Source organism: Desulfitobacterium sp., assembly GCF_035539115.1.
Classification (GTDB): Bacteria; Bacillota; Desulfitobacteriia; order Desulfitobacteriales; family Desulfitobacteriaceae; genus Desulfitobacterium_A.
On sequence record NZ_DATLJA010000094.1, the window covers coordinates 1 to 44,712 of the forward strand.

Annotated in this window: 45 protein-coding genes; 39 read left to right on the forward strand and 6 right to left on the reverse strand. The window is 44.5% G+C overall.

Annotated elements, in window-relative coordinates; translation table 11 throughout:
- Positions 1-376: 376 nt before the first annotated feature.
- Positions 377-613, forward strand: a complete 237-nt coding sequence (locus tag VM640_RS15065; RefSeq protein ID WP_325393660.1) for a helix-turn-helix domain-containing protein — start codon at positions 377-379, stop codon at positions 611-613.
- A 162-nt stretch (positions 614-775) separates the two neighbouring features.
- Positions 776-1,180 (forward strand): methenyltetrahydromethanopterin cyclohydrolase, encoded by a 405-nt coding sequence (locus VM640_RS15070; RefSeq protein WP_325393662.1) that lies wholly within the window; start codon positions 776-778, stop codon positions 1,178-1,180.
- A gap of 21 nt (positions 1,181-1,201) precedes the next feature.
- Here VM640_RS15070 and VM640_RS15075 read toward each other — a convergent pair whose 3' ends face one another.
- On the reverse strand, positions 1,202-2,593 hold the full coding sequence (locus VM640_RS15075; RefSeq protein ID WP_325393664.1) for an FMN-binding glutamate synthase family protein: 1,392 nt from the start codon (positions 2,591-2,593) through the stop codon (positions 1,202-1,204).
- A 193-nt stretch (positions 2,594-2,786) separates the two neighbouring features.
- Positions 2,787-4,343 (reverse strand): ABC-F family ATP-binding cassette domain-containing protein, encoded by a 1,557-nt coding sequence (locus VM640_RS15080; protein WP_325393666.1) that lies wholly within the window; start codon positions 4,341-4,343, stop codon positions 2,787-2,789.
- 313 nt (positions 4,344-4,656) lie between these two features.
- On the opposite strand from VM640_RS15080, the gene VM640_RS15085 reads away from it, so the two are divergent.
- On the forward strand, positions 4,657-5,190 hold the full coding sequence (locus tag VM640_RS15085) for a cytochrome c3 family protein (protein WP_325393668.1): 534 nt from the start codon (positions 4,657-4,659) through the stop codon (positions 5,188-5,190).
- A gap of 27 nt (positions 5,191-5,217) precedes the next feature.
- Positions 5,218-6,303, forward strand: a complete 1,086-nt coding sequence (locus tag VM640_RS15090; protein ID WP_325393670.1) for a cytochrome c3 family protein — start codon at positions 5,218-5,220, stop codon at positions 6,301-6,303.
- A 334-nt stretch (positions 6,304-6,637) separates the two neighbouring features.
- On the opposite strand, the gene VM640_RS15095 is transcribed toward VM640_RS15090, so the two are convergent.
- Positions 6,638-6,856 carry an alpha/beta-type small acid-soluble spore protein gene (locus VM640_RS15095; RefSeq protein WP_325393672.1) on the reverse strand — a complete coding sequence of 73 codons (219 nt, stop codon included), beginning with the start codon at positions 6,854-6,856 and terminating at the stop codon, positions 6,638-6,640.
- A gap of 403 nt (positions 6,857-7,259) precedes the next feature.
- Between VM640_RS15095 and VM640_RS15100 the strand changes: the two genes are divergently transcribed.
- The 22 genes from VM640_RS15100 (at position 7,260) to hemZ (ending at position 31,686) form a co-directional block, all read left to right on the forward strand.
- The gene (locus VM640_RS15100; protein WP_325393674.1) at positions 7,260-7,685 is read left to right on the forward strand and encodes a DUF3842 family protein; all 426 of its coding nucleotides are present in this window, start codon (positions 7,260-7,262) and stop codon (positions 7,683-7,685) included.
- A 136-nt stretch (positions 7,686-7,821) separates the two neighbouring features.
- Entirely contained in the window at positions 7,822-8,580 is a 759-nt protein-coding gene (locus tag VM640_RS15105) for a YebC/PmpR family DNA-binding transcriptional regulator (protein WP_325393676.1), read from the forward strand.
- Positions 8,581-8,971: 391 nt separating this feature from the next.
- A complete protein-coding gene (ruvC, locus tag VM640_RS15110; RefSeq protein ID WP_325393678.1) occupies positions 8,972-9,469 on the forward strand; it encodes a crossover junction endodeoxyribonuclease RuvC in 498 nt (165 codons plus the stop codon).
- The gene (ruvA, locus tag VM640_RS15115; protein ID WP_325393680.1) at positions 9,466-10,062 is read left to right on the forward strand and encodes a Holliday junction branch migration protein RuvA; all 597 of its coding nucleotides are present in this window, start codon (positions 9,466-9,468) and stop codon (positions 10,060-10,062) included. The genes ruvC and ruvA overlap by 4 nt, the downstream gene beginning before the upstream one ends.
- A 58-nt stretch (positions 10,063-10,120) precedes the next feature.
- The gene (gene ruvB, locus VM640_RS15120; protein WP_325393682.1) at positions 10,121-11,143 is read left to right on the forward strand and encodes a Holliday junction branch migration DNA helicase RuvB; all 1,023 of its coding nucleotides are present in this window, start codon (positions 10,121-10,123) and stop codon (positions 11,141-11,143) included.
- A gap of 113 nt (positions 11,144-11,256) precedes the next feature.
- Positions 11,257-12,603: a SpoIID/LytB domain-containing protein gene (locus VM640_RS15125; RefSeq protein WP_325393684.1), complete on the forward strand. Its 1,347-nt coding sequence runs from the start codon at positions 11,257-11,259 to the stop codon at positions 12,601-12,603.
- Positions 12,604-12,735: 132 nt separating this feature from the next.
- A complete protein-coding gene (gene queA, locus VM640_RS15130) occupies positions 12,736-13,761 on the forward strand; it encodes a tRNA preQ1(34) S-adenosylmethionine ribosyltransferase-isomerase QueA (protein WP_325393686.1) in 1,026 nt (341 codons plus the stop codon).
- A gap of 108 nt (positions 13,762-13,869) precedes the next feature.
- A complete protein-coding gene (gene tgt / locus VM640_RS15135) occupies positions 13,870-14,991 on the forward strand; it encodes a tRNA guanosine(34) transglycosylase Tgt (protein ID WP_325393688.1) in 1,122 nt (373 codons plus the stop codon).
- Between the two features lie 101 nt (positions 14,992-15,092).
- Positions 15,093-15,482: a preprotein translocase subunit YajC gene (yajC, locus tag VM640_RS15140; protein WP_325393690.1), complete on the forward strand. Its 390-nt coding sequence runs from the start codon at positions 15,093-15,095 to the stop codon at positions 15,480-15,482.
- A gap of 254 nt (positions 15,483-15,736) precedes the next feature.
- Positions 15,737-16,399 carry an HD domain-containing protein gene (locus VM640_RS15145; RefSeq protein WP_325393692.1) on the forward strand — a complete coding sequence of 221 codons (663 nt, stop codon included), beginning with the start codon at positions 15,737-15,739 and terminating at the stop codon, positions 16,397-16,399.
- 233 nt (positions 16,400-16,632) lie between these two features.
- Positions 16,633-17,874: a protein translocase subunit SecD gene (secD, locus tag VM640_RS15150; protein ID WP_325393694.1), complete on the forward strand. Its 1,242-nt coding sequence runs from the start codon at positions 16,633-16,635 to the stop codon at positions 17,872-17,874.
- Entirely contained in the window at positions 17,867-18,856 is a 990-nt protein-coding gene (secF, locus tag VM640_RS15155; protein WP_325393696.1) for a protein translocase subunit SecF, read from the forward strand. The genes secD and secF overlap by 8 nt, the downstream gene beginning before the upstream one ends.
- 148 nt (positions 18,857-19,004) lie before the next feature.
- On the forward strand, positions 19,005-20,696 hold the full coding sequence (ilvB, locus tag VM640_RS15160; protein WP_325393698.1) for a biosynthetic-type acetolactate synthase large subunit: 1,692 nt from the start codon (positions 19,005-19,007) through the stop codon (positions 20,694-20,696).
- Between the two features lie 4 nt (positions 20,697-20,700).
- Entirely contained in the window at positions 20,701-21,195 is a 495-nt protein-coding gene (gene ilvN / locus VM640_RS15165; protein WP_325393700.1) for an acetolactate synthase small subunit, read from the forward strand.
- Between the two features lie 440 nt (positions 21,196-21,635).
- Positions 21,636-22,076: a hypothetical protein gene (locus tag VM640_RS15170; RefSeq protein WP_325393702.1), complete on the forward strand. Its 441-nt coding sequence runs from the start codon at positions 21,636-21,638 to the stop codon at positions 22,074-22,076.
- 415 nt (positions 22,077-22,491) lie between these two features.
- A complete protein-coding gene (locus VM640_RS15175; RefSeq protein ID WP_325393704.1) occupies positions 22,492-23,436 on the forward strand; it encodes a cation diffusion facilitator family transporter in 945 nt (314 codons plus the stop codon).
- A gap of 60 nt (positions 23,437-23,496) precedes the next feature.
- Positions 23,497-26,025, forward strand: a complete 2,529-nt coding sequence (gene recJ / locus VM640_RS15180; protein WP_414648014.1) for a single-stranded-DNA-specific exonuclease RecJ — start codon at positions 23,497-23,499, stop codon at positions 26,023-26,025.
- Positions 26,026-26,080: 55 nt separating this feature from the next.
- Positions 26,081-26,593 carry an adenine phosphoribosyltransferase gene (locus VM640_RS15185; protein ID WP_325393708.1) on the forward strand — a complete coding sequence of 171 codons (513 nt, stop codon included), beginning with the start codon at positions 26,081-26,083 and terminating at the stop codon, positions 26,591-26,593.
- A 34-nt stretch (positions 26,594-26,627) separates the two neighbouring features.
- Positions 26,628-28,808, forward strand: a complete 2,181-nt coding sequence (locus VM640_RS15190; RefSeq protein WP_325393710.1) for a RelA/SpoT family protein — start codon at positions 26,628-26,630, stop codon at positions 28,806-28,808.
- Positions 28,808-29,257: a D-aminoacyl-tRNA deacylase gene (gene dtd / locus VM640_RS15195; RefSeq protein ID WP_325393712.1), complete on the forward strand. Its 450-nt coding sequence runs from the start codon at positions 28,808-28,810 to the stop codon at positions 29,255-29,257. Before VM640_RS15190 ends, dtd begins: the two co-directional genes overlap by 1 nt.
- Positions 29,258-29,392: 135 nt before the next feature.
- Positions 29,393-30,010: an MBL fold metallo-hydrolase gene (locus tag VM640_RS15200; protein ID WP_325393747.1), complete on the forward strand. Its 618-nt coding sequence runs from the start codon at positions 29,393-29,395 to the stop codon at positions 30,008-30,010.
- An 8-nt stretch (positions 30,011-30,018) separates the two neighbouring features.
- On the forward strand, positions 30,019-31,686 hold the full coding sequence (gene hemZ, locus VM640_RS15205) for a coproporphyrinogen dehydrogenase HemZ (protein WP_414648015.1): 1,668 nt from the start codon (positions 30,019-30,021) through the stop codon (positions 31,684-31,686).
- Between the two features lie 54 nt (positions 31,687-31,740).
- On the opposite strand, the gene VM640_RS15210 is transcribed toward hemZ, so the two are convergent.
- Entirely contained in the window at positions 31,741-32,424 is a 684-nt protein-coding gene (locus VM640_RS15210; protein WP_325393716.1) for a cytochrome c biogenesis CcdA family protein, read from the reverse strand.
- A gap of 126 nt (positions 32,425-32,550) precedes the next feature.
- On the opposite strand from VM640_RS15210, the gene VM640_RS15215 reads away from it, so the two are divergent.
- Both VM640_RS15215 and VM640_RS15220 read left to right on the forward strand, forming a co-directional pair.
- On the forward strand, positions 32,551-33,102 hold the full coding sequence (locus VM640_RS15215; protein ID WP_325393718.1) for a peroxiredoxin family protein: 552 nt from the start codon (positions 32,551-32,553) through the stop codon (positions 33,100-33,102).
- A 274-nt stretch (positions 33,103-33,376) separates the two neighbouring features.
- Positions 33,377-33,946, forward strand: coding sequence for a DNA-deoxyinosine glycosylase (locus VM640_RS15220; RefSeq protein WP_325393720.1), 570 nt, complete (start codon positions 33,377-33,379; stop codon positions 33,944-33,946).
- A gap of 56 nt (positions 33,947-34,002) precedes the next feature.
- Here the strand turns inward: VM640_RS15220 and VM640_RS15225 are convergent, their stop codons facing one another.
- A complete protein-coding gene (locus VM640_RS15225; RefSeq protein WP_325393722.1) occupies positions 34,003-34,230 on the reverse strand; it encodes a hypothetical protein in 228 nt (75 codons plus the stop codon).
- Between the two features lie 367 nt (positions 34,231-34,597).
- Between VM640_RS15225 and hisS the strand changes: the two genes are divergently transcribed.
- The 4 genes from hisS to trxA all read left to right on the forward strand — a co-directional run bounded on the left by hisS (position 34,598) and on the right by trxA (position 38,431).
- On the forward strand, positions 34,598-35,872 hold the full coding sequence (gene hisS / locus VM640_RS15230) for a histidine--tRNA ligase (protein WP_325393724.1): 1,275 nt from the start codon (positions 34,598-34,600) through the stop codon (positions 35,870-35,872).
- On the forward strand, positions 35,869-37,647 hold the full coding sequence (gene aspS / locus VM640_RS15235; protein ID WP_325393726.1) for an aspartate--tRNA ligase: 1,779 nt from the start codon (positions 35,869-35,871) through the stop codon (positions 37,645-37,647). The genes hisS and aspS overlap by 4 nt, the downstream gene beginning before the upstream one ends.
- Before the next feature lie 94 nt (positions 37,648-37,741).
- Positions 37,742-38,020: a metal-sensitive transcriptional regulator gene (locus tag VM640_RS15240; RefSeq protein ID WP_325393727.1), complete on the forward strand. Its 279-nt coding sequence runs from the start codon at positions 37,742-37,744 to the stop codon at positions 38,018-38,020.
- A gap of 81 nt (positions 38,021-38,101) precedes the next feature.
- Positions 38,102-38,431 (forward strand): thioredoxin, encoded by a 330-nt coding sequence (gene trxA, locus VM640_RS15245; protein ID WP_325393729.1) that lies wholly within the window; start codon positions 38,102-38,104, stop codon positions 38,429-38,431.
- Between the two features lie 112 nt (positions 38,432-38,543).
- Here trxA and VM640_RS15250 read toward each other — a convergent pair whose 3' ends face one another.
- Positions 38,544-39,851, reverse strand: a complete 1,308-nt coding sequence (locus tag VM640_RS15250) for a replication-associated recombination protein A (RefSeq protein ID WP_325393731.1) — start codon at positions 39,849-39,851, stop codon at positions 38,544-38,546.
- A 322-nt stretch (positions 39,852-40,173) separates the two neighbouring features.
- Here VM640_RS15250 and VM640_RS15255 point away from each other — a divergent pair, with 322 nt between their 5' ends.
- From VM640_RS15255 to VM640_RS15285, 7 genes are all read left to right on the forward strand, one after another.
- Positions 40,174-40,629, forward strand: a complete 456-nt coding sequence (locus VM640_RS15255; protein ID WP_325393733.1) for an RrF2 family transcriptional regulator — start codon at positions 40,174-40,176, stop codon at positions 40,627-40,629.
- 37 nt (positions 40,630-40,666) lie between these two features.
- The gene (nifS, locus tag VM640_RS15260) at positions 40,667-41,857 is read left to right on the forward strand and encodes a cysteine desulfurase NifS (RefSeq protein WP_325393735.1); all 1,191 of its coding nucleotides are present in this window, start codon (positions 40,667-40,669) and stop codon (positions 41,855-41,857) included.
- A 20-nt stretch (positions 41,858-41,877) separates the two neighbouring features.
- Positions 41,878-42,249 (forward strand): Fe-S cluster assembly scaffold protein NifU, encoded by a 372-nt coding sequence (gene nifU / locus VM640_RS15265; RefSeq protein ID WP_325393737.1) that lies wholly within the window; start codon positions 41,878-41,880, stop codon positions 42,247-42,249.
- A 17-nt stretch (positions 42,250-42,266) separates the two neighbouring features.
- Positions 42,267-43,394 (forward strand): tRNA 2-thiouridine(34) synthase MnmA, encoded by a 1,128-nt coding sequence (gene mnmA / locus VM640_RS15270; protein ID WP_325393739.1) that lies wholly within the window; start codon positions 42,267-42,269, stop codon positions 43,392-43,394.
- A 122-nt stretch (positions 43,395-43,516) separates the two neighbouring features.
- Entirely contained in the window at positions 43,517-44,011 is a 495-nt protein-coding gene (locus tag VM640_RS15275) for a PRC-barrel domain-containing protein (RefSeq protein ID WP_325393741.1), read from the forward strand.
- Positions 44,008-44,202, forward strand: a complete 195-nt coding sequence (locus VM640_RS15280) for a hypothetical protein (RefSeq protein WP_325393743.1) — start codon at positions 44,008-44,010, stop codon at positions 44,200-44,202. Before VM640_RS15275 ends, VM640_RS15280 begins: the two co-directional genes overlap by 4 nt.
- A 26-nt stretch (positions 44,203-44,228) precedes the next feature.
- Positions 44,229-44,360 (forward strand): hypothetical protein, encoded by a 132-nt coding sequence (locus VM640_RS15285; RefSeq protein ID WP_325393745.1) that lies wholly within the window; start codon positions 44,229-44,231, stop codon positions 44,358-44,360.
- Positions 44,361-44,712 lie beyond the last annotated feature (352 nt).

Sequence of the window (44,712 nt, forward strand, 5' to 3'; positions counted from 1 at the left end):
CCGAGCGTTTCGTTCCCTAAACTATTGATGATTTTGTCATTGTTCGGATTTTACGATGACTCAGTTTGCTGTACCCTCCTTTACCAGAGCAAAAACTTAGGCTTTTCTTAAAAAAGCTATTGACTTTTATTAGCTGGTCTTTGACTAAATTTGATGGTAAATTATCACAGCAAAGCACCTTTAAGACTAATATGTATTTTCGACGCAATTAGTATGTCTTGATGTAACTTTAATTACACCTTTTTATAAAAAAATAACCTGTCCTAGAACCCCATCCCCATCCTTTAGTCCTTTCTGAGCAGCCATTTCGGCATTAATCATAATGTGCAAGGAATAGGGTTCTTGAGGCATTTTGACAGGCATTTGCTCGACAATTTTGTTACCTAATTTACCTGAAGAACCAGTGCGTTTAACCGATGTCTTGAATAATAATTATCATTATCCTACCTCGAAAGATATGGAACGTGAGTTCATTTTAAACACACTCAGGCAAGCGAATGAAAATCCCGCGCAAATCGCTAAATTACTTGAGATTAGTGTAAGAAATCTCTATCGGAAACTAGAGGCTTATGAAGTTCAATCTTCAACACTTAGATTTAGTATACGAGAGTAATTTTACATTACTTTGCAGAGATTATAAGGCATAGGAGGATGATACCTATGACACTTATGCTTCCCGAAGTACCTGAACTTAGACCCAATAGCCAGGCGATGCCCTTGGTTAAGAAATTAATTCAGAATCAAGAACAGTTAAAGGTTAGAGCTTTTGAACATAATGGAGTCCATATCATTGATTGTGGATCTTACAGCAATTCGTACGGGGTGGGGAATCTGCCCACTTCCTCCAGTAGCTTCTGATACGATTCAAGCGTTAGGTCGTACAAATGATGCCATTCGCTATGGGTCAACCGTTTACTACAATGTAAAAGATAAGGATGAATATTTAAAAGAAATAATTAAAAAAGTGCCCTCTTCGGCTTCCCCAGAATATGGACGATTATTTGCAACGGTTATTGAACAATATGATGATTTCTTTGACATCGACCCGCAATTCTTTAGTCCTGCTGAGATTTGGCTAACGAATTTAAAAAGTGGACGGAGTTTCCATGCGGGAGCTATCCGCTCGGAAATAGTACAGGCTTCTTTTGGAATGGAGTTTGAACCTCCTATCGGTAGATAAGAGGTTCTAATGTTAATTCTACTAATATATTCGTTTCACGCCCGTAACTTCGGCAGTGTAGGTATCTAGGGCAACGAGGTCATCAGGACTTAGCTCCTTTAACGATTTTTTCCCTAAGGCGCGCATTCCTTCTTCCATTTCTAAGGCCATAGCTTGAAGGGTATTTGTAACGCTCGTCGTTGCGAGCGCGATATCTAGTTTCGATTTCGAGGGAGAATCATAATATACAAGGGTTGTCGGGGGTTCCCAAGGCGTTACTTTTTCGGCTTGATCGTGGACAAGGGCAAAAAGAGGAACTGTGGCGAGAAAAATGGCATCTGCCCCCAGGGCTAATGCTTTAAGACAATTTCCAGGTGTAAAAAATCCTCCGGATATGATAATACTGATGGGTTGATTTTTTAAGTATTCTACTGTTCGAATTAAGGCGTTTAAAGTGGGTATGCCAAAATCATCTTGCTTGATGGGGGTTGTGGCATGGGAACCGCCTTGTGATCCATCAATGACGACGGCATCAAATCCAAGATCAACGGCAAAGGCAAGATCCTCCTCAATTCGACCTGTTGCCATAAGCTTAAGAGCGATGGGGATGCCGTTGGCCTTTTGCCTTAGGTCTTCCATAAATTTAGGCCAATCTTCAGGGGCATTGATGCCCGGCGGGGCAGGCAACGAGATTGCCGGTTCCCCAGGAGCTAGACCTCCAAGCTGTTGAGCCCTACCTTCTAATTCCGTAGCTTCAACCCGGACAGATCCCATGTCCGCACCTTGCCCCATTTGCACCTCGAGCATATTGGCAGAAGCAATCTGTTGCGAGGTTCTTCCGCCCCAAGACCAACGCGATATCTGTAAGATATAGTTACCGGCTTCTTGTCGTTCTTCTGGGAGGAGGGGACCTTCTCCAGAACAAATTGCCGTTTGAAGTGTTTTAGAAGCTCTGGCTAAGGCGATTTTAGCCTCATCGCTCAGAGCTAGTCCATAGGCCATTGCGCTAATCATGAGAGGAATTTCTAGAGTTAAGGGTTTTGTAGCTTTAGGTCCTAGGGTTACGCGCATATTGATTTTGGTACTCTCGTGGAGGGATAGTTTTGCCATTAACGGGGGGACAAACAGGAGCTTCTCAAAGCCGGGAAAATGCTTCGGGGTTCCTAAGGGGCGTGTGATGACTTTACCCTGATGAGCGCGTAATCCGGTTTCGATGAGGTTAAGAACTGAAAAACGCTGTAATGAAGGTATTAATTCAGCAAGATTCTGTGTGTATTTATCGCTAAGTAATTTTTTGGAAAAATCGTTACTTGCCATCTTTATGATGTAGCGCGTAAGGGGTTTGGCGAGTAACAGAACAACGATAAGGACAAGGATGAAGAATATAATTAAGATAAGTAGAAGAGTTACAGGTTTATTGATAATAATTTGCATAATGTCCTCGTTTATTTAGAATTTGCGTAAAATCAATATCTGGACTATTTTAACCGGAAATCCTTAAAAATAAATGAGTAGCTAAAATAAAATTAGGATTAAATATTTTGAGCAATGAATTTGTATCTAAAGACAGCGAACTCCGCACCTTTGGTGATGCGGAATTCGCTGTCTTTGGTAGGAGCTTAGGGTATTAAACAATCTTGGTTGTCCACTGTTCGAGATTCCAGACATCGGATACCCAATCTTCATAAAACTCTGGTTCGTGCGAGACGAGAAGGATCGTTCCTTTAAATTTTTTAAGGGCTTTTTTCAATTCTTCTTTAGCATCGACATCAAGATGGTTCGTTGGCTCGTCAAGAACCAGCCAATTGATATCTTTAAGCATGAGTTTACAGAGCCGGACTTTAGCACTTTCGCCGCCGCTTAAAACCATCATTTTGCTGGAAATATGCTCACTTGTCAGTCCGCATCGGGCTAAGGCCTGCCGGGCTTCAGCGTTGGTAAGTCCCGGAAATTCGGCCCATACCTCTTCGAGAGGGGTATTCGTGTTATGGTTGGTGGATTCTTGTTCAAAATACCCAGGGAAGAGATAATCACCGAGTTGGACTTCACCGCTGATGGGGGAGATGATCCCCAATAAGGTTTTCAATAACGTTGTTTTACCTAAGCCATTCACGCCGCGAATGGCTATTTTTTGTCCTCGTTCCAACTGGAGTTTCATCGGACGGGTTAACGGCTCCTCGTAACCGAGAACGAGGTTCTGCGCTTCAAAAATGATACGCCCAGGAGAGCGTGCTTCCCGGAATTTGAAAACGGGTTTAACCTTTTCTTTCGGTTTCTCGAGGATTTCCATTTTGTCGAGTTGTTTTTGGCGGCTTTTAGCCCGACCCGTCGTCGAAAATCTCGCTTTATTGCGGGCGATAAAGTCTTCCAGACGATCGACCTCTTTCTGTTGTTTCTCATAGGCCTTAAGTTCCTGTCCCTTTTTGACCGTTAAAAGCTGTGAGAATTCCTCATAATTCCCGGTATACCGAGTAAGCGTTGCATTTTCAAGATGATAAATCACGTTAACCACGTCATTCAGGAAGGAAATATCATGGGAGATCAGAATAAAGGCATTTTCATAGTTTTTCAAGTAACGACTCAGCCATTCGATATGCTCTGCGTCTAAGTAATTGGTGGGCTCGTCCAACAGAAGAATACTTGGGTTCTGGAGCAAGAGCTTTGTCAGTAAAACTTTGGTCCGTTGCCCTCCGCTCAAATCCGCAACATCTTTGTCCAGACCAATTTCGCCTAAACCTAAGCCATTGGCGACTTCTTCAAGTTTGGCATCAATTGAATAAAAACCATTTGACTCAAGAATTGTTTGAATTTCGCCAACATCATCCATCATTTTTTGGAGTTGCTCCTCGGAAGCAGTGCCCATAGCCTCATAAAGGTGAAGCATCTCCGCTTCCAATTCGAACATTGATTGGAATGCTTCCTTTAAAACATCGCGGATACTTTTTCCTTTGCTTAAAACGCTATATTGATCTAAATAGCCAACCGTTACGCGATTGGACCATTCAACCTTTCCTTTATCCAGGATGAGTTTACCGGTAATGATATCTAAAAAAGTGGATTTACCTTCACCATTAGCTCCCACTAATCCGACATGTTCCCCTTTGAGTAAGCGGAAGGAGGCCTCCTCCAAGATTTGACGACCACCAAAACCGTGAGAGACGTTTTCAACATTTAATACGCTCATTCAGGATCTCCTTTTCCTTGTACTAATAGAAAGTATAAACTTTTCGGCAGATAGCATAAGTGCAACCATCGACTTCCGCCTTCGCTAAGCTCAGCGCAAGCCGGGTTTTCTTTATCTTTTAAGCACACCCTCTATCTTAAAAAACAGTGAATCAGAAGTCAAAGATTATTTTAAATTTCCTACTACTTTCGTTAGGATTATTAGAGAAATCCTAAAGTTTATCGAGAAAGGATGAGGATTTTGCAAGTAGTACGAGTAAAAGGAATTCTTCCCGTAAAAACTAAGGAGACTAATTGAAAGGAGGTCATATGTGATGGCTTCAGATTCCAAAGATGAGCGTGAGCAGGAAAAGTTGTCCGTAAAGAAAAACACGAAAAAATTAGTGTTCCTTTCGCTGGCGGGTCTTGTTGTACTGTTCCTCATTGCAGGAGTAGGAATGCACTATACTTCTCAGCCGAATTTCTGTACTAGTTGCCATGAAATCAGTCCTCATGTTGCGACCTGGCAAGTAAGCCCCCACAATAATGTGCCTTGCCTTGAGTGTCATGCTAATCCAGGGACAGTGGGATATGTCTCGAGAAAGCTCAAATCCGTTTCGGAACTATATTATCATTTTACTAATCAAATCCCAGCCAACATTGTAGCAAAACTCAACATTGAGACATGTATCCTTTGTCATACGGGCAAAAACAACAGTTTCCCCGAGGCTAAAAATATAACACTTACTTCGGGCTCGCAAGCGCCCAGTAGCTCACATGCGTTCGTGTTGGAGAACAAAGTTTCTTGTCTCAATTGTCATCGCTATACGGCTCACCCCCCAAGTCAACAAACAGCTGGGGTTAAATAATAGCGCGAAGCAAAGGAGGTCTAAATTTTGAAAAAAAGAAGAAACATTATATTCATCCTTTTATCGCTACTCGGATTATTGGCTATCATTTTAGTTGGGTGTAATCAGCAAAAAACACCTGCTACACCTCAAGAGGCTGTGAATCAAGTAAAAAATGCAGTTACGGCAGCGACCTATGTAGGAAATGATACCTGCCAGGGGTGTCATGCCGATAAGTTCACTGCTGTACCCCATACGAAACATTTTACATCCTTTAAACCACTTTCGGATTATCCGATGGCCCAAACGTTGGGACCCATAACGGTATTCGATGCAGGTAATACCGACAAACCAACTTCCGCAACGATCGACTTATCTAAGAATACGGTTTATGGGGTGATGATGGATGATTACATCGTAGCGCAAGCACCTACTGGTTTTAAAGACAAGTACTACCGGGTTGCAGCAGTAGAAAAGTCTGGAGATAAATGGAATGTTAAACCAGCGAGTCAGAAGGATATGGATAATGATGGGAAACCAGATTGGGTCGCAGAATCGGCTCAAACATGCGTGACTTGTCATGCGTCAGGCATTCCAACTGGGTCGCCAACGGCAGGATTCTCCTGCGAATCTTGTCATGGGCCAGGTGGAGTTCATGCTAATGCTACGTTTGCCGATAAAAAGACAACGATGAAAATTAGTACCGCCGAAGAAGCCTGTTTGAACTGTCATAAGAGTGACCCGGTCAAGGACAAACAAGGGAACTTTACGACAGATAACCATCATGGGACACGCGATTTCTTCGCCAGCAAACATGCTCAAACTGGAGAAATTAATGGTTGCTTGACTTGTCACGGGCCGCACAAAGCAAATGCGAGCGGAGTGTTGATAAAGAAAGACAAACCAGTAGACATCTGTAATGACTGTCACGAAGGTAAACTTAATCAAGCTAAGATTGATCAAATTATGTGGAAGAACCCGTCTGATGCTTATGGACATATTACGCGGGATCATAGCTTTACGGCCATGAAGTATGAAGATCTTGGGGATGATCCAGCAACAAAGCCTGTTGAGATTAAGAATCAGACGATAATTGATCTGATAAAGAAAGTTTTACCGGAGTTAGCAAAATAATATCAACATTAATTTTCTATATTACTCGGGGCACCTTCTATTTCAGGGGGTGTCTTTTTTTTACCTTATCATATCTGTGCCGAGTAATAATGAGGAAAATCCGTGAGTCACTTCGATTAAAAAACGCCTCAATACTTTTCTCTAATTCGCTTTTCGCCTTGAAGAGGGGAAAGAAAAGTTGAGGCGTGCCAAAAATGCAGAAAGGGAAGGAACAGTCAAATTGATGAAGAGCGGGCAATTGCCCGCTCTTCATGTAACTGCTCTTCAGAAGAGGTACTTCATTGTTAAGAGTCCGTGCTGGCCGTCACGCAAGCTCAACAATCGTGTTTCAACGTTAATCGTTAATGTCCGCTCCATTTTTCATGTTTTCCTCGGCATACTCGACCATTTTTTTAACCATATTTCCGCCGATTTGCCCGACCTCACGAGTCGTCATGTTTTCAAACCCTTTTTCTTGGATGTCATCGTCGAGTTGAAGTTCTTCAGCAACCTCCCACTTAAGTGCATCTAACTGTTTCTCGGATTCAGGAACTTCTGGCGTGTTACGGCTCATTTTACCTTCCTCCTTTTTCATAAACAGTAGAGAGAATTATTTAAATGATGTGAAGCATTAATAGAATGTCCGCATTGCTCGAAAACTATTCAGTAAGAAATATATATAAATATACAAAATAAATTGGCGCAAAAAAATTAGCCCAACAGAAGCTGGGCATAGAGCAGAGGGGTTAGATTGAGGAGGAGTGAGATGAGAAGGTAACCAGTGTAATACACTAGTTCGTGAAACATGGTGCTTTCACACTTAGATTGTAACCTATTTCGCAAACTATTGCTAGCCCCTTTTTAAAAGTCAGAATATTAAATTTATTAACTAGATTGTGAATTCCTGACTTGCCGTGTAAAATGAGTTTATATTATATCTCTCCGCATGTTGAAAGTTTAGATTAAGGAGGGGCACAATGCGGGTAGCGGTAATTGATGGACAAGGTGGAGGTATAGGTAAACATATCGTTGAACAGTTGAGGAAAAGGATGCCTGATTTGGAAATCCTCGCTTTAGGTACTAATGCCTTAGCAACGGGGGCGATGTTACGAGCGGGTGCAACCGAGGGTGCGTCCGGAGAATCGGCAATCTGTTTTAATGCGGATCGCGTAGATTTGGTTGTCGGGTCTTTTGCAATTATGACAGTCTATGGGTTGTTAGGGGAGATTACTCCGGCGATCGCTACAGCTCTATCGGTAAGCAAAGCGGATAAACTCTTAATCCCTATTCAAAGGGGAAATATTCAGATCATCGGAACAAACCGAATCCCTTTACCTCATTATGTGGAGAGCTTAGTTAACGAAGTCGGGCAGAGAATTGATAAGCAAAAAAGTAAGACTTAGAAATCTTTTGAATGCTAACAAGAAACTTCGTTTAGATAGCCAGTTTCCGTGAGAACTGGCTATCTCGATTTTTATTCTTTACACTATAAAAAATTTTATGTTAAAATAATTTTGAACTAAATAAGGAGGACTATCAATGTCAGGACATTCTAAATGGGCGAATATTAAACATAAAAAAGCTAAAACAGATGCTCAAAAAGGTAAAGTATTTACGAAACTTGGACGAGAGCTTATCGTAGCCGCTCGTGCCGGCGGAGCTGATCTGGCAAATAATTTTCGCTTGAAGATCGCTGTTGATAACGCGAAAGCAGCGAATATGCCGAATGACAACATTCAGCGCGCAATTCAAAAAGGTGCTGGCGGTGGGGACGGAACCACTTATGAAGAACTTCGTTATGAAGGTTATGGTCCAGGAGGCGCAGCGGTCATGATTGATATTCTTACCGACAATCGGAACCGTACTGCAGGGGAAATGCGCCACCTCTTCTCTAAAAACGGAGGAAATCTTGGGGATACGGGAAGCGTCAATTGGATGTTTAACGAAAAAGGACAATTAACTATTCCTATAGAGGATTTGGCGTTTTCTGAGGATGAACTCATGCTTATGGCTTTAGAAGCTGGAGCTGAGGATGTGGACAATGATGGAGAAAATTATCTTGTTTATACATCTCCAGCGGAAATGGAGGGAGTTCGGCAGTCTATGTTAGATCAGAAAGTCCCTATTTTTGAAGCGATTGTCAATCAGATTCCGCAAAATACGGTGGAGATTGCGGATCCAGAGCTGGCCAAGAAAATGATCCGCTTAATGGACGCGTTAGAAGAACATGAAGATGTACAAGGCGTCTACGCTAATTTTGAACTCGCGGATTCGCTCTCTGACGAGGACTTAGAATAATCCGAGTTTTTTCGAGAACAAAAACAAAAAGTATTGGGAACGGTGCTCAGGCGGGCACCGTTTTCCTTCGTACTAACAGAAAGTATAAATTTCCGGCAGATAAACTCTAAGTGCAACCAGCGGTTTTCGCTTTCCTACGATGAATGCGGTTAAGTCCGGCAGGATAAGGCAACTAGGGCTACCACCTTCGCTAGGGCTTGGTGCTAGCCAAGTTTTCTTTATCCTACGATGCAAGTAGTTAAGTCCGGCAGGATAAGGCGACTAAGGCCATCGCTTTGGCGCTGGCCAAGTCTTCTTTATTGCAAAGCTCTGCGAAAGCCGGGTTTTCTTTATAGAAAACAGGAATCCCTCGCTTTCCTGTCGAATCTATTATATTGAAAGGAAGGCGACTATGCAGATACTTGGTATCGATCCAGGAACAGCCATTATGGGTTATGGTTTAATTGAAAAACAAGGAAATCGGCTGATTCCTATAGCGTATGCTTCTTGGCGGACTCCAGCCCATATACCGATGTCGGAACGCTTATTGATGCTTTATCAAGAAATGCAATCTTTTATCGAAGAGCATCGTCCCGGGCAAATTGCCGTGGAGGAACTTTTTTTTAATCGTAATACTACGACCGCGATCTCCGTTGGGCAGGCACGTGGGGTTATACTCCTTGCTGCCGCTCAGGCGGGAATCCCTGTTTACGAATATACACCGCTTCAGGTGAAACAAGCCGTTGTAGGGTATGGCAAAGCAGACAAAAAACAGGTTCAACAAATGGTGCGCGCTTTGTTAGGCCTAAATGAGATTCCCAAACCGGATGACACAGCAGATGCACTCGCGATTGCTATTTGTCACGCGCATAGTGTAAATTTGCTGAATCGAATAGGGGGAACACAATGATTGGGATGTTGCGCGGAAAGGTCTGGGAGATTCAGACAGATAAACTTGTCCTCGATGTCCAGGGGACTGGCTATCTATTAGCGGTTCCTTATGGGCTTTTATCGAAACTTCATCCAGGATTAGAGCTCGTTCTTTATACCCATGTTGTTTCACGTGAGGATGAACTTTCGCTCTACGGATTTTCCTCTTTAGCGGAAAAGGAAATATTTCTTCAGATGCTTTCCGTTTCAGGAATCGGTCCGAAAGCAGCCCTTTCGATTCTTTCCACTCTAGGTTCGGCTCAAGCGCAAAGTGCGATTGCCGGTGAGAACCTGACGGTGCTGACGAAGGTTCCGGGAATTGGTAAAAAGACGGCTCAACGTCTTGTCCTCGAACTTCGGGAAAAATTTAAAGGAAAAGCAGGAGTTGACGAATCTTATGTCTCTCTTGAAGGCGCGGGGCTTCAATCAGAGGCCTTAGAAACTTTGTTAGCCTTAGGATTTAGTCTGGAGGAAGGAAAACGGGCTCTGGCTCGGGTGCAAACGGATGGCCGTGAATTAACCATTGAAGAACAGGTTAAGGAGGCTTTACGTTCTATAGCCCTCCAAAAGTAGTAAGTGTAGCTTTCCCACATCTATTCACTTAAATTGAAAGAGAAGAGGAAAATTCGGAATGGAAGAACGTATGGTATCTTCTCAAGAAATTCCGGGGGATCTTGAGGGAGAAGTCCTTCGTCCGCATCGGCTAATGGATTACATCGGACAAAATAAGGTTAAGGAAAATCTGCAGATTTTTATCCAGGCTGCCTTAGCCCGTGGAGAAGCGTTGGACCATGTCTTGCTTTACGGACCGCCCGGGCTGGGTAAAACGACGTTAGCAAATATTATTGCTCAAGAGATGGGTGTAAATATTCGAACAACCTCCGGTCCAGCCATCGAAAGGCCGGGGGATTTGGCAGCGATCTTAACCGCCTTAGAACCTCGAGATGTCTTATTCATTGATGAAATCCATCGTTTGAGCGGGACGACGGAAGAAATCTTATATTCCGCAATGGAAGATGGATGTTTAGATATTGTGATCGGCAAAGGCCCCAGTGCCCGTTCAATTCGACTTTCCCTTCCACCCTTCACATTGGTTGGCGCGACCACTCGGGCAGGTCAGCTCGCGTCGCCGCTGAGAGACCGTTTCGGCGTGATTAGCCGTTTGGAGTTTTACGAAGTCGAAGATTTGATTGAGATTGTGCGGCGGGCCTCGGGAATTTTACATCTCGAAATCACCCCCGAGGGTGCGGAAGAGATCGGTCGACGTTCACGAGGGACACCGCGAGTTGCTAATCGCTTGCTTAAAAGAGTTCGGGATTATGCCCAAGTCTGGGAAAATGGAATAGTCACGGCAGAATTAGCGCAGAAAGCGTTAGATCGTCTTGAAGTTGACCCCGCTGGGCTTGATCGGATCGATCATAATACCCTAAAAACTATTATCCATATGTTTGCCGGGGGCCCGGTGGGTCTAGATACGTTATCAGCAACGATTGGCGAAGAAGCAGAAACCATCGAGGATGTAGTCGAACCGTACCTGCTGCAAAAGGGCTTTTTGCAACGCACTCCTCGGGGAAGAGTGGCAACGGCTCGGGCGTATGAACATCTGGGTCTTCCGTACCCTAATGCTCACGAGGGAACGCTATTTGTAGAATAAGATAACATAAATAGGGCACTCTGTTCTTAAACGGGAAAAAGAGGTGGTTTCAAGTGCTACCTTACTTACCAGGAGAGAAGAATGGATTGTCCTCCATTCAAAAGTGCTGGTTATTGGTGCTTTTTTTATTTTTGGTATTCCTCAATGCTAAGCCTTGCTTAGCTCAGGAAATCCCGATTGAACTTGTCTGGAAGTTTAAAGACGCGGGCTGGATTGGAATTCAAATCGAAGAAGGAAATTATCAACTGAAAGAGCTCAACCAACAGGCATCTATAACCTCCTTCCCTGCAGGGTCATTATTAGAGTGTGCATGGGGAGGTTATGCTCCAATCCTTCGCCTTAATGATAATCCTTTTCAGATATGGCGGGGGACCCAAATCGAATTACGTGCGCTGGACTCTGCTGGAGTTTTTAAAATTCAAACTCCAGATGGCCAGTCGATTCGCTATCGAGGAAGTTTGCTCCTCCGCTGGCAAGAAGATCACTGGTCTTTAATCAATCAGGTCGAGCGTGAAGAATATCTAAAGGGAGTTGTGCCGATCGAAATGAGTAACCTTTGGGCTCAAGATGGCCTAGAAGCGTTAAAAGCGCAAACCGTGGCAGCACGAACCTATGTCGTGAAAAAGTTGCAAACTAGCTCGCAAATTACGGATTCTCCTGATTTTGATCAAGCCTATCTAGGCAAAGAAGTCGAAGGAAAAGCGACCTTGGCCATTGCTGCGACCGAAGGTGAAATTTTGGTTGATACCCAGACTCAGCTCCCCATCGATGCTTTATATTCATCCCATAATGGGGGCTTTACGGAAAAGACGGAGAATGTCTGGAGTAATCCAGATTCCCATTTTTCTTCCCATCTGGACCCTTTTTCTCAGGGGATGGGTGGGGCAGCAGATCAGTGGCGCTACATCATTGGCGCAGACGTCCTGGGTAAAGCCTTTCAATTGGCTCCCATTCAGGAAATTCAACTTGACAAATACCTGTCGGGTAGAGTAAAAAAGGTAAGGATGACAGATCAGCAAGGAAAAACGAAGGAAGTCTCGGGGAGAGCTTTTGTCCAGGCTTTCTATCCGTTTGGACACCCCATTCAAAGTCAATCTTTCCTGGGAAGTCTTTTTGAGGTCCAGGAGATTACAGGTCAAGCGCAGGCTAAAGGGCAAGAAAACACACTGGGAAATTGGAATCCTTTTACCCAGCCACAATTAGAGGGGGCGAAGTCTCCAGTAAACATCCTCCAGAACGTCTCGATGGCCCCAGGACCCCGTTTGAATCGGATCCTCAGTTCTTCACTTGGAGTCAGAGAAACCCCATCTCCAGACGGCGTGTTTATCTTCTGGGGGCGCGGCTGGGGGCATGGTGTCGGAATGTCCCAATGGGGGGCGTATCATATGGCCCAGTTGGGATATAGTTATCAAGAAATCTTAAATTTTTATTACGATAATATAGCTTTTTTTAAAGAGTAGTTTTTCTTATACTAACAGAAAGTATAAGTTTGGGGCAGATAGCATAAGTGCAACTAAGGCTTCCGCCTGTGCCAGAGGCTTGGCGCAAGCCAAGTTTTCTTTATAAAAAGCTATATTTGAAGGAGAATCAGAGTGGAGTTATCAGATTTCGATTTTTATCTACCTCAAGAGCTTATTGCTCAACACCCTGTGGAGCCAAGAGATTCGTCTCGCTTAATGGTCGTTAATCGCGCTAGCGGCGAAATTAATCATCACATCTTTCATGAGTTGCCTAATTTACTGCAGCCAGGGGATGTTCTCGTGGTGAATAATACTCGGGTCATTCCTGCTCGCTTGATTGGGGAGAAAGAAGAAACCGGGGCACATATTGAATGCCTTCTCTTAAAACGCGTGGAACGGGATGTTTGGGAAATACTTATTAAACCAGGTAAGCGTCTCAAAGTAGGACAGAAGGTGAGCTTCGGCGGAGGAAGGCTCATAGGAGAGCTTTTAGAAATCCTTCCGGATGGAAATCGCAAGATTCGTTTCTTTTATGAGGGAATTTTTGAGGCCGTTCTCGATGAATTGGGAAACATGCCTTTGCCACCCTATATCACGGAAAAACTCGAAAACAAAGAACGCTATCAGACGGTTTATGCCAAGGAGAATGGTTCGGCTGCTGCCCCCACGGCAGGGTTACATTTTACACGCGAATTGATGGATCAGTTACGTCAAAAGGGAATTGAAATTGTCGAGATTCTCCTCCATGTTGGACTGGGAACGTTCCGACCGGTGAAAGTGGAAAAGATCGAAGAACATGAGATGCATTCTGAGTATTACCGGGTTTCTAAAGAAGCTGCAGAGCGGATTAATCGAGCCAAACAAGAAGGAAGGCGCGTGATTGCGGTCGGAACGACAGCTTCACGTACGCTGGAATCGATTGGTCAGGAAAACGGTTTGATCCAAGCTGGGGAAGGGTGGACCAATATATTTATCTATCCGGGCTACTCTTTTAAAGTGGTCGATGCCCTCATTACAAATTTCCACTTCCCTAAATCAACCTTGGTGATGCTCGTCAGTGCTTTAGCTGGACGGGACCTAATCATGAAAGCATATGCCTTAGCAGTGCAAGAACGCTATCGTTTCTATAGCTTTGGCGATGCCATGCTCATTTTGTAGACGTTATTGGGTCAGAAAGTTGTGCTTCAGTCTAATTACCCGTATAATGATAAGTATTAAAAAGCAAGGCAAAGCAGGAGTTGAGACGTAGAAAGGGATGTGAACTATTTGCCTGCGGTACGTTTAGAAGTATTGAAAGAAGATACCCGAACAAAAGCTCGTCTGGGAAAACTCCACACTCCCCATGGAGTGATCGATACACCAGTTTTTATGCCAGTTGGGACACAGGCAACTGTTAAAACCCTGACTCCAGAGGAATTAAAAGAGATAGGTGCAGGAATTATCTTAAGTAATACATATCACTTGTTTCTCCGTCCGGGACAGGAGCTCATCCGCGAGGCGGGTGGACTACATTCCTTTATGCATTGGGACGGAGCAATCCTTACCGATAGTGGAGGATTTCAGGTTTTTAGTTTAGGTGATCTGCGTAAAATTACGGAGGAAGGGGTGGAATTCCGCTCTCATCTCGATGGTTCTCGACAGTTCCTAAGCCCGGAAATCGCAACCCAAGTTCAAATGGCCTTAGGTTCAGATATCGTGATGGCTTTTGATGAATGTACACCCTATCCGTCAACCCGCGAATATGCCAAAGCGTCAATGGAACGGACGACACGTTGGTTAAAACGGTGTAAAGAAACCCTAACTACAACTGATCGCCAGTCTTTATTTGGAATTGTCCAAGGAAGCATGTTTGAAGATCTCAGAAAGCAGAGTGCTGCCGAGGCAACAGAACTTGATTTACCGGGTTATGCTATTGGTGGACTCAGCGTGGGTGAACCCAAGGAACTCATGTATGAAGTTTTGGATTATACAGTTCCGTTACTTCCGAAGGACCGTCCCCGGTACTTAATGGGAGTAGGATCACCTGATGCCTTAATCGAAGGAGTCATGCGCGGAATTGATATGTTTGACTGTGTCTTACCGACAAGGATAGCCCGCAATGGGACAGCAATGACAAGGTATGGTAAGCTTGTTATAAGAAATGCCGCCGTGGCTCATGATTTTACGCCGATTGATCCAACCTGTGATTGCTATACGTGCCGCAATTATTCGCGAGCCTATATCCGACATTTACTGAAAGCCGATGAAATTCTGGGCTTGCGGCTCATGAGTATTCATAATCTGCGCTTTTTACAAACAGTCATGAAGGAAATCCGGGAAGCGATTGCTGAAGACCGCTTACCGGAATATCGCCAGACGTTCTTTGCCGATTATGGTTATCTCCAATAAAGCGTAGTCGTTAGTATATTTCCGTATAATTTAAGAAGGATTTTCCACTTAAGTGAGGAATATCAAGTAAACAAAGTATCTATTTTAAGGAGGATTTACGTATGCAATCATCGACCCTAACTCTTGTCCTTTATTTTGTAGTGTTTTTTGGGATAATGTACTTCCTGATGATTCGGCCTCAACAAAAACAGGCCAAACAACGCCAGGCCTTACTCAGCAGTCTGCGGGTTAAGGATAAAGTTATCACTGCGGGTGGAGTTTATGGTAAAATAACCAAAGTAAAAGAAAAATCCGTGATGCTGCAGATCGCCGATAAAGTCGAGATTGAAGTTACCAAGAGCGGAATTACGAGTGTTGAAAATCGTGAAGTTGTCGTTGAAAAGGATAAAAAGGGCGACAAGAACGAAAAAGATAATAGTGGCAAAGGGGAAGAAGCCTCTAAGGAAACTGAAGCTGGAAATGGAACAGAGAACGGGACTACTGAAGGCTAATTTTCTGCATGAGTTTTTTTCATAAGTGGTACAATAAAGAATAATAAAAGCAAGTGGTATGATCACTTGCTTTATTATTTATTCGATGGCTTTTTTAAAGGAGTTAAATGCCGTGACTAATGAGCAATCCGTCAGGATCCATTTGCAGTGCTGGCAGAAGAAACTATTAAAGACTACGGGTTATTAGACGATCTTGGAGGAACGGCAATGAATTTGTTACCGCCTCAGAATACTGAAAGAAGGGAGAACAGAGCATGCATAAGCTAACACTGGCAGACCTCAAAGAGGATCCTATCGTTCAGGGATATATCGAGGGCGGAAACCGGCACTTGGAAGCGATTGGTTTTACTGAACATGGATTACGTCATGTAGGATTAGTGTCCCGCATTGCCTCAAATATTCTCGAGAAATTAGAATATCCGCAAAGAACCAGTGAACTTGCAGCAATCGCTGGCTACCTCCATGATATCGGCAATGCGGTAAATCGAGTCAGTCATGCGCAAACGGGCGCAATCATGGCTTCAAATATTTTGGAACGGCATTGCATGGCCCCAGAAGAAATAGCCGTCGTCATTGGCGCGATCGGGAATCATGATGAAGCGGATGGTCATCCTGTTAATGATGTATCGGCAGCCTTGATTCTAGCGGATAAATCCGACGTTCACCGTTCGCGTGTGAGAAATCCCGATCTTTCAACGTTTGATATTCACGACCGGGTAAACTATGCAGTCGAGCATTCCTTTCTGCGTGTTTATCCCAAAGACAGGATCGCCCTGGAAATCACGATTAATACGGAGCTTTGTCCGGTTATGGATTACTTTGAAATCTTTATGGCCCGAATGCTTTTATGTCGTAAAGCGGCTAACTTTTTAGAAACTCGGTTTGAACTCAAGATTAATGAAGTGAAATTGCTTTAGATGGATGAGAAGACCTGAAAATAGATAAGAAGAAAATGGAAATTTCCCAAGCAAAATGTCAGAACTTGTAAGCTATCCTGTTTAAAAAGCCAGATTAAGGGCTCGAAGATCAAATAAAAGCTTAATAAGTAACATATTTATGCCCAAAACCTGAATTGACCAATGACAAACCTGGCCTTATAATTAAATTTGGCTTGGGCAAGTCCCAGTCAAATGAAAAGGGAGGAAAACGAATGAAAAGGGGAAATATCCTAAAGCTTACAGTAGTTGTTTTGCTCGTGGCTATCGTTGCCACGCTTTCAGTTAAACCCCTTACGGATTCCCAAAAAGGAATCCCGTTGGGACTTGACTTGCGTGGTGGAGTGCACTTAGTTCTGCAAGCTCAACCAGGAAAAGATGGAAGCCCGGTGACAAAAGACGATATGGACAATGCCAAGACAATCATATCAAAACGGGTTGATGAAATGGGTTTGTCCGAACCAATCGTCCAAGAAGATGTACCGAATAAACGAATTATCGTTGATTTAGCAGGTGTTCAAGACCCGGATAAAGCGGTAAACGTTTTAAAAACTACAGCTCAACTGACGTTTCGTGACCCTCAAGGAAATGTTGTACTCCAAGGCTCTGATTTAAAAGACGCCCGAGCTGCGAATGGTAGTCAAAACCAGGGTTTTGTCGTCAATTTGACTTTCTCAGGTGATGGGGTTAAAAAATTTGCGGATGCAACGACTAAACTTGTCGGGCAAAACCTAGGAATTTACCTTGATGATAAACTTCTTCAAAATCCTAGAGTTGAAGTGCCGATTGTCAATGGGCAAGCTGAAATTACCAATTACTCTTCCCTGCAAGAGGCTGCAGATTATGCAGTACTTTTCCGCTCAGGATCGTTACCGGTAAGTATGACGATTGCTGAGAAGCGCCAAGTCGGAGCATCTCTTGGGGCTGATTCTTTAGCGAAAAGTATGCAAGCGGCACTTTATGCCTTGATTTTCATTTTCTTATTTATGCTTGCGTTTTATCATTTGCCTGGTATGGTTGCGGATTTCTCACTTATTGTTTACGCTCTCATTGTTTTATGGGTCTTATATTTGATGCGAGCTGTTCTAACCTTACAAGGCATAGCCGGTTTAATTCTTACCGTAGGTATGGCGGTCGACTTTAATATTATTATTTATGAACGCGTGAAGGAAGAAATACGTGAAGGAAAATCTCTACGCGCGGCAGTTGAATCAGGATTTAGTCGGGCTTTTATTACTGTTATTGATGCGCACGTTACGACTTTAATCGCAGCACTAACTCTTTACTTCTTGGGAACAAGCACAATTAGAGGGTTTGCAATTACTTTAGCAGTAGGTATTATTGCCAGTCTCTTTACGGCAATTACCTTCACACGGATGATTTTGCGTTGGGTAGTGGGAGTTAATCCTAAGATGAATACCTCTTGGTTCGGGGTAAGGAGGAAACAAAATGGCTGATAAAGTAAAAAAATCGACAAACAATACTCCTCCTACTCCTGCGTCTCATCTTGAAACCTATGAAGAAGTTCAAAAACTTCACCCCCTCTACTTTAATATTGTTAAAAAGCGCTATTGGTGGTTTGCAATTTCCTTACTTGTCATTATTCCGGGTCTGATCTCCTTATTTGTACAGGGCCTGAACCTGGGTATTGATTTTACGGGTGGAACAATGCTCGATATTCCTTTTAACAATGCAGTGACCCAAACCGCGATTAAGGATACGATGAAGTCTGTAGGCTTGGAAGGCTCAGTCCAACTTTCAACGAACAATACTCAAGCGTTGATTCGTACAACAGCCTTGGATGAGGACCAACGGACCAAGCTGTTGGATACACTTCAGAAGAACGTGGGCGATTATAACAAAGCAAATCTTAAAGAAGATAAGGTCGGACCAGCAATTGGGCAAGAATTGACCAAGAACGCAATCCTTTCCCTTATTATTGCCATGGGTTTAATGATTGTCTATATCACAATTCGCTTCCAATTTGCTTATGCGATTTCAGGGATTCTGGCCTTAATCCATGATGTCCTAGTTACGGTAGGACTGTTCTCTCTTTTCCGTTGGCAAATTGATTCATCTTTCGTGGCCGCTGTTTTGACAATCTTCGGTTATTCAATCAATGATACTGTGGTCATTTTTGATCGGATACGCGAGAATGAATCGCGGATTAAAAAGAGTCAAACCTACGAAGATATGGTGGATAAATCCATCTGGCAAACCATGCGCCGATCCATTAATACGGTTGTCACGGTGTTAATTGCTTTGTTCTCTATCTTTATCTTTGGCGGCGAATCAACACGCGTATTCTCCTTAGCAATGTTGATTGGAGTATTCAGTGGTGCCTATTCTTCGATTTTCAATGCGAGCCAAATCCTTGTTGAAATTAAGAATCGATTGGGATTAACACGTGGTAGAAAACGTGCACGTGCCAAGTCTTAAATTCAAGATTGGGTAAAGTGACTTTTGCAAGAAGTCCTGGGTAAATTACCTAGGACTTCTTTAGTTTTCAGTAATTTGACGCAATTAATATAGTGCATTTCTTCTCGATGTGTACTATAATACATAAAAAGGTTAGAGGAGGGCGTTTATGAGGATGACGGGGGCTCAGGCCATAATTGAAAGCTTGAGGTGTGAAGGAGTCGAGATCGTTTTTGGATACCCAGGGGGTGCTGTTTTAACGCTCTACGATGCCTTATATGAGGCCAAGTTTCCCCATATCTTGACCCGGCATGAGCAGGGAGCCGCTCATGCTGCAGATGGATATGCACGCGCTACAGGTAAGGTTGGAGTTTGCATGGCTACTTCGGGACCTGGAGCGACGAACTTAGTGACAGGAATTGCGACAGCCTATATGGATTCTGTACCTCTCGTCGCGATTACCGGTCAAGTAGCAGTCCCTCTAATTGGACGAGATTCTTTTCAAGAATCAGATGTCAAGGGGATTACTACGCCAATTACCAAACACAATTATCTCATTAAAGATGTTCGAGAACTTCCTAAAGTAATGAAGGAAGCCTTTTATATTGCCCGCACTGGTCGACCAGGTCCAGTTTTGATCGATGTTGCGAAGGATGTCTTTGCAGCCCAATTGGATTTTGAGTATCCCCAGGACGTTTGCTTAAGGGGGTATCATCCCGTATTTGAAGGCGATCCGCTGGTTATTCAAGCGGTCGCTCAGGAATTAGCACAGGCTCAAAAACCGCTCATTTTTGTTGGCGGCGGCGTTAATCTAGCAGATATGTCACCATCCTTACGGGAATTCATCGAATATACGAAAATACCTGTGATCACTAGCCTGATGGGACTTGGCTGTGTGCCTGATGATCACCCGCTCAATTTCGGTATGGTGGGGATGCATGGAACGTATGCTGCCAATATGGCAACAACCGAATGTGATGTGCTTCTTGGGCTAGGCGTACGTTTTGATGACCGTGTAACAGGTCTGGTCGCTGATTTTGCTGCGAAAGCGAAAGTCCTTCATTGTGATATCGATGCTGCTGAAATCAATAAAAATATTATCGCCCATACTCGAGTAGTCGGAGATTTGCGTTGGACCATCCCTTCTTTGTTTGAACAGGTACAGAAATGGTCGGCTGAAGAGTGGCCTGGAAAGAATGATGAATGGAGAAATCAGCTTAAAGCTTGGCAAACAGAAAAACCATTAGACTATACGCAGCGTCCAGGTAAGGTGATGCCACAGGATGTCATTGAACGTGTGAGCAAGCTGACAAAGGGAGAGGTTATCGTCGTTACGGATGTGGGCCAGCATCAAATGTGGGCAGCCCAATTCTTCAAGTATAAACTCCCCCGACATTTCCTAACTTCGGGCGGACTGGGAACAATGGGTTATGGGCTACCTGCGGCTTTAGGCGCGCAAGTAGGCTGCCCTGAACAACAAGTGATCGTTTTTAGCGGCGATGGCGGATTTATGATGAACTGTCAGGAATTATCGACGATTGCCGATTTGAACTTGCCCGTGAAAATTTTTATTTTAAATAATCAGGTTCTGGGTATGGTCGCGCAATGGCAAAGAATGTTTTACAATCAACATTACTCTCATTCCTCGATCAAAGGGCATACTGACTTTGTAAAACTAGCCGAAGCGATGGGAATTCCCGGCTTAAGAGTCACTCAACCTGAGAAGTTGGAATCAGCGCTTGAAGAGGCTTTAGCGACTAAGGGTCCGATCGTCGTGGATATCTGCATTCCAGAGGATGAAGACGTACTTCCGATGGTTCCGGCAGGGGCTCGCTTAGATCAAATGATAATTGGAGGTTAAAGGCATGAGGCATACTTTAGGTGTTCTTGTTGAAAATAAGCCTGGCGTCTTAACGCATATATCGGGTCTTATCAGCCGCCGGGCCTTCAATATTGAGAGCATTGCTGCAGGCTATACTGAGGAACCCGATACGACACGGATTACAGTAGTCGTCCAAGCGGATGAAAATGAGTTGGAGCAGGTTGTCAATCAGCTCTCCAAGTTAATTGATGTCATTAAGATCGTCAATTTGACTTCAAAGGATTCAATTCAACGTGATCTGGCGCTGATTAAAGTCAAGGCCAGTACAGAGTTCCGTTCGAACATCGTAGATATTGTGAATATCTTCCGGGCTAAGATTGTGGATGTGAACCGTGAAACGATGGTTATTGAGCTTTCGGGGGAAGAAAGTAAAATCGATGCTCTCTGTGAGGTTCTGAAAGACTATGGAATTATTGAAATTGTCCGTACGGGTAAGATTGCCCTATCTCGGGGACCAGTTCCGGCAAAAGAGCAATAGCGCAATAGCGCAGCTTGGATCACTGCCCTATATAGTTTATAGAGTAACAAATAAATACCAAATTCAGCTAAATAAAGCCCTCAGGAGAGGTAAGGCTGCGGCAGTTGCCGCAGCCTTGTTGTCTCTTATTCACTAAGAATTGAAAGAAAAAAGAACTTAATTACCACCACCAACGACGCCAACCCCAGAATGGGAAACCCCAAAAGCCAAAGCCCGGAAAGAATGGGAAGCCCCAGAAACGACTCCACCACATAGCGCAAACCTCCTTTAGTACAATTTTAAGAATAAACTAGAACTAGTATAGAATATGCATATTAGGGAATATTTGACAATATATGACAAGCTTTTACGGAGCCGTTTAAAAATCTTTAAACGTGAGATAATAGAGGAAACATACTCAGCCGAGGATTAAGATCTAAATTATTAGAGGAGGGTGGCCCTTGACTTTTTGGCAACTCATCGTGCTCGAAGGGCTACTTCTTTTAGCAGCTGGAATGACGATAACTGCTGGGATCCGAGGCATTATGGGCGCGACCTTGATCTTAACCAGCTTGATTTGGTTAGTTAAACAAGAGAAATTTTGGAGCTGGGAAATTCCCTTATTGTTAGTGGTCAGCGGGGCAGTAGGATTACTTCTATATTTAAGTAGAAAAGCAGGAGAAAGTGAATTGGTCGCAGGTTTAGCAGGGGGAATAACGAGCCTTGTGGTTTTTGGTGCGTTTCTCACGCCCCTGATGGCCCTAATTTCCTGGGCCCTTTTCATAGGGACTGGCTTAATACCGCATTTTAGGAGAAAACAGGTTCTCTGGGGAATCGCGCCCGTTTTATGGAGAACCTGTTTAGGAATAACATGGATTATTTGGGGAAATATCCTACTCTAACTCAACCTGTCATAATTACTAAAATAAGTCTTGATATCCAGGCACTTTTCTGATATCATATGATTAAAATATAATATCGTCAGGCTACAGCTGGGCCTTAGCATAAGGGCAGCGGAGAAATCCGTGGGACTTCCGTGGGGAGCCCTTTTTTATTTTACTAACAGAAAGTATAAATTTTTGGCAGATAGCATAAGTGCAACCCGGCTTTCGTTCTCGCTATGCTCGGCGAAAGCCGGGTTTTCTTTATACTAACAGAAAGTATAAGTTTTGGGCAGATAGCATAAGTGCAACTAAGGCTTCCGCCTACGCCAGAGGCTTGGCGCAAGCCAAGTTTTCTTTATATCCTACGATGAATGTATAACTTTTTGTCATTTTGTAAATTTTCGGTATTAGCTTTAAGTGGGGGATATTAAAAATGAAAGAGAAAACAAAAGCTGCTGCAATTTCGGTTGCCTCGAATACGGTTTTAACAACGGGTAAAATCGCTATTGGCCTGGCCAGCGGTTCAGTGAGCATCCTCTCAGAGGGGATTCATTCCGGAATTGACTTGATTGCTGCGATTATCGCTTTATTTGCTGTAAAAGAATCGGGTAAGCCTGCGGATGCCCGGCATGCGTACGGACATGGAAAAATCGAAAATGTCTCCGGTACTGTTGAAGCGTTGCTTATTTTTATGGCAGCCCTTTTAATTATTAACGAGGCAGTGCACAAATTAAGTGGGGAAGTCACTGTTGCGAACCTTGGCTGGGGACTTGCGATCATGGGTTTTTCCGCGATTGCGAATCTTTTGGTTTCGTCTAATTTGATGAGAGTGGCTAAGAAAACGGATTCTGTTGCCCTTGAAGCAGATGCTTTGCATTTACGCACAGATGTGGTTACTTCAGCTGGAGTTTTTGTGGGTTTATTAATTATGAAAATTACGGGCTGGACAATTGTCGATCCGTTAATTGCTATTTTTGTGGCCCTTTTGATTTTTAAAGCTGCTTATGACCTCACAAAAGAAGCGTTTATGCCTTTAGTGGATGTGAGTATTGATCCCCAAGAATATCAGATTATTCTCGGGGTACTGGATCAATATGCGGGTCAGTTTGTGGAATTCCATAAATTAAGAACACGTCGAGCCGGTTCAGAACGGCATATCGACCTTCATTTAGTCGTTCCAAAGTATGAATCTATATTCGATGTTCATGAACTGTGCAATCGAATTGAGTTGGAAATCAAAGAAAAATTACCGAGGACGCAGATTCTGATCCATATGGAGCCGTGTGAAGATAATTCGGGAAAATGCCAAGTCTGTAATGATAGTCAGGCGGTTTGTCATAAATCCCATCAAGAGAAAATACTCACCTCGAAAGATTAAGAAAGAGGATTTCCTTGCAAGAGGTTTTAAGGCTAGCTTATAATGAGCTGTGGAGGAGATATTTTGAATAAGATCTGGATTAAACCACAGCCTGTTGGCCCAGTGTCCAACCAAATTCAAACCCGGCTTGGACTTTCACCGATTGTAGCGGATATCTTAGCTCAAAGGGGATTACGTACGAAAAAGCAGGTGGTGGACTTTTTAAGACCATCCCTGCTTAATTTAAATTCTCCGTGGGCTTTTCAGGATATGGCTCAGGCGATTGATCGTCTTGTACTTGCACAAAGCCATCACGAAAGGGTTTTGATTTACGGAGATTACGACGTTGACGGTGTAACTAGTACGGCCATGCTTTATAAAGTACTGACCGATTTGAATTTCCAAGCAGTTACTTATATCCCTAGTCGTAGGGATGAGGGGTATGGGCTAAACAAAGAAGCAGTTCTCAAAGCATCAAAGTCTGACGTCAAACTAATCATTACCGTTGACTGTGGAATTACAGCAGTTGAAGAAATAGCCTACGCTAAGGAATTAGGGATTGAGGTCATTCTCACAGACCATCATGAACCCCCAGAAATTTTACCCGCTGCTTTAGCCGTTCTTAATCCGAAAGTACCGGAATCGGGTTATCCCTTCCGGGAACTTGCCGGTGTTGGAGTTGCGTTTAAGTTGGCACAGGCTTTACTTGAACATTTCGGAAACTCAGGGACGAATCAGATGGAGACTCTTTCGGAGATTGAAATTCTTGATCTAGTCGCGTTAGGAACGATTGCCGATCTCGTCCCGTTGATTGGCGAAAACCGAATTATTGTGTCCTATGGTTTAAAACAAATGGAGAAAACCACACATTTGGGAATGCAAGCCTTGTTGGAGGAATGTGGACTGGGAAATAAGCCGTTAAAGGCCGGACAAATTGCCTTCATGGTTGCTCCTCGGATCAATGCGGCCGGAAGAATGGATAGCGCCAAAGCCGGATTGGAGTTGCTCTTAACGGGTAAACCCGAGCGCGGCGAAGAATTAGCACGTTATTTAAGCCGAGAAAATGCGGAACGTCAGGAAACGGAAAAGGAAATTTTCGCGGAGGCAGTAGCTCTGTTAGAGCAGCAGCCGCTCCCCCGTGTCATTGTTCTTTCCGCACCCAACTGGCACCCTGGAGTCATTGGAATCGTGGCTTCCCGACTGGTTGAACGTTTTTATCGCCCTGTGTATTTAATGAACGAAGAGGGAGAAGAAGCGCAAGGTTCTGCTCGAGGAATTCCGGGCTACCATGTTCTCGATGCTCTTCGTGGACAAGCTGATTTATTCGAACGTTTTGGCGGGCACAGCCAGGCGGCAGGTTATTCCTTGAAATGCTCTAATATCTCTGCTCTTAGGGAAGGTCTCAATCAGGCTGCTGCCGACTATCCCGAAGATCTTTTTTGCGAACGCGTTAAAGTGGATCACCTGGTTCCTCTCGCTTCTCTTGATGGGAACCTCTTGGCTCAATTAGAACAAATGGCCCCGTTCGGGTTTGGCAACCCGAGCCCCGTTCTGGCCGGAGTTCAGTTTCCTCTTTATGCTGTGAATACGGTAGGTAAAGATAAAGCTCATTTAAAGTGCCTTTTTGGTTCCGAAGGGGCGTGGGAAGGGATAGCCTTTCGCCAAGGAGCGGCGGTTACAGGCCTTCGAGATACAAAATGTGTCGATGTCACCTTTGGCTTAGACTGGAATACTTACCGTGGACCCGATAAAGTCCAGCTGGTTCTTAAAGATGTCGAAGCTGCAGCAACGTGGGAAGATCGGGAGCACCTTCAAGAGCACGAAGGGGCGGTCGAAGAGATCCTGCGGGTAAGAACAGAAATTGCAGCAACCTCCGGTGGCTTAGCAAAGGGGTATGACTGGCGTAACTATGGACGAAAACAATGGGTACGCGCTCTACAGGAGGAGGCAGCGATTACTCCGGAAGATTGGTCGAATGTTCTGGTTTGGAATGGCCTTCAGGCCCGCGCGCAGTGGACTTCCTTGGATAAATTCCTTAGGAATAGCTCGGAGCCAATCCTAAATAAGCGGGCAAGGGGAGACCTTGGGCCGAGGACTCAGAAACCTGGGCAAGAAAAAACTTGGCTGATGATTCTTCTTCTGGGATTGCCTACGGGTTGGGAGGAATGGTTTCAGCTCTGGACACAAATATCGGGAGATCATGCTCAATCCCAATGGGCAATTGCCGAAGCGAAGTTGACGGCTGTGGACTTACAACGAAAATCCGGCTATCAAACTCGGGAAGAACTGATCCAGGACTATCGGATTTTAGCTCAGTTAGCTAAACAAACAAAGTCTTCTCAGATTTTCTCCTGGACGCCTGAAACTCAAGAAGGGAGAGATCCCTTGGAAGCCCTCAAAATCTTTGAAGAATTAGGCTTAATTAGGATTTTAGGAGGGTCGGAACGGATTACGCTCGAATGGATACCTGCCCAGAAAAAGCTGGATTTGGATTCTTCTCTCCGCTTTCATAGCGGTAAGCAAACATGGGAAAATTTGCTACGCTTTGCTGAGGAATTTTTAAAAACGTCATGGTCAGAACTGATAATAGGAAGGAATTCTGAATTTTGACGTGAATCTTTTCAGGGTGTAAATTAGGGTGTAGGGATAGAAAGGCGGAAGTTTCATGGATTTCAAAGAAAAAATTCGCGTAATCGAGGATTTCCCGAAAAAAGGGATCTCTTTTAAAGACATAACAACTTTGTTGAAAAATGGGGAGGCTTACCGGACAGCCGTTGATGCCCTGGTGGAGCAGGTCCGCCCTTGGAAGCCCGAGTTGATCATCGGACCGGAAGCTCGGGGGTTCTTACTTGGAGCACCGTTGGCTTATGCTTTAGGGGTTGGCTTCGTGCCAGTGCGCAAGCCGGGTAAACTGCCTGGAGAGACCGTCAGCGAAACCTATGAACTTGAGTATGGAACGGATACCTTAGAAGTCCATGCAGACGCACTACACTCTGGTCAGCGAGTTGCGATTGTGGATGATTTATTAGCAACGGGAGGAACGATGCTGGCGACAGCGCGTCTGGTTGAAAAAACCGGGGCTCAAGTCGTGGGCATGAGTTTTTTAATCGAACTCACTGAGCTTGGGGGTCGAGATAAGCTCGGCACCTACCCGATCTTCTCACTCGTTCAATATTAAGTCTTAAGATTTGCGTGAAGAGAGGGGTCAGTGAATGTCAGAAAGCGAGTTCTTAGATAAACTGAAGCAGGTTTTCCCCCAAGGATCAGGAATAGCGGAAAAAGCCTATCATTTTTCCGAAGAGGCTCACCGCGGGCAACTTCGCAATTCGGGGGAAGACTATATTCAACACCCGCTCGAAGTGGCAAAAATCCTTTTGGAATTGGAAATGGACGAAGCGACGATTGCAGCTTCCTTACTTCACGATGTGGTTGAGGATACGAGATACACCATCGAAGATATTGAAAAAGAGTTTGGCCCGCAGGTCGCTTTAATGGTGGACGGAGTCACAAAACTCGGACGAATCGAATACAAATCGAAGGTTGAACAACAGGTTGAAAACCTTCGTAAGATGTTTTTGGCGATGGCTAAGGATATCCGCGTAATTTTAATTAAATTAGCAGACCGCCTTCATAATATGCGGACCTTAAAATATCATTCCGTCGAGAAACAGAAGGAAATCGCTCGTGAAACCTTGGAAATTTTTGCGCCCTTGGCTAATCGCTTAGGAATATTCCGGATTAAATGGGAGTTGGAAGATCTCTCGTTTCGATATTTAAAGCCTCAAGAGTATTACGATTTGTCTGAAGGAATTACCTTCAAGCGTCACGAGCGGGAAGATCAAATCAATGAGGTGATCGAGCAGCTGCGGGACCGCCTGAGTGAGGTCGGAATTCATGCCGATATTGCCGGTCGACCGAAACATTTTTACAGCATCTACCGCAAAATGCTCACTCAGAATAAAGAACTCAGTGAGATTTATGATTTGACGGCGGTTCGTGTCATTGTGGATTCAGTGAATGATTGTTATGGTGCTCTCGGCATTATTCATACCATGTGGAAGCCGCTGCCGGGTCGGTTTAAAGATTACATCGCCATGCCGAAACCGAATATGTACCAATCCCTGCACACCACTTTAGTGGGAGCACATGGAGAACCCTTTGAAATCCAGATTCGAACTTGGGAAATGCATCGCACGGCTGAATATGGGATTGCAGCGCACTGGAAATATAAAGAAGGGGGCAAAGCGATCTCGGGGAGTTTTGATCAAAAGCTCTCTTGGCTCCGTCAACTTTTGGAATGGCAGCATGATTCTAAAGATGCCGGGGAGTTTATGGAATCCCTAAAAATTGACCTTTTTGCGGATACAGTCTTCGTCTTTACGCCTAAAGGGGATGTGGTTGAGCTTCCTGCTGGGTCTTGCCCAATTGACTTCGCGTATCGTGTGCATACGGATGTTGGGCATCGCTGTGTTGGCTCAAAAATTAACAGTCGGATTGTACCCTTAGATACGAAACTTGTTAATGGGGATATCGTCGAGATCTTGACAACGAAACAAGGAAACGGACCCAGCCAGGATTGGCTTTCTTTTGTTAAAACCTCCCAAGCTAAAAATCGGATTCGTCAATGGTTCAAAAAAGAAAAGCGAGAAGAAAATATTGCCCGAGGCCGAGAGGGCTTAGAACGAGAGATTCATAAGCTGGGTTTGGAACCCTCGGCGATCCTTAAGCCGGAGACCCTGATGATGTTTGCCAAGAGCTATAATATTACCAATGTTGATGACCTCTATGCCGCCATGGGGGATGGAGCGGTTACTGTTAATAAATTCTTGATGCGTTTGCGAGAAGATTTGAGTAAGGAGGAGAAAGAAAAGCTCCACTTGGCTGCTCTCCAGCAGGGAGAAGGGAAACCGTCAAGTGCTTATGGTAAAGCGAGCCAAGGGGTTCGGGTAATAGGGGTAGATAATATCCTTGTTCGTTTTTCCCGATGTTGTAATCCTTTACCAGGTGATGATATTGTCGGATATATCACTCGAGGACGTGGGGTATCTATCCATCGCCGGGATTGTGATAATATTAAGGCACATAATGACGAGGAATTAGACCGGATGGTGGAAGTGGTCTGGGATGATGCCCAAGCAGATACGATTTATCCGGTGGATATCGAGATTTTTGGTTTAGATCGCGCAAGACTGGTTACTGATGTTATGAATTCGGTTATGGAGACACGCACCCATATCTTGGGGATCAATGCCCGCGTCAGTAAGGATCAAATGGCGCATATTCAATTGAGAATTGAAATCCGCAACTTGGGGCATTTGTATAATGTCATACAGAAAATTCGCAAGGTTAAAGATGTGAATTCAGTCGAACGGGTTTATTCAGGAGGAAAATAATGCGAAGTGTAGTGCAACGTGTGAGCAGGGCCTCCGTTCGTGTCGAAGGGGAAACCGTCGGGAAGATTGGGAAGGGGTTTCTTGTCTTCCTCGGAGTAGGTGAGAACGACGTTCCTCAGGACTTGGACTGGATGGTTGATAAAATCATTGGTCTAAGGGTCTTTGAGGATGAAGACGGTAAAATGAATCACTCAATTCTCGAGGAAAAGGGAGAGATTCTCCTTGTTTCACAGTTTACGCTCTATGGGGATTGTCGTAAGGGCAAACGCCCCAGTTTTTCAGCAGCTGCTCCTCCAGAAAAGGCTAAGGCTCTCTATGAGGACGTTGCGGCAAAGATTACAGCCAAAGGAGTGCCTGTAGAGACTGGAATCTTTCAGGCAGATATGAAGGTTGAGTTAGTGAATGATGGACCTGTGACCATACTCTTAGATAGTGAGAAGACGTTCTAATCAAGGTGTGAGGATCGAACTGCAATGTTCGAGGTTGGCAACCGAGCTTGCTTAATCTGGAGACCTAGCCCATGATGGGGTTGCCTAAAATTACGGATATGCGTGAAGGAAGAAGCCCAAAAAGGAGTGAGACTGATGATCGAAGGACAGGCTATGGGTGTAATGGGGGCAAACTGCTATATTCTTAGTTGCCCTGAAACCAAGAAAGCCGTAGTGATTGATCCCGGCGCTGAGGGGAAGCGGATCCACAGTTGGGTCCTGGAAAAGGGCTATCAAGTGGAATATATTTTGCTTACGCACGGACATTTGGATCATATTGGAGCAGTGGATGAACTGAGAGACGCTTTTGACGCTAAAGTCGGAATCCATGCCAGGGATGCCGATATGCTCATCGATGGACAAAAAAATCTATCTACCTATATGGGTTCCTCAATTGAAATGAAACCAGCTGACTTCTTACTCAAAGATGGCCAGACGATAACAATCGGACAAATCACTCTAACGGTTCTAGCCACTCCTGGTCATACCTTAGGTGGTGTTTGCTTCTTGACTTCGGATGGGCTGATCAGTGGGGATACCCTGTTTGCGGGTTCAATCGGCCGCACCGATTTTCCTGGAGGGTCACTTGAACAACTTTTGGACGGTATCAATCAAAAACTGATGGTCTTGCCTGAAGAAACCCGGGTTTTTCCGGGACATGGTGAAGAGACTACGATTGGGAGGGAAAAACGGGAAAATCCGTTTTTAAAATGAACAAACAAATGAACTTTCAATTAATGAGTACAACTTTAACCCGCTCCGAATTGGAAGCGGGTCTTTCCTTAATACGTGCTTTTTTCCCTGAGGGGAAAGTGTCGGTCAAAGGGCCTGTGACTATCGGAGATTTGGAACATGATGTCAATGAAAATGGAAAAGTGGACTCTCAAAAGAGTGGGAACGTAAATGGTCATGTTTCGGGGAATGAGCTTGTTGAACTGGTAGCAGTGATCGAGGTTGACGTTACTTTTCCTGGCCGCCCTTATAATGTTCAAGGTAAATTCTATTATGAGCCAGCCCAGGCTCAACCCCATCTCCATCTCTGTCCCCAAACCTTTCAAAGTGACGCATATGCTCCATCAAAAAGATATCAAGTTCTAATCAGTCCGCAAGACGTTGAACAAATTCTCACTCATCCTCAGGTTGGTAAAGAAACAGAACGCAAGGTTCTGCTGAAGCATGGACTTTACCATTTACTCACCCAAGTGACAGGGCATACGCCCCCTTGGGGGATTTTAACCGGCATCAGGCCGAGTAAAATTCTGCATCGCTTAAACGATCTTGGAATTTCGGAAACTTCAGAGAAGAAAGTATTACTAGAACGTTATCTGATTCGCGAGGACAAAACCCAGCTTTTACAAGAGGTTGTAGTTCTGCAACGTCCGTATCTTAAAGAAATCGTAGATCACCCAGAGCAGGTTGCTGTTTATGTAGGAATCCCTTTCTGCCCAACACGGTGTACTTATTGTTCATTTCCGGCTTATTCGCTCCAGCAGGGAAGAGAACCGCTTCAGGCTTATCTGCAAGGGCTCTATGAGGAGATTCGGGTAACGGGAGCTTGGATGAAAGAAACGGGGAGATGTGCTAGTTCTCTCTATATGGGAGGTGGGACACCTACAATCTTATCGACTTCCGAAATCTCGGTTTTGCTTCAATGGATTCGGAAAAATATCCCGATGGCAGAAGAGATTGAACTTTCGGTGGAAGCCGGACGGCCGGATACGCTCTCCCAAGAAAAACTCCAAGCCCTTCGCGAGCAAGGAGTCAATCGTTTAAGCATTAACCCTCAATCGATGCATAATCGGACGTTGAAGCGGATCGGTCGAGCCCACTCTGTTGAGGATATTTTAAGGATTTATGAGCTTGCTCGCGAGATTCCGGGGTGGGCTATCAATATGGACTTAATTCTAGGGCTTCCGGGTGAGAATGTAGCAGACGTTCGTGAATCTCTTAAACAGATTGGGGAACTTAAGCCCGATAATCTCACAGTGCATGCGCTTGCGATTAAAAAAGGTTCTAAAGAGTATGAAGCGGGTTTAGTCCAGAATTTAGGCACGGAATTAGAATCGATGCAGGAAATAGTTCTCGCAAGTGCCCGTTCTTTGGGGATGCGCCCGTACTATCTCTATCGTCAAAAACATATCGCTGGGAACCTAGAGAATATTGGGTTTGCCTTACCTGGGGCGGAGTGTCGCTATAACATCGGGATTATGGAAGAACGGCAATCGGTCATCGGGATCGGGGCTGGAGCATCCAGTAAGGTCGTGAATCCCCAGGATTTTTCGCTGACAAATATGAAACATCCTTCAAATTGGCAAGTTTACCTGAGACGGTGGCCGGAGATTTATCAGAAAAGAGTTGGAGAGTTTCTTAAGATTAGCCATAGCCTTTGAAAATGGGTAGATAGCTTAAAAGATGATAAGCAGATATTCAGATTCAGGGTGTACTTAAAATACCGAATTTAATAAAGCGAGTTTATTGTAAAATACGAGATACCCCAGTATAATCATGAGCACACCGCTTGCCTTTGTAAAATAAGGGAGCAAGTGGTTTATTTTCTTGAATTTTGAGCCATACCTTTCAGCGAATAAAGCAAAAGCCAAGAAAGGAAGAGCCAGACCTAGCGAATAAAGGGTTAATAGGCTAATTCCCTGAGTCAGGGTCTGGGTGCTCCCCGCATAAACGAGAATGCTCGCTAGGATGGGCCCGATGCAGGGAGTCCAGCCTGCAGCAAAAATAAAACCTAAGAGAACAGAGCGGCCAAAAGAGGCCGTATTTTTCTTGGGGTTATAAAGAATGCGTTTTTCCTGATAAAGCCATTTTAATCTCAGTATGCCCACCATATGGAGACCGAAGAAAATCATCACAACACCACTTAATTCACGGAGGAAAACCTTATTCACGTTTAAAAATTTGCCAAGTAGACTGGCGGAACCGCCTAGGGCAATGAAAACAAGGGAAAAACCTAAAATAAAACCAAAGGCCCTGAAGAGAATTACATTTTTACTCTTTGTTTCGGTATCCGCGATAAGGTAAGACAAGTAAGCGGGAAAAATCGGAAGAACGCAGGGGGAGAGAAAGGAGAGAATCCCAGCAACAAAAGCCGCCATCCATGAAATAGAATCTTGCATACATAGACCTCCAAAGTAATCAGAATATAGGACTTTTCCTCCCGAAACTTCTATCGTATAATCAGAGAGATGAGTAACAGAGTTACATATAGTATGAGTTTAACTTATTTTTAGGGAGGTGTGAATATGAAACTTAGATTCGTAGGAATAGTGGGAGTTATTGTTATTGTTCTCCTCACGACCTTCGGGATGAAGGCAAGTACTCCTTCAACAGAAGCATCATCCGCTCCTAATATCGGCTATGAAATTGGAAATACTGCCCCGGATTTCACGCTCAAGACACTAGAGGGTAAGAACGTGAAGCTAAGTGACTTTCGGGGTAAACCCATATATTTGAATTTTTGGACGAGCTGGTGTCCAGCGTGTAAAGAGGAAATTCCAGAGATCCAGAAGTTTTACGAAAAAAATAAAGATCGGGTGGCCGTTTTAACGATAAACATCACTTACTCGGATAAAATGAAAGATGTGCAGGATATTTTAAGCCAAAATAAGGCAACGTTTCCGGTTTTGCTCGATGAAGACAGCACTCATTCTGTAACTGATCGCTATGGAGTTTATGGGATACCTGCGAGTTTCTTTATTGATAAAAACGGGGTTATCCGTGACCATCATGAGGGGGCAATGACTCAAAGAATGCTTGAAGAGAGTTTAAAAATCGCGCTGGGTGCGAAGGGTTAACTTATTTGGACCGAAGGAGGTGCTCAGCCATTTCTGGGATGGGCTTTTTTCCTTTCTTGATAAGAGGGTTTAGCTACAAAATAATAGGATAGAACTCTATGTTTTGATTGTGCGCGGAATTTTTCTGAAAGGGATTGGAATTGAGTATCTATGGCAGGATGCACTTGCACTGAGCTTATTTGCGATTCTTCTAATTGCGCTCGCGGCTAAGAAGTTTAAGAAGAACTTGGATTAAGCCACGAAATAGAAAACTCAAATGAATGGGGAGGAATCAATGCAAATTCAAGGTTTTAAACCCGTAATTAATGCGAATTCACGCGTACTGATTCTTGGCTCCATGCCGAGTGAAGAATCGCTCAGGAAACAAGAATATTACGCAAATCCCCGTAACCAGTTCTGGAGAATTCTTGATACACTATTTTCTTTAGAAGAAAGGGAAGAACAACAAGAAAGACAAGAACGTCAAAAACAGTCTGAACTGCTACGAGAGCAGGAAACTATACCTGCAGCGGCCATTCCTTATTCTCATAAACTGGAGTTCATCCTCCAACATAACTTAGCCCTCTGGGACGTGATTGCTGCCTGCGAACGGGAAGGCAGTCTGGACTCCCACATTAAGTCTCCTCGGCCCAATTTGTTTGCCGAATTGTTTGCGCATTACCCGGAGATTTGCTATGTCGCGTTTAATGGTAAGAAGGCTTTTGAAGTGTTTAAACGCCAGGTTGGCTTTAATCTAAAAGAAGGGTTAGTCTATCACGTTCTTCCTTCAACAAGTCCGGCGAATACTTTAACGTGGGAACGAAAATTGAACGAATGGCGGATTCTTCGAGCATGGCTTAAGTGAGCGTCAAATTAAAAAGAAAAGACCAGCCCATCCGGTCTTTTCTTTATACAACTCATTTATTTCGTGTGTTGATGGTCGTTAAGATTATCTTTCATAAGATAGCGATCCGATTTATTGGGCTTTGGGGTTTGGTCTTCCAGATTGGGAGCATGCGTACGGGTTTTATCTGTTTTTTTATCACTCAATGTCAGTGCCTCCTCTTTACTCAAATCGGTAAATGTTAAACTCATTTTTAACGATCCAATTTTAGAGTAACCTTTTTCTTTAGAAAAAATGTGAGCCATTAATGCAAGGCTAAGACTTTGCTCTGTATGGAATAATATGGACTGAGATTGACAAGCTGGCTTTTCTTTTGTATGATTTAAAATTATAAAGGCTTTTATACTTGGAATTCCTGTTTAAACAAATTCTTAGGAAGAGACTGTGCATAATCTCTCAACAGGGAGGGTCGGCAATGACTGAAACCGGCCTGAGAGACGCTTAGGAGGACACCCTGGGAAAGGGAAGAAAAGTCGGATGGTTTCGTTAAAGACCAAAAAGTGGGCGGAAAGTACAATCTTTTCGTCAATAAGGGTGGCACCACGGGAGCTCTCGTCCCTTGCTTACAGGCAAGAGATGAGGAGCTTTTATTATTTTTAGGAGGGATTACGAGTGGCTATTCAACGTCCCAAAGGAACACAGGATCTTTTACCAGGTGTTATCGAAAAATGGCAAGACCTCGAACAGCACATTCGCCAAATTTGTCGGGAATATGGATATCAAGAAATCCGGACCCCAATGTTTGAAGCGACCGAACTCTTTCAACGTGGCGTTGGGGAAACAACAGACATTGTCAATAAGGAAATGTATAGCTTTCTTGATAAAGGGGATCGTTCCATCACTTTACGGCCTGAAGGAACAGCTTCGGTTTGCCGGGCGTATGTCGAGAATAAGTTATACGGAGGCCCGCAACCTGTGAAATTGTATTACCTGGGACCGATGTTTCGCTATGAGCGGCCTCAAGCAGGCCGGTTCCGTCAGTTCCATCAATTCGGAGTCGAGGTGTTAGGGGCGGACAAGCCTATCGTCGATGCCGAAGTGATTACCCTGGTCTGGGATCTTTACAACCGGTTAGGGTTGAAAGGGCTGGAAGTCCATGTTAACTCTGTCGGTTGTCCCGTTTGCCGTGCCGAACACCGGACGAAACTTCAGGAATTCTTAGCTCCACGGCGAGAGCAGTTATGTAAAGATTGTCAGGATCGATTTGAACGGAATCCGATGCGGATTCTGGATTGTAAAAATCCGTCCTGTCAGGAAATCACGCAAGGTGCCCCTACAACATTGGATACGCTTTGCCCGGAATGCTCTGAGCATTTTCAAGAGTTACAGGAACTCTTGACGGCAGCGGATGTCCGTTATAAAGTGGACCCTCGCCTCGTTCGCGGTTTGGACTATTATCGGAAGACAGCATTTGAAGTCCTGGTCGAGGATATTGGAGCCCAAAGCGCGATTTGTGGTGGCGGTCGATATGATGGACTCGTTGAAGAAGTGGGTGGTCCCCAGACGCCGGGAATTGGCTTTGCTATGGGGATGGAACGTGTCCTCACGGCGATCCAAGCTTCTGGACAGGATTCGGATCGGACTCCCCAAGAATTTGTCATGTTTATTGCCTTAGGCGATGCTGCTCAGAAAAAAGCTTTTTCAGTAGTCAGCCGGTTACGAAGTAAAGGAATTCCAGCCAGCATCGATTTACTGGGTAGAAGTTTGAAGTCCCAGATGAAAACGGCGGATAAAGCACAAGCCCGTTATGCGGTGATTCTTGGGGAAGATGAATTAACTCGTCAAGTGGTTATCTTACGTGATTTAGCCTTGGGGGAACAATTAGAAGTGCCGCTTGCTGAAGTGGAAAACGATCTCATTCGTAAATTTAGGGAGGAACAAGTATGACAGTTTTAGCAGAACGGATTGAAGCAGGAAAGCTAAGGACGAATAATGATGGAGAAACCGTTCGCTTGCTTGGTTGGGTCCAACGTCGGAGGGATCATGGGGGCGTAATTTTTGTTGACCTTCGAGATCGTTCAGGTTTAGTACAAGTTGTATTTAATCCGGAGCTCCTGAATTTCACGACCGCTGAGCGTTTAAGGTCTGAATTTGTAGTTTCGATTTTGGGGCGCGTTCGTCTCCGTCCAGATGGGGCAACGAACCCTAATTTGCCCACGGGCGAAATAGAAGTGGTTGCTGAACAGTTAGAAATTCTAAATACGGCTAAGACTCCGCCCTTTTATATCCAGGATGATGTTGATGTGGATGAAACGATTCGCCTCAGATACCGCTATCTCGATTTGCGCCGCCCTGAGATGCAGAGCGTCCTTAAAACACGGCATAAAGTCACTCAGATCATGCGGAACTATTTTGACAGCTGTGGTTTCTATGAAATTGAGACACCCATGCTTACAAAATCGACGCCCGAAGGAGCACGAGATTATCTTGTACCGAGCCGGGTTCATCCTGGTGAATTTTATGCTCTACCCCAATCGCCGCAGATTTTCAAGCAGCTTTTGATGGTCTCTGGTATGGAAAAATACTTCCAGATTGTCCGCTGCTTCCGGGATGAAGACTTACGGGCCGACCGTCAACCGGAGTTTACCCAACTGGATGTCGAAATGTCCTTTGTGGAGATTGAAGATATTTTACCAATGATGGAAGAATTGATCGCCCGTATTTTCACGGAGTTTACGGGTAAAGATATTCCTCGGCCGTTTGTGCGCTTAACCTATAAGGAAGCGATGGAACGTTTTGGATCAGATAAGCCAGATATGCGGTTTGGCATGGAATTTGTCGACGTTGCCGAGCTTGTCGCCGCTTCCAATTTTAAAGTATTCACCGATACGTTGGCCAAGGGGGGCCGCGTCAAGGGAATCTGCGCCAAAGGATGCGCAGGAATGCCACGTCGAGAACTTGATGGTTTGGTACAATATGTCCATCAGTTTGGAGCAAAAGGCTTGGCTTATATCGTTCTTGGAGAAGAAGGCGTTAAATCGCCAATTACTAAGTTCTTTACTGAAGAACAGTTAAATCAACTGATTGCTCAGATGCGTGGGGAAACAGGGGACATCCTTTTCTTTATCGCCGATCAGGCTTCTGTCGTTGCCGATGCGTTGGGCCATCTTCGTTTGGAGCTCGGTAAACGCTTAGAGCTTATTCCCGAAGGAGCGTTAAATTTTCTCTGGGTTACGGAATTTCCACTTTTGGAATGGAATGATGAGGAAAAACGCTTCGTTGCGATTCACCATCCCTTCACCTCACCTATGGATGAAGATATACCTCTATTAAAAACTGAACCAGGAAAAGCCCGGGCTAAAGCTTATGATGTCGTTTTAAACGGAATCGAATTAGGCGGCGGAAGTATCCGGATTCACCGGCGTGAAGTGCAGGAGCAGATGTTTGAACTGCTTGGTTTCACCCCAGAAGATGCGAATGCTCAGTTTGGTTTTCTGATGGAAGCCTTTGAATATGGCACACCCCCGCACGGCGGGATCGCCCTTGGTTTAGACCGCTTAATTATGCTTCTTACGGGCAAGGAGACTATCCGGGATGTAATTGCCTTCCCGAAAACCCAAAGTGCAGCCGATTTAATGAGCCAGGCTCCGTCACCTGTCGCCGAGAAACAACTCAAAGAGCTGCATATTAAAACCAATATACCGGAACTCAAAACTAAATAAAAAAAGTTTGTTAGATTTAGATTTGACAGAAAAAATATTAACGATTATAATAATTGTGTAGCTACCCCCCATGGGTATATAGGAGAGAATAATTATGAATGATTGCCCCTATTCCGAATCGAAGGAAGATCTTATTCGCCGCCTTAAAAAAGTAGAAGGTCAGGTTAAGGGACTCCAGCGTATGATCGAAAATGATAAGTACTGCGTGGATGTACTGATTCAGGTTGCAGCAGTCAGAGCTGCCGTGAATAAAGTCGGTACCATGATTTTCGAATACCATTCACGGGGATGTTTAGAAAAAGCGATTAAGGAAGACGATAAAGACGCTGCGATTGAAGACCTTGTTGGGGTACTTACTAAATTTATTAAGTAAGTAAATTGCGAGTCAATATCATTAACCTCAAAGCTTTTGGTGTAAGCTAAAGTTAATGATGTTTCAAGGAGGAATTTTTAAATGGCTGGAGCAAATGTTCAAACGTTTACAGCGGAAAATTGGCAACAAGAGGTTTTAGGTTCGGAGAAACCTGTCTTGGTGGATTTTTGGGCAGTCTGGTGTGGGCCCTGTAAGATGGTTGCACCGATTGTCGATGAGTTAGCCAATGAGTATTTAGGTAAAATTACGATTGGTAAACTTAATGTCGATGAGCAAGGCTCGGTTGCAAGCCAGTATGGAGTGATGAGCATTCCGACCCTAGGTATTTTTAAGGGCGGTCAGATGGTGGACAAAATCGTTGGCTTCCGGGGTAAGGCAGATCTCGTTAAAATGTTAAACGCCCACGCTTAAGAAGGTTAACACAGAAGATGAATTGCCTTAAAAAATGATCTAAAAGAGAAGGAAGAGAACGGTGCTTGCGGGCGTCGTTCTCTTCCTTCTTCTACTTTTAAAAGTCTTAGGTCTACTCTTTCTTTTGATTTCCTTTTCCCAGGTTCCCCAGATCCTGCCCTAACCCAGAGGGGGTAAAGAAACCAGGAGCCTCAACACTTTGAGGTAGATATTGCTGCTCGACCCAGTGACCGGGGTAGGCGTGGGGATAGCGATAGCCTTTACCATGTTCTAGTTTTTTGGCTCCCGGATAATGCGCATCACGTAGATGGCGGGGGACTTCTCCTGTTGGATGCGTGCGAACATAATCCAGCGCCCGATCGATGGCTTCATAGGCACTGTTGCTTTTAGGTGCCGTAACAATCGCTAGGACCGCCTGGGCGATGGGGATACGTGCTTCGGGTAACCCCAGCCACTCTAAAGCATTGGCAGCAGCATGGGCTTGAAGCATAACTTGCGGATCTGCTAACCCGACATCCTCCGAAGCCTGGATGATAATTCTGCGGACGATAAAGCGGGGGTCCTCCCCAGATTCCAGCAGGACAGCTAACCAGTATAGGGCAGCATCCGGATCAGAACCGCGCATACTTTTGATGAAGGCTGAAATAATATCATAATGGTTATCTCCATCTTTATCGAAGCGCATCGCCCGCTGTTGGATTGATTCTTCAGCCACCTCCAGGGTTATGTGCCGTGTGCCCTCGATCGGTGACGTGGTTAAAACAGCGAGCTCGAGAGCATTCAGAGCCCGGCGTAAATCCCCATTGGCATAATTCAGCCAGTGTTCCCAGGCTTCAGGAAGAATCTCGACTTGGTACTGCCCCATACCCCGTTCCTTATCAGCCAACGCTTGGTTCAAGCCCTGACGAAGTTCCTCAGGGGTTAAGGAATTGAGCTGAAACAAGGTTGAGCGGCTCAGAAGCGCAGAGTTGATCTCGAAAAAAGGATTTTCCGTCGTGGCCCCAATAAAAGTAATCGTTCCATTCTCGACAGCGGGCAACAACCCATCTTGCTGGCCTTTATTAAAGCGATGAACCTCGTCACAGAAAACTAAGGTTTTCTTGCCATAAAGATGAAGTTGCTCGGTTGCATTTTGAATAATTTCTCGAAGTTCCTTGATCCCGGAGGACACAGCGTTAATTCGAATAAAACTGGAAGAAGTGGCTTGAGCAATGACATGCGCGAGTGAGGTTTTCCCCGTTCCGGGTGGTCCGTAGAGAATGAGTGAACTGACGCGGTCCGCTTCAATTGCCCGTCGTAAAAGCTTGCCTGGTCCGAGAATATGAGCTTGGCCGATATATTCATCAAGTGTACGCGGACGCATTCGATCCGCGAGAGGGGCTACTTGATTAGGGTCGAAGGCTGCTGAAAAAAGATCCATTGTCTTTCTTTCCTTTCCAAAAGTGAGCCTCGAAGCTATTGAGCTACGCTCGTAATCTGAATTCTTATTTCAGTATAGCGACTCCTGTAGCTGAAGCAAAGTCCTTTTGGAGAATCTACCCTTAAATTTGATATTTTGTCTTTTGAAGCGTAAAATGAAAGGAATTTAATTTGTAGAAAAATGATTTAATTAATCGATTTAAAAAACCTCAGTAAAACACTCGGGTTTTTCTTGACAAATCCCGAGTAATTTAATAAGATATGTCTGACCTAAGAAATATTTAATCCCAACCAAAGTTTAGAGAAGAAAAGAGGTGGGGATCTTGAAGCTTTCAACTCGAGGACAATATGGTGTAAAAGCGATGTTTGACTTGGCCCAACATTCTGGTGAAGGACCGATCGCTTTAAAAAGTATTGCCGAACGACAAGAAATTTCGGAGCATTACTTAGAACAATTGATTTCCGGGTTGCGTAAAGCGGGTCTTGTCCAAAGCGTTCGTGGTGCTCAGGGTGGTTATGTGTTGGGCAGAGAGGCCGATCAGATCCGAGTCGGTGATGTCATTCGCGTCCTTGAGGGACCCATCGCGCCAGTGAATTGTGTCTCAGAAGAAGAAGATCATGATTGCTGTCAAAAAGCAAAATACTGTGTGACCAGAACCGTTTGGGAAAAAATGCGGGATTCGATTACTGATGTGGTCGATTCCATTACATTGCAAGATATGGTTCAGGACGCAAAGAGAAAAGAATCTGAGCGCAATTTCGATATGTTCTACATCTAAACGTTGAAATGCTAGAAAAGTTTTAGGAGGGACATCAATGAGGAGAGTTTATTTAGACTATAGCGCGACTACTCCGGTGGATCCAGAAGTCGCTCAATTAATGATGACTTATTATACGGAAAAGTATGGTAATCCATCAAGTGTCCATGGTTTTGGGCAGGAAGCCAAAGAAGGTTTGGAAAAGGCCAGAGAGCAAGTTGCCACTTTAATTGGAGCGCAACCGACAGAAATTACCTTCACAAGTGGTGGAACTGAGGCGGACAACCTAGCCATTTTAGGGACTGCCGACGCTCAGCAGAAAAAGGGCAAGCACATCATTACCTCAGCTGTCGAACATCATGCTGTCTTAGAGACCTGTGAATATCTCGAAAAGAATGGTTTTGATTTGACGGTGGTTCCAGTCGATGAAGAAGGGTTTATCGATCCGCAAGCCGTTGCCAAAGCGATTCGTCCGGATACCATTTTGATCACGATCATGCATGCGAATAACGAAGTTGGAACGATTCAACCCATTGCCGAAATCGGCAAGATCGCCCAAGAAAAAGGAATAATATTTCATGTTGATGCTGTCCAATCCTTAGGTAAAATCCCGATTGATGTGAAAGCGATGAATATTGACCTTCTGACGATTTCCAGTCATAAAATTTATGGACCGAAAGGGGTCGGCGCTCTCTATATTCGCAAAGGGGTTAAGCTTACACCCCGAGTTTTCGGGGGCGGTCAAGAGAAAAAACGCCGCTCAGGCACAGAGAACCTACCAGGAATTGTCGGGTTCGGCAAAGCTTGTGAACTCGCCGGTGAACGGATGGAAGAAGAAGAGAAAAGGTTGGCCGTTCTTCGGGATAAACTGATGGATGGAATCCTCGAACGGGTCGATTATGTAAAGGTTAATGGACCGCGTGGGGACAAGCGTCTCCCGAACAACGTGAATGTGAGTATTCTGTATGTTGAGGGCGAATCACTCCTTTTGAGCTTAGATATGATGGGAATTGCGGCTTCAAGTGGTTCAGCTTGTACCTCAGGCTCACTTGATCCGTCTCATGTCCTCCTTGCAATGGGACTTAAGCATGAGGTAGCTCATGGTTCTTTACGTTTCTCCTTAGGACGTCAAAATACCGAAGCGGATATCGATTATGTTCTCGAAAAGTTACCGGCCATAGTTGATCGGTTGCGGGCGATGTCCCCTCTCTATGATCAAATTCTTCATAATAATGCTAAAGTGCAGTAATTAAAAGGAGTGTATTTTAAATGTATTCAGAAAAAGTGATGGATCATTTTACAAATCCCCGCAATGTGGGTGAAATTCCGGATGCTGATGGCATCGGTGAAGTTGGTAATCCTGTATGTGGTGACATCATGCGTATTTACTTAGATATTCAGGATGATGTAATTAAAGACGTTAAATTTAAAACCTTTGGCTGTGGGGCAGCTGTCGCCACAAGCAGCATGGTTACTGAAATGGTCAAGGGAAAAACCATCGATGAAGCGTTAGAGGTTACTAATGCTGCGGTTGCCGAAGCGTTGGACGGGCTTCCACCCGTCAAAATGCACTGTTCAAATTTGGCAGCCGATGCTGTTCATGCGGCTATCAAAGATTACCGCGATAAACATCAAAAGTAAGGAATAGGGATAAATCAATGACACTTACCAATAAACCAAAGGTAGTAGTCGGAATGAGCGGCGGTGTGGATAGCTCCATAGCCGCCGCTTTGCTCAAAGAAGAAGGGTATGACGTCATCGGCGTGACTCTCCAAATCTGGCCATCCGCGGGTCCAGATGTGGAAGGAGGCTGCTGTTCCATTTCGGCTATCGATGATGCTCGGCGAATCGCCTTTCAATTGGGAATTCCGCATTACGTCCTTAATTTCCGTTCTTACTTCGAAGAAAAAGTAATTCATTACTTTACCGAATCTTATCTTCAGGGAGAAACTCCAAATCCCTGCGTCATGTGTAACCGCTTTGTCCGCTGGGGAGAAATGCTGCGCAAAGCTCAATCTTTAGGCGCGGATTATATTGCGACAGGACATTATGCCCAAATATTACGCGATCCGGAGAGCAGAAGACTTGTATTGAATCGTCCTGTCGACACGTGGAAAGATCAGACTTATATGCTCTATACCCTCACTCAAGACCAACTTGCGCATACGTTGTTTCCATTAGCCCATTATAAGAAGGATCATATTCGCGAAATGGCTGAAGAACGCGGGCTCATCCGTGTTGCTCGCAAACCGGATAGTCAAGAGATTTGTTTTATTCCGGATAACGATTATGCCTCTTTTGTTCAAGGTAGGGCTAAGGATAAAATTAAACCCGGAAATTTTGTGGATAAGCAAGGAAATATCCTAGGCCATCACCAAGGACTGGTTCATTATACTGTGGGACAACGCAAAGGCCTTGGTATGACGTTTGGGAAACCAATGTTTGTCGTCGGCTTTAATATCGACCGTAATGAAGTCGTCTTAGGAGAGGATCCAGAGGTATTTTCAGATACGCTCTATGCGACGGATCTCAACTGGATGGCGATTGAGGACTTGCGAGGACCTTTGAACGTTAAGGCTAAAATCCGCTACAAAGCATCCTTAGCTCCAGCTGTGATTTATCCGGTAGAGAGATCCGAACAAATCAAAGGTGCGATTGGAGCTTGCGTAAAAGTACAATTTGCAACACCGCAACGGGCAATCACCCCTGGACAGGCTGTTGTTTTCTATGACGGGGATCGAGTTGTGGGTGGAGGTAAGATTATTTCTGATCCGAGAGGAATATAAAGGAGACTGACTTTAGGCAGAGAGTTATCAACTCCATCTAAAGTTTAGTTTTTTAAAGAAAATGAATGAATTGAATTTTCTCGGGGAATAGTAGAAAGGAACTATTTTGTAAGGAGGAAAATATGAGACGTGCCCGAGAACTCATTGGCTTGCCGGTCTTGAATCTTAAAAGCGGTGACGCGATAGGATGGATTCAGGATGTTGTTTTTGATTCAGAGGCTCATAAAGTCAGTGGGATGCTCTTAGAAAATGGCCATATTTTTCATTCCGGAAAAGGACTTCCGCGCAGCGCGATTGCTGCTGTCGGTAAGGATGCCTTAACCGTGAAGGACAATCTAGTTCAAGATATCAAAGGTGTCAAATGGTCTGAAAAAGTTGGAAATCAGGTGTTCACCCAAGCTGGGGAAGCAAAAGGTACGATTCAAGATGTCTTCCTCGACGATTCGGCTGATAGCATCGTAGGATTTGAGGTCTCAGATGGTTTGTTCTCTGATCTGATCCAAGGCCGAGGCGCAATACTGCAGGAAAATATCATGGTAGATGGGAAGGACGTCTTAATCGTTGAAGACCAGGTATCCCCATGGGATCATGCCAAAGAAGGGGGGTCACTATCATGAATTGTCCAGTGTGCGCAGGTCGAGCGATCGGCAAGGTCGGGGTAGGGCAGTTTTATTGTTGGGATTGTTGTGTGGAATTTACCAGCCAAACGGATAAGGTCGTAATTTACGATTTAGCAGAAGACGGTTCCTTAGTCGTCTGGGAAGACCCCATCCTCAATTCTGAGATTTCGGAAGCTGCTTTAGAGTAAATTATAGCAGAAGGAGGGATGAGACCTTGAAATCAGGACAAGTAGTTGGTGGAATGCTTGCAGGAAGTGTTCTTGGAGCGGCTATTGGTTATATGGTTCGCCCGCGGAACAAAGCCATGTCTCTGATGCGTAAGGGAATTAGGAAGGTTAGATGGTAAGTCTCTCTGGATTATTTAATTGAAATTAAGCGCGCTTGTCGCGCTTTTTTATTACTAACAGAAACTTCCATGAACCTGCCGATTCACAGGGAGGTATGAAAATGTAGTCCATTTTCGTAAGAAAGTATAAGTCTGGGGGCAGATAGTATAAGTGCAACCAGCGGCTTTCGTTCTCCTACGATGCACGTATTTATGTCCGGCAGGATAAGGTAACTAGGGCTACCACCTTCGCTAGGGCTTGGTGCTAGCCAAGTTTTCTTTATCCTACGATGCAAGTGGTTAAGTCCGGCAGGATAAGGTAACTAGGGCTACCACCTTCGCTAGGGCTTGGTGCTAGCCAAGTTTTCTTTAT

Bases quoted from the DNA above. Each gene is read 5' to 3' on its own strand.
- trxA (WP_325393729.1), top strand. From the start codon at position 38,102: ATGGCTGGAGCAAATGTTCAAACGTTTACAGCGGAAAATTGGCAACAA.
- secD (WP_325393694.1), top strand. From the start codon at position 16,633: ATGAAAAGGGGAAATATCCTAAAGCTTACAGTAGTTGTTTTGCTCGTG.
- ruvB (WP_325393682.1), top strand. From the start codon at position 10,121: ATGGAAGAACGTATGGTATCTTCTCAAGAAATTCCGGGGGATCTTGAG.
- VM640_RS15175 (WP_325393704.1), top strand. From the start codon at position 22,492: ATGAAAGAGAAAACAAAAGCTGCTGCAATTTCGGTTGCCTCGAATACG.
- yajC (WP_325393690.1), top strand. From the start codon at position 15,093: ATGCAATCATCGACCCTAACTCTTGTCCTTTATTTTGTAGTGTTTTTT.
- VM640_RS15075 (WP_325393664.1), bottom strand. From the start codon at position 2,593: ATGCAAATTATTATCAATAAACCTGTAACTCTTCTACTTATCTTAATT.
- secF (WP_325393696.1), top strand. From the start codon at position 17,867: ATGGCTGATAAAGTAAAAAAATCGACAAACAATACTCCTCCTACTCCT.
- VM640_RS15190 (WP_325393710.1), top strand. From the start codon at position 26,628: ATGTCAGAAAGCGAGTTCTTAGATAAACTGAAGCAGGTTTTCCCCCAA.
- VM640_RS15220 (WP_325393720.1), top strand. From the start codon at position 33,377: ATGCAAATTCAAGGTTTTAAACCCGTAATTAATGCGAATTCACGCGTA.
- nifS (WP_325393735.1), top strand. From the start codon at position 40,667: ATGAGGAGAGTTTATTTAGACTATAGCGCGACTACTCCGGTGGATCCA.
- VM640_RS15200 (WP_325393747.1), top strand. From the start codon at position 29,393: ATGATCGAAGGACAGGCTATGGGTGTAATGGGGGCAAACTGCTATATT.
- VM640_RS15080 (WP_325393666.1), bottom strand. From the start codon at position 4,343: ATGAGCGTATTAAATGTTGAAAACGTCTCTCACGGTTTTGGTGGTCGT.
- dtd (WP_325393712.1), top strand. From the start codon at position 28,808: ATGCGAAGTGTAGTGCAACGTGTGAGCAGGGCCTCCGTTCGTGTCGAA.
- VM640_RS15225 (WP_325393722.1), bottom strand. From the start codon at position 34,230: ATGGCTCACATTTTTTCTAAAGAAAAAGGTTACTCTAAAATTGGATCG.
- hemZ (WP_414648015.1), top strand. From the start codon at position 30,019: ATGAACTTTCAATTAATGAGTACAACTTTAACCCGCTCCGAATTGGAA.
- VM640_RS15085 (WP_325393668.1), top strand. From the start codon at position 4,657: ATGGCTTCAGATTCCAAAGATGAGCGTGAGCAGGAAAAGTTGTCCGTA.
- VM640_RS15215 (WP_325393718.1), top strand. From the start codon at position 32,551: ATGAAACTTAGATTCGTAGGAATAGTGGGAGTTATTGTTATTGTTCTC.
- VM640_RS15070 (WP_325393662.1), top strand. From the start codon at position 776: ATGGAGTCCATATCATTGATTGTGGATCTTACAGCAATTCGTACGGGG.
- VM640_RS15145 (WP_325393692.1), top strand. From the start codon at position 15,737: ATGCATAAGCTAACACTGGCAGACCTCAAAGAGGATCCTATCGTTCAG.
- mnmA (WP_325393739.1), top strand. From the start codon at position 42,267: ATGACACTTACCAATAAACCAAAGGTAGTAGTCGGAATGAGCGGCGGT.
- VM640_RS15250 (WP_325393731.1), bottom strand. From the start codon at position 39,851: ATGGATCTTTTTTCAGCAGCCTTCGACCCTAATCAAGTAGCCCCTCTC.
- ilvB (WP_325393698.1), top strand. From the start codon at position 19,005: ATGAGGATGACGGGGGCTCAGGCCATAATTGAAAGCTTGAGGTGTGAA.
- VM640_RS15280 (WP_325393743.1), top strand. From the start codon at position 44,008: ATGAATTGTCCAGTGTGCGCAGGTCGAGCGATCGGCAAGGTCGGGGTA.
- ilvN (WP_325393700.1), top strand. From the start codon at position 20,701: ATGAGGCATACTTTAGGTGTTCTTGTTGAAAATAAGCCTGGCGTCTTA.
- VM640_RS15275 (WP_325393741.1), top strand. From the start codon at position 43,517: ATGAGACGTGCCCGAGAACTCATTGGCTTGCCGGTCTTGAATCTTAAA.
- VM640_RS15095 (WP_325393672.1), bottom strand. From the start codon at position 6,856: ATGAGCCGTAACACGCCAGAAGTTCCTGAATCCGAGAAACAGTTAGAT.
- ruvC (WP_325393678.1), top strand. From the start codon at position 8,972: ATGCAGATACTTGGTATCGATCCAGGAACAGCCATTATGGGTTATGGT.
- VM640_RS15240 (WP_325393727.1), top strand. From the start codon at position 37,742: ATGAATGATTGCCCCTATTCCGAATCGAAGGAAGATCTTATTCGCCGC.
- VM640_RS15185 (WP_325393708.1), top strand. From the start codon at position 26,081: ATGGATTTCAAAGAAAAAATTCGCGTAATCGAGGATTTCCCGAAAAAA.
- VM640_RS15100 (WP_325393674.1), top strand. From the start codon at position 7,260: ATGCGGGTAGCGGTAATTGATGGACAAGGTGGAGGTATAGGTAAACAT.
- VM640_RS15105 (WP_325393676.1), top strand. From the start codon at position 7,822: ATGTCAGGACATTCTAAATGGGCGAATATTAAACATAAAAAAGCTAAA.
- ruvA (WP_325393680.1), top strand. From the start codon at position 9,466: ATGATTGGGATGTTGCGCGGAAAGGTCTGGGAGATTCAGACAGATAAA.
- aspS (WP_325393726.1), top strand. From the start codon at position 35,869: ATGACAGTTTTAGCAGAACGGATTGAAGCAGGAAAGCTAAGGACGAAT.
- nifU (WP_325393737.1), top strand. From the start codon at position 41,878: ATGTATTCAGAAAAAGTGATGGATCATTTTACAAATCCCCGCAATGTG.
- VM640_RS15210 (WP_325393716.1), bottom strand. From the start codon at position 32,424: ATGCAAGATTCTATTTCATGGATGGCGGCTTTTGTTGCTGGGATTCTC.